At 57.7% G+C, this 54,819-nt stretch carries 58 protein-coding genes (2 of these 58 cut by a window edge); 23 read left to right on the top strand and 35 right to left on the bottom strand.

The features are described 5' to 3' along the window. Both ACR6JA_RS06310 and ACR6JA_RS06305 read left to right on the top strand, forming a co-directional pair. Positions 1-598, top strand: the 3' portion of a protein-coding gene (locus ACR6JA_RS06310) for an ornithine cyclodeaminase (protein WP_494493104.1). 398 nt of this gene lie to the left of the window's left edge; 598 of the gene's 996 nt are visible here — the last part of the coding sequence; its start codon lies beyond the left edge, outside the window; its stop codon occupies positions 596-598. After that, positions 588-1,403, top strand: a complete 816-nt coding sequence (locus ACR6JA_RS06305) for a sulfurtransferase (RefSeq protein WP_494493103.1) — start codon at positions 588-590, stop codon at positions 1,401-1,403. Before ACR6JA_RS06310 ends, ACR6JA_RS06305 begins: the two co-directional genes overlap by 11 nt. On the opposite strand, the gene ACR6JA_RS06300 is transcribed toward ACR6JA_RS06305, so the two are convergent. After that, positions 1,404-3,032, bottom strand: a complete 1,629-nt coding sequence (locus ACR6JA_RS06300) for a dipeptide ABC transporter ATP-binding protein (protein WP_494493102.1) — start codon at positions 3,030-3,032, stop codon at positions 1,404-1,406. A gap of 151 nt (positions 3,033-3,183) precedes the next feature. On the opposite strand from ACR6JA_RS06300, the gene ACR6JA_RS06295 reads away from it, so the two are divergent. Beyond that, a complete protein-coding gene (locus tag ACR6JA_RS06295; RefSeq protein WP_494493101.1) occupies positions 3,184-4,167 on the top strand; it encodes a nickel/cobalt transporter in 984 nt (327 codons plus the stop codon). A gap of 11 nt (positions 4,168-4,178) precedes the next feature. On the opposite strand, the gene ACR6JA_RS06290 is transcribed toward ACR6JA_RS06295, so the two are convergent. From ACR6JA_RS06290 to patD, 4 genes are all read right to left on the bottom strand, one after another. After that, positions 4,179-4,352, bottom strand: coding sequence for a GhoT/OrtT family toxin (locus tag ACR6JA_RS06290; protein WP_008461495.1), 174 nt, complete (start codon positions 4,350-4,352; stop codon positions 4,179-4,181). A gap of 82 nt (positions 4,353-4,434) precedes the next feature. Beyond that, positions 4,435-5,163, bottom strand: a complete 729-nt coding sequence (locus ACR6JA_RS06285) for a YnfC family lipoprotein (RefSeq protein WP_213714392.1) — start codon at positions 5,161-5,163, stop codon at positions 4,435-4,437. 131 nt (positions 5,164-5,294) lie between these two features. Beyond that, the gene (gene lysM, locus ACR6JA_RS06280) at positions 5,295-5,741 is read right to left on the bottom strand and encodes a peptidoglycan-binding protein LysM (protein ID WP_213714394.1); all 447 of its coding nucleotides are present in this window, start codon (positions 5,739-5,741) and stop codon (positions 5,295-5,297) included. A 67-nt stretch (positions 5,742-5,808) separates the two neighbouring features. Continuing rightward, on the bottom strand, positions 5,809-7,263 hold the full coding sequence (gene patD, locus ACR6JA_RS06275; protein WP_494493100.1) for an aminobutyraldehyde dehydrogenase: 1,455 nt from the start codon (positions 7,261-7,263) through the stop codon (positions 5,809-5,811). Positions 7,264-7,514: 251 nt separating this feature from the next. Between patD and ACR6JA_RS06270 the strand changes: the two genes are divergently transcribed. Beyond that, a complete protein-coding gene (locus ACR6JA_RS06270) occupies positions 7,515-7,943 on the top strand; it encodes a TOBE domain-containing protein (protein ID WP_008461486.1) in 429 nt (142 codons plus the stop codon). A gap of 45 nt (positions 7,944-7,988) precedes the next feature. On the opposite strand, the gene ACR6JA_RS06265 is transcribed toward ACR6JA_RS06270, so the two are convergent. Beyond that, positions 7,989-8,780, bottom strand: a complete 792-nt coding sequence (locus ACR6JA_RS06265) for a polysaccharide lyase family 7 protein (protein ID WP_494493099.1) — start codon at positions 8,778-8,780, stop codon at positions 7,989-7,991. 143 nt (positions 8,781-8,923) lie between these two features. On the opposite strand from ACR6JA_RS06265, the gene ACR6JA_RS06260 reads away from it, so the two are divergent. Next, positions 8,924-9,796: an MBL fold metallo-hydrolase gene (locus tag ACR6JA_RS06260; RefSeq protein WP_494493098.1), complete on the top strand. Its 873-nt coding sequence runs from the start codon at positions 8,924-8,926 to the stop codon at positions 9,794-9,796. Between the two features lie 27 nt (positions 9,797-9,823). On the opposite strand, the gene ACR6JA_RS06255 is transcribed toward ACR6JA_RS06260, so the two are convergent. The 12 genes from ACR6JA_RS06255 to ACR6JA_RS06200 all read right to left on the bottom strand — a co-directional run bounded on the left by ACR6JA_RS06255 (position 9,824) and on the right by ACR6JA_RS06200 (position 21,366). Next, complete coding sequence (locus tag ACR6JA_RS06255; RefSeq protein ID WP_494493097.1) at positions 9,824-10,354, bottom strand: GNAT family N-acetyltransferase; 531 nt, start codon at positions 10,352-10,354, stop codon at positions 9,824-9,826. After that, positions 10,341-11,768 carry an aminotransferase-like domain-containing protein gene (locus tag ACR6JA_RS06250; protein ID WP_494493096.1) on the bottom strand — a complete coding sequence of 476 codons (1,428 nt, stop codon included), beginning with the start codon at positions 11,766-11,768 and terminating at the stop codon, positions 10,341-10,343. The genes ACR6JA_RS06255 and ACR6JA_RS06250 overlap by 14 nt, the downstream gene beginning before the upstream one ends. A gap of 132 nt (positions 11,769-11,900) precedes the next feature. Next, complete coding sequence (locus ACR6JA_RS06245; protein WP_494493265.1) at positions 11,901-13,208, bottom strand: ABC transporter substrate-binding protein; 1,308 nt, start codon at positions 13,206-13,208, stop codon at positions 11,901-11,903. Positions 13,209-13,215: 7 nt separating this feature from the next. Next, positions 13,216-14,289: an ABC transporter ATP-binding protein gene (locus ACR6JA_RS06240; protein ID WP_166873608.1), complete on the bottom strand. Its 1,074-nt coding sequence runs from the start codon at positions 14,287-14,289 to the stop codon at positions 13,216-13,218. Positions 14,290-14,294: 5 nt separating this feature from the next. Continuing rightward, positions 14,295-15,119 carry a phosphodiesterase gene (locus ACR6JA_RS06235; protein ID WP_494493095.1) on the bottom strand — a complete coding sequence of 275 codons (825 nt, stop codon included), beginning with the start codon at positions 15,117-15,119 and terminating at the stop codon, positions 14,295-14,297. Positions 15,120-15,130: 11 nt separating this feature from the next. After that, a complete protein-coding gene (locus tag ACR6JA_RS06230; protein ID WP_213714408.1) occupies positions 15,131-16,018 on the bottom strand; it encodes a carbohydrate ABC transporter permease in 888 nt (295 codons plus the stop codon). Next, entirely contained in the window at positions 16,008-16,883 is an 876-nt protein-coding gene (locus ACR6JA_RS06225) for a carbohydrate ABC transporter permease (RefSeq protein ID WP_494493094.1), read from the bottom strand. Before ACR6JA_RS06225 ends, ACR6JA_RS06230 begins: the two co-directional genes overlap by 11 nt. Positions 16,884-17,065: 182 nt before the next feature. Beyond that, positions 17,066-17,368: a hypothetical protein gene (locus ACR6JA_RS06220; RefSeq protein WP_213714412.1), complete on the bottom strand. Its 303-nt coding sequence runs from the start codon at positions 17,366-17,368 to the stop codon at positions 17,066-17,068. 103 nt (positions 17,369-17,471) lie between these two features. Then, positions 17,472-18,287 (bottom strand): ABC transporter permease, encoded by an 816-nt coding sequence (locus tag ACR6JA_RS06215; protein WP_494493093.1) that lies wholly within the window; start codon positions 18,285-18,287, stop codon positions 17,472-17,474. Beyond that, positions 18,284-19,117 (bottom strand): ABC transporter permease, encoded by an 834-nt coding sequence (locus ACR6JA_RS06210; RefSeq protein WP_213714415.1) that lies wholly within the window; start codon positions 19,115-19,117, stop codon positions 18,284-18,286. Before ACR6JA_RS06210 ends, ACR6JA_RS06215 begins: the two co-directional genes overlap by 4 nt. Positions 19,118-19,173: 56 nt before the next feature. After that, complete coding sequence (locus tag ACR6JA_RS06205; RefSeq protein ID WP_494493092.1) at positions 19,174-20,313, bottom strand: ABC transporter substrate-binding protein; 1,140 nt, start codon at positions 20,311-20,313, stop codon at positions 19,174-19,176. A 27-nt stretch (positions 20,314-20,340) separates the two neighbouring features. Continuing rightward, the gene (locus ACR6JA_RS06200; protein WP_213714591.1) at positions 20,341-21,366 is read right to left on the bottom strand and encodes an ABC transporter ATP-binding protein; all 1,026 of its coding nucleotides are present in this window, start codon (positions 21,364-21,366) and stop codon (positions 20,341-20,343) included. A gap of 161 nt (positions 21,367-21,527) precedes the next feature. On the opposite strand from ACR6JA_RS06200, the gene ACR6JA_RS06195 reads away from it, so the two are divergent. From ACR6JA_RS06195 to ACR6JA_RS06185, 3 genes are read left to right on the top strand one after another with little or no spacing between them, the layout of a single operon-like run. Then, positions 21,528-22,298 (top strand): MBL fold metallo-hydrolase, encoded by a 771-nt coding sequence (locus tag ACR6JA_RS06195; RefSeq protein WP_494493091.1) that lies wholly within the window; start codon positions 21,528-21,530, stop codon positions 22,296-22,298. 8 nt (positions 22,299-22,306) lie between these two features. Further along, positions 22,307-23,314, top strand: a complete 1,008-nt coding sequence (locus tag ACR6JA_RS06190) for a LacI family DNA-binding transcriptional regulator (protein ID WP_494493090.1) — start codon at positions 22,307-22,309, stop codon at positions 23,312-23,314. Between the two features lie 9 nt (positions 23,315-23,323). Beyond that, entirely contained in the window at positions 23,324-24,094 is a 771-nt protein-coding gene (locus tag ACR6JA_RS06185; protein ID WP_494493089.1) for an inositol monophosphatase family protein, read from the top strand. Between the two features lie 20 nt (positions 24,095-24,114). On the opposite strand, the gene ACR6JA_RS06180 is transcribed toward ACR6JA_RS06185, so the two are convergent. Together ACR6JA_RS06180 and ACR6JA_RS06175 are read right to left on the bottom strand one after the other, a co-directional pair. Next, entirely contained in the window at positions 24,115-24,531 is a 417-nt protein-coding gene (locus tag ACR6JA_RS06180) for an SH3 domain-containing protein (protein WP_494493088.1), read from the bottom strand. Positions 24,532-24,580: 49 nt separating this feature from the next. Continuing rightward, a complete protein-coding gene (locus ACR6JA_RS06175) occupies positions 24,581-25,363 on the bottom strand; it encodes a chitosanase (RefSeq protein ID WP_213714428.1) in 783 nt (260 codons plus the stop codon). 156 nt (positions 25,364-25,519) lie between these two features. Between ACR6JA_RS06175 and ACR6JA_RS06170 the strand changes: the two genes are divergently transcribed. The 4 genes from ACR6JA_RS06170 (at position 25,520) to ACR6JA_RS06155 (ending at position 28,506) form a co-directional block, all read left to right on the top strand. After that, complete coding sequence (locus ACR6JA_RS06170; protein ID WP_494493087.1) at positions 25,520-26,914, top strand: cytochrome ubiquinol oxidase subunit I; 1,395 nt, start codon at positions 25,520-25,522, stop codon at positions 26,912-26,914. Further along, positions 26,914-27,927, top strand: a complete 1,014-nt coding sequence (gene cydB / locus ACR6JA_RS06165; protein ID WP_494493086.1) for a cytochrome d ubiquinol oxidase subunit II — start codon at positions 26,914-26,916, stop codon at positions 27,925-27,927. Before ACR6JA_RS06170 ends, cydB begins: the two co-directional genes overlap by 1 nt. Continuing rightward, positions 27,927-28,049 (top strand): DUF2474 domain-containing protein, encoded by a 123-nt coding sequence (locus ACR6JA_RS06160; protein WP_008461441.1) that lies wholly within the window; start codon positions 27,927-27,929, stop codon positions 28,047-28,049. The genes cydB and ACR6JA_RS06160 overlap by 1 nt, the downstream gene beginning before the upstream one ends. 169 nt (positions 28,050-28,218) lie before the next feature. Then, positions 28,219-28,506, top strand: coding sequence for a YdgH/BhsA/McbA family protein (locus tag ACR6JA_RS06155; protein WP_213714434.1), 288 nt, complete (start codon positions 28,219-28,221; stop codon positions 28,504-28,506). A 39-nt stretch (positions 28,507-28,545) separates the two neighbouring features. On the opposite strand, the gene ACR6JA_RS06150 is transcribed toward ACR6JA_RS06155, so the two are convergent. From ACR6JA_RS06150 to nfrB, 3 genes are read right to left on the bottom strand one after another with little or no spacing between them, the layout of a single operon-like run. Continuing rightward, on the bottom strand, positions 28,546-29,460 hold the full coding sequence (locus ACR6JA_RS06150; protein ID WP_494493085.1) for a DUF4434 domain-containing protein: 915 nt from the start codon (positions 29,458-29,460) through the stop codon (positions 28,546-28,548). Beyond that, positions 29,460-31,844 (bottom strand): NfrA family protein, encoded by a 2,385-nt coding sequence (locus ACR6JA_RS06145; protein WP_494493084.1) that lies wholly within the window; start codon positions 31,842-31,844, stop codon positions 29,460-29,462. The genes ACR6JA_RS06150 and ACR6JA_RS06145 overlap by 1 nt, the downstream gene beginning before the upstream one ends. Next, positions 31,841-34,066 (bottom strand): cyclic di-3',5'-guanylate-activated glycosyltransferase NfrB, encoded by a 2,226-nt coding sequence (gene nfrB, locus ACR6JA_RS06140; RefSeq protein ID WP_213714441.1) that lies wholly within the window; start codon positions 34,064-34,066, stop codon positions 31,841-31,843. Before nfrB ends, ACR6JA_RS06145 begins: the two co-directional genes overlap by 4 nt. Before the next feature lie 315 nt (positions 34,067-34,381). Between nfrB and ACR6JA_RS06135 the strand changes: the two genes are divergently transcribed. Further along, positions 34,382-34,711: an SMR family transporter gene (locus ACR6JA_RS06135; protein ID WP_008461433.1), complete on the top strand. Its 330-nt coding sequence runs from the start codon at positions 34,382-34,384 to the stop codon at positions 34,709-34,711. A gap of 42 nt (positions 34,712-34,753) precedes the next feature. Here the strand turns inward: ACR6JA_RS06135 and ACR6JA_RS06130 are convergent, their stop codons facing one another. Continuing rightward, positions 34,754-35,302, bottom strand: coding sequence for a helix-turn-helix domain-containing protein (locus ACR6JA_RS06130; RefSeq protein ID WP_494493083.1), 549 nt, complete (start codon positions 35,300-35,302; stop codon positions 34,754-34,756). Positions 35,303-35,408: 106 nt separating this feature from the next. Between ACR6JA_RS06130 and ACR6JA_RS06125 the strand changes: the two genes are divergently transcribed. From ACR6JA_RS06125 to ACR6JA_RS06085, 9 genes are all read left to right on the top strand, one after another. Then, the gene (locus ACR6JA_RS06125; RefSeq protein WP_494493264.1) at positions 35,409-36,068 is read left to right on the top strand and encodes an AzlC family ABC transporter permease; all 660 of its coding nucleotides are present in this window, start codon (positions 35,409-35,411) and stop codon (positions 36,066-36,068) included. Then, complete coding sequence (locus tag ACR6JA_RS06120; RefSeq protein ID WP_166873561.1) at positions 36,068-36,391, top strand: AzlD domain-containing protein; 324 nt, start codon at positions 36,068-36,070, stop codon at positions 36,389-36,391. The genes ACR6JA_RS06125 and ACR6JA_RS06120 overlap by 1 nt, the downstream gene beginning before the upstream one ends. 255 nt (positions 36,392-36,646) lie before the next feature. After that, positions 36,647-36,886 (top strand): DUF2554 family protein, encoded by a 240-nt coding sequence (locus ACR6JA_RS06115; RefSeq protein WP_213714446.1) that lies wholly within the window; start codon positions 36,647-36,649, stop codon positions 36,884-36,886. Positions 36,887-37,004: 118 nt separating this feature from the next. After that, positions 37,005-38,630: a TIGR04028 family ABC transporter substrate-binding protein gene (locus ACR6JA_RS06110; RefSeq protein ID WP_494493082.1), complete on the top strand. Its 1,626-nt coding sequence runs from the start codon at positions 37,005-37,007 to the stop codon at positions 38,628-38,630. 9 nt (positions 38,631-38,639) lie between these two features. Next, positions 38,640-39,584, top strand: coding sequence for an ABC transporter permease (locus ACR6JA_RS06105; protein ID WP_008461425.1), 945 nt, complete (start codon positions 38,640-38,642; stop codon positions 39,582-39,584). Then, positions 39,581-40,441 (top strand): ABC transporter permease, encoded by an 861-nt coding sequence (locus tag ACR6JA_RS06100; protein ID WP_494493081.1) that lies wholly within the window; start codon positions 39,581-39,583, stop codon positions 40,439-40,441. Before ACR6JA_RS06105 ends, ACR6JA_RS06100 begins: the two co-directional genes overlap by 4 nt. After that, positions 40,438-42,057 (top strand): dipeptide ABC transporter ATP-binding protein, encoded by a 1,620-nt coding sequence (locus ACR6JA_RS06095; protein WP_213714454.1) that lies wholly within the window; start codon positions 40,438-40,440, stop codon positions 42,055-42,057. Before ACR6JA_RS06100 ends, ACR6JA_RS06095 begins: the two co-directional genes overlap by 4 nt. Further along, positions 42,054-43,100 carry a putative FMN-dependent luciferase-like monooxygenase gene (locus tag ACR6JA_RS06090; protein ID WP_494493080.1) on the top strand — a complete coding sequence of 349 codons (1,047 nt, stop codon included), beginning with the start codon at positions 42,054-42,056 and terminating at the stop codon, positions 43,098-43,100. The genes ACR6JA_RS06095 and ACR6JA_RS06090 overlap by 4 nt, the downstream gene beginning before the upstream one ends. Beyond that, the gene (locus ACR6JA_RS06085) at positions 43,097-44,188 is read left to right on the top strand and encodes an alkylhydroperoxidase domain protein (RefSeq protein WP_494493079.1); all 1,092 of its coding nucleotides are present in this window, start codon (positions 43,097-43,099) and stop codon (positions 44,186-44,188) included. Before ACR6JA_RS06090 ends, ACR6JA_RS06085 begins: the two co-directional genes overlap by 4 nt. A gap of 69 nt (positions 44,189-44,257) precedes the next feature. Here the strand turns inward: ACR6JA_RS06085 and paaK are convergent, their stop codons facing one another. Genes paaK through paaA form a run of 11 tightly spaced genes read right to left on the bottom strand, consistent with a single transcriptional unit; the run spans position 44,258 to position 53,772 of the window. After that, positions 44,258-45,574 carry a phenylacetate--CoA ligase PaaK gene (gene paaK / locus ACR6JA_RS06080; protein ID WP_494493078.1) on the bottom strand — a complete coding sequence of 439 codons (1,317 nt, stop codon included), beginning with the start codon at positions 45,572-45,574 and terminating at the stop codon, positions 44,258-44,260. Positions 45,575-45,597: 23 nt separating this feature from the next. After that, a complete protein-coding gene (pcaF, locus tag ACR6JA_RS06075; protein WP_494493077.1) occupies positions 45,598-46,806 on the bottom strand; it encodes a 3-oxoadipyl-CoA thiolase in 1,209 nt (402 codons plus the stop codon). Next, a complete protein-coding gene (paaI, locus tag ACR6JA_RS06070; protein WP_494493076.1) occupies positions 46,803-47,228 on the bottom strand; it encodes a hydroxyphenylacetyl-CoA thioesterase PaaI in 426 nt (141 codons plus the stop codon). Before paaI ends, pcaF begins: the two co-directional genes overlap by 4 nt. Next, on the bottom strand, positions 47,218-48,642 hold the full coding sequence (locus tag ACR6JA_RS06065; protein WP_494493075.1) for a 3-hydroxyacyl-CoA dehydrogenase: 1,425 nt from the start codon (positions 48,640-48,642) through the stop codon (positions 47,218-47,220). Before ACR6JA_RS06065 ends, paaI begins: the two co-directional genes overlap by 11 nt. A gap of 2 nt (positions 48,643-48,644) precedes the next feature. Further along, positions 48,645-49,433 carry a 2-(1,2-epoxy-1,2-dihydrophenyl)acetyl-CoA isomerase PaaG gene (gene paaG, locus ACR6JA_RS06060; protein ID WP_213714593.1) on the bottom strand — a complete coding sequence of 263 codons (789 nt, stop codon included), beginning with the start codon at positions 49,431-49,433 and terminating at the stop codon, positions 48,645-48,647. Beyond that, the gene (gene paaF / locus ACR6JA_RS06055) at positions 49,433-50,200 is read right to left on the bottom strand and encodes a 2,3-dehydroadipyl-CoA hydratase PaaF (RefSeq protein ID WP_494493074.1); all 768 of its coding nucleotides are present in this window, start codon (positions 50,198-50,200) and stop codon (positions 49,433-49,435) included. Before paaF ends, paaG begins: the two co-directional genes overlap by 1 nt. Next, positions 50,200-51,267, bottom strand: a complete 1,068-nt coding sequence (paaE, locus tag ACR6JA_RS06050) for a 1,2-phenylacetyl-CoA epoxidase subunit PaaE (RefSeq protein ID WP_213714471.1) — start codon at positions 51,265-51,267, stop codon at positions 50,200-50,202. The genes paaF and paaE overlap by 1 nt, the downstream gene beginning before the upstream one ends. A 7-nt stretch (positions 51,268-51,274) precedes the next feature. Further along, positions 51,275-51,769 (bottom strand): 1,2-phenylacetyl-CoA epoxidase subunit PaaD, encoded by a 495-nt coding sequence (gene paaD / locus ACR6JA_RS06045; RefSeq protein WP_494493073.1) that lies wholly within the window; start codon positions 51,767-51,769, stop codon positions 51,275-51,277. Between the two features lie 10 nt (positions 51,770-51,779). Further along, positions 51,780-52,535 (bottom strand): 1,2-phenylacetyl-CoA epoxidase subunit PaaC, encoded by a 756-nt coding sequence (gene paaC, locus ACR6JA_RS06040; RefSeq protein ID WP_494493071.1) that lies wholly within the window; start codon positions 52,533-52,535, stop codon positions 51,780-51,782. Between the two features lie 8 nt (positions 52,536-52,543). Next, positions 52,544-52,831: a 1,2-phenylacetyl-CoA epoxidase subunit PaaB gene (gene paaB / locus ACR6JA_RS06035; RefSeq protein ID WP_494493070.1), complete on the bottom strand. Its 288-nt coding sequence runs from the start codon at positions 52,829-52,831 to the stop codon at positions 52,544-52,546. Positions 52,832-52,842: 11 nt separating this feature from the next. Further along, positions 52,843-53,772 carry a 1,2-phenylacetyl-CoA epoxidase subunit PaaA gene (gene paaA, locus ACR6JA_RS06030; protein WP_494493069.1) on the bottom strand — a complete coding sequence of 310 codons (930 nt, stop codon included), beginning with the start codon at positions 53,770-53,772 and terminating at the stop codon, positions 52,843-52,845. A gap of 284 nt (positions 53,773-54,056) precedes the next feature. Between paaA and paaZ the strand changes: the two genes are divergently transcribed. Beyond that, positions 54,057-54,819 carry the beginning of a phenylacetic acid degradation bifunctional protein PaaZ gene (gene paaZ / locus ACR6JA_RS06025; RefSeq protein WP_494493067.1) on the top strand. It continues 1,283 nt past the right edge of the window, so the window shows 763 of its 2,046 coding nt (coding positions 1-763); its start codon is at positions 54,057-54,059; its stop codon lies off the right edge, out of view.

The raw sequence follows: 54,819 nt of genomic DNA, 5'->3' as shown, positions 1-54,819 counted from the left end.
ATTGCTCGGCGCTGGCGTGCAGGCCCGCGCTCATCTCGAGATGCTGGCTGCACATTTTCCCGATCTGGACATGGTCTATTGCTGGAACAAAACGCCGGAGCCTCTCGCCGACATGCTCAGCCATGCCGACAAACTCCCCTGGCCTGTCACCCAGTTTGAAACACTAAGCGATGCGCTGCGCCAGCACTGGGACGCGCTGATTACCTGCACCAGCGCCAGCGAGCCGTTTTTACGCCCTGGCATCTGGCGGGCCGGCACCCTGGTGCTGCAAATCGGCTATCACGAAGTGGCCTTTGAGACAATTGCCGCCGCCGACAAGGTAGTGGTCGACCTTTGGGGAGACTTCAAGCTGACCAGCGCCAAAAGCCTGTTCCAAATGTACCGGGCCGGGCTTTTTGACGAGCAAAACGTCTCTGCAGATTTAACAAATTTACTGGTCGATGGCTGGCGGCCTGCGGAAACGGACAAGGTATATTTCTCTTCTTTCGGCCTCAACGTGTTTGATATCGCCCTCGCCGCCCGCGTTCTAGGCGCTGCTGCCGAACAGGGCAAGGGCAGCAATCTGCCTTTTGGCTGGGAGATCACCGATGCTGATTAACGCTCCCGATCTGGTAAAACGAATCGAGAACGGCGAGACATTTGCGCTGATCGATGTCCGTGAACGAGAAGCCTGGCAAGCGGCCTCCCTACCGGGCGCGCTGAATCTTAACGTCTACGACTATTTTGTGTCTGACTCGACCCCGAAAGGTTACGCCGCGATGGCCGGGGCATTTATTCATGCCTGGCAACAGCTCGGTATCGTGAGCGGGGCTACGCCGGTATTCTTCGAGCAAACCGTGGGCATGCGCTCTCCGCGTGGAATGTGGTTTTTGTGGTTCGCGCTGGGTACAGAAGGACTGATTCTGGACGGCGGTGTAGAAGCCTGGGCAGATGCCGGGGGGAAATTAACGCCGGGGAAAGGCCCAACTGCGATTGTTTCTGACGCCGGAGTCCCTGAATGTCAACCGGCCATGCCTCAGTTGGCGGCCACCCGCGCCGAAACGATCGACGCCGATCCGGCATCAACCTTACTGCTGGATGCCCGCAGGCCAACGGAATATGACGGCAGCTTTGTGCATGAATGCTGCGAGCGAGCGGGACGTATTCCTGGCTCAAAACTGCTTTTCTGGGAAGATGCAGTCGAGCATGGCCGGTTCAAATCCGCTGCAGCGCTGGCAAGCCTTGCCGCCGAAGCCGGATTTACGCCGTCAAAAAGGGTGATTGCCTGGTGCCACCGTGGCGCTCGCGCCGCCACGGTTCTGGTGGCCCTCAAACTTGCAGGTTACCAGGACGTGGCCGTTTACGTCGGCTCCTGGCACGAATGGGCTAGTCACCCGGAATTACCGCTGCTTAGTGGGGAATAATCACCCCACCTTCCGCAGCTTCAGCGCCTGCTGAATATCCGGCGCGGCGGCAATCAGCTTCCGCGTGTATTCATGCTGCGGCTTGTCCAGCACCTGCTTTGTGGCACCCGTCTCCACAATTTCACCGCGATACAGCACCACCACTCTGTCACACGCCTGACGTACGGCGCCAAGGTCGTGGCTGATAAACAGTACGGTCAGCCCCAGGCGGTCTCGCAGATCGGCGAGCAAGGCGAGGATCTGCCCTCGCACCGAAAGATCCAACGCCGAAACGGCTTCATCGGCCACCAACAGTTCGGGTTCAAGCGCCAGTGCGCGCGCAATGGCAATGCGTTGACGCTGCCCGCCGGAGAAAGCCGACGGCAAACGATTCGCCGCCGCAGCATCCAGCCCGACCAGCTCCAGTAATTCGCGAACGCGGCTTTGAACTTCCCCCGCGGGTCTCAATTTATGCACGCGCAGCGGTTCGGCAATTTGCTCACCCACCGGCATTTTGGGATCTAGGCTGGCGTAGGGATCCTGGAAAATAATCTGCGCCCGGCGGCGCATCCCCCGCTGCTGCTCACGGCTGGCGCGACGTACGTCCAGGCCATCAAAAATAATGGTGCCGCTGTCGGCCGGAATTAAACCTATAGCCGCCCTGCCGAGCGTCGTTTTACCCGAACCGGACTCGCCGATCAGCCCGACGATCTCGCCTCGTTCGATTTCGAGACTGGTTGGCTTGAGCACGGTCTGCCGGCTGTCGGGGAAAAACGGCAGCGTATGCGCCTGCGGATAGCTTTTGGTGAGCTGCGACAGCTGCACCAGCGGCGAACGGGTAACGTCTTTGAGCCTGGCGGGCTGAGGTTCCGGCTGAGAAGCGGCAATCAGCCGACGGGTGTAGTCGGCCTGGGGCGCGGTCAGCAGCGTTGGCACATCGCCCTGCTCAACAATATTGCCCTGATACAGCACGCAGGCACGGTCTGCATAGCGAGCCACCACGCTTAAATCGTGGGTGATGAACAGAATGCCCATCGCCATTTCCTGCTGCAGTTCCTGTAGCAAAGTAAGGATTTGCGCCTGAATGGTGACGTCCAGCGCAGTGGTGGGTTCGTCGGCAATCAGAAGCGCAGGTTTGCAGCTAATGGCGCTGGCAATCATCACACGCTGGCGCATGCCGCCGGAAAGTTGATGAATATACTGTTTTGCCCGCTGCTCAGGGTTCACAATCCCGACCCTGTCCAACAATGCGACCGCCTCACGGTGCGCCTGCTTCCAGCTGAGTTTTTGGTGGCGCACCAGCACTTCCGCAATTTGCTCTCCCACTTTCAGCACCGGGTTCATGCTGCTCATCGGCTCCTGAAAAATTGTGGCGATTTGCTGCCCGCGAAGCTCTCGCGGATAGGTTTTCCCCACAGCCGATACAACCCGTCCATTAAACGTTACGTCACCGCCCGTTTGCCACACGCCCCCCGGAAGCAAACCCATAACCGCCAGCGAGGTTAACGTTTTCCCTGAGCCTGATTCGCCTACCAGCGCAACAATCTCCCGGCGAGCAACGCTGAATGAAGCGTCCCTCACCAGAGGTTTACCTTCCAGCGTACTGATACAAAGCGAATTAACGGTTAACAGCGGGGTTTGATCGGTCATACGGGTTCCAGACGGGTGCTAACAGCGTGATTTTTGAGACTATAATATCTGCCCCAGTGCGACAAGATGATTTGCTGATAGCTTATTCATTTGGTCTTACTCTCCGGCATTATTTATACTTTAGTCATGCAGACCTGATGTGATTGCCGCCATGACAACTCAAACTCTTCCCCGCCGTTGGGCGTTGCCTGCGGGCTTATTGGCCGTGCTGTTAAGTACCCTGGCGCTGGTGTTTATCAGCCATCACTGGAGCGCTTTTATTCAATGGTGCCTGAGTATGCAGATTGGTCTGCATCGCTACCTGGTCTTCTATTTACTGCAAATCAACAACCATCAGTACATCGGCGGCGTCTGGCTGCTGGTCGGCAGCTTCTTTTACGGTGTACTCCACGCCATCGGCCCTGGGCACGGTAAATTTATCGTCACAACCTACCTCAGTACCAACCAGGAAACGCCTCTCGCCGGACGAGTGGTGCCGTTTCTTGGCAGTTTGATGCAGGGCGTGAGCGCCATCGTATTTGTCTTTGTGCTGGCGATTGCGCTTAATTCGTCCAGCGGCGATCTCAGCGAAAGTCGCTGGTATGTGGAAAAAATAAGCGCGGTGATGATTGGCTGTTTCGGGGTTTTTATTGTGCTGAAAGCGCTGCGGCAGCAAGCCCCGCTCAGGATGAAATCCTTCACGCCGATAAGCAGTGATGCAACAACGCTGAATCATCACTCACACGATGATCGGTGTGGCTGCGGGCACAACCACGGCGTTGGCTACAATGGCCGGGGTGGTAACTGGCTCACGCACCTGGGCGTCATTCTGGCGATTGGCGCTCGACCTTGCAGCGGGGCCATCATGATTTTGGTGTTTTCGAATGTGTTGGGATTTATTAGCTGGGGCATTGCCGCGGTGATGACTATGGCTCTCGGTACAGCCCTGTCGATTCTCGGACTGTCCGTGCTGGTCACCCGCACCCGCGACTCGGTGGGCAAACTCTGGCTTTCGCGCACTCCTACTCAGGTTCGCATTATTACCACCGGGCTGAAAGTGATTGGCGGCTTGCTGATCGTGCTTTTTGCCGTGGTGCTGTTTATCACCACGATTCCCGTTAGCGCCAACGGCGACTTTATCGCGGCAGGCTGTTAGTTCAGAACGGGTTAGAACAGAGAGAACAGCAGCGCGACCGGGAAACTCATCGGCCAGGTGGCGCCAATCAGCACTGAACAAAGCAGCTTAATGCGTTTAGAGTCTTTGGCGAGCAGCCAAGTGATCCCGGCGCAGATTAACGCCATTACGGCGTAAAAAACCAGCATGTGTTGATAAAGCGTCATACAAGACATTACTACTTGTTAAAAATTTTTGCAGAATATGCTCTTTTTTATGACGCAGATCAAGTTTAGAAACTTTATTTACTCAGTAATAGCTGACTTCCGTCGTCACCTGCTGCCGCTGGGTCTGCTGCGTTTTGCCGATGCCGGTCACCAGCGTGATGTCGCAGGCGATGGGCGACAAGTGCTCGTCGTAGCGGCAGTGGCTTTCCGTCGTCAGGAACGGCGTTCTCATCGTTTCAGTCACCAGTTTGTAGTCAAACGGACGGCGCTCCGCATTCTCGTAGCTGACTTTGGTTTGCGAAGCCACTTTGTCATTCAGGTAAAAATCGATCTGACGAGGGAGACCGTTAGCATCGTATTCATGGTGAGCGATGCGCTGCCCGCCCGGCATGAAAAAAATATCCTTCAGCAGCCCGCCAGGCCAGTAGGCATATTTCACTTCGCCCAGCTCATCTTTTCTCTTTTTTACCAGACACTTTTCATCCAGCTTGAGGGATAACGGTTTGCCGTTTTGGGTCCCCGTTAGCGCGTTGCCTTCGCGGTGAAGCTGTAGCACCATTTTTTGCGCCGAGTCTCTGATTTCAAGGCTGGTAACACACCCGGTACGGTCTACCTTTAGTCGGTTCTCATAGTTGACTTCCCCTGACGGATGCTTCATGACGGTATGCATTTCGCGCACGTTGCCTGCCGGGGCATTGAAATCAAACATTGTCGCCAGGTTGGCGATAACCGGGTTTCTTGCCGTTTGGGCATAAGCGAAAGAACAGAAAACAAGTGGCATCGCCAGCAGAATGGCTCTTTTCAACGTCATACATCATCCTTGAAAGCAGGCCAACACCTCGTCGGCAAATAGCAGAAAATAAACAGATTAATTCTGAGGTTTAACGTGACACTTTACGCGATCCACCAAACAAAACCCACCGAAGTGGGCTTTTAGGGCACTTACAGCTTAGGAATAATCAGTACCTGTCCGGGGTAAATTTTATCCGGATGGCTTAGCATCGGTTTATTCGCTTCAAAGATGGTGTTGTACTTGTTGCCATCGCCATAGACATGTTTAGAAATGGCGCTCAGCGTGTCGCCTGATTTCACCGTATAGTAAGTGGCTTCCTGCGCAGCATCCGCCGCCTGAATATTATTTTCAACGCTGCTGATACCGGCCACGTTACCTACCGCCACCTGAATTTTTTCTTTCAGCGCCTGAGTCAGCCCGTCTCCCCCGGAGATCACAGCTTTGCCGTTTTCTACGGTAACATTCACTTTGTCAGCACCCGGAATGCCGCTTTTTTTCAAATGCTCCTCAAGCTTGCTGCCCTGCTCGCCTTCGTTCCCCTTCAGCGAGTCCCACAGTTTGGCACCCGCGTCTTTGACAAAATCAAATAATCCCATGGTCTTTTCTCCTGTTTACTGGTCCCTGTAAGTCTGGCAAAAGCAGCCAAAACCGCCAGTCGCACGCTCAGTGCTTAATCATCACGTGCCGAATAACGGTGTAATCCTCCAGCCCGTAAAGCGACATATCTTTGCCGTAGCCGGACAGTTTTTGCCCGCCGTGCGGCATCTCGCTCACCAGCATAAAGTGCGTGTTCACCCAGGTGCAGCCGTACTGCAACCGGGCACTCAGGCGATGCGCCCGGCCCACGTCCTGCGTCCATACCGAAGATGCCAGGCCGTAGCTGGAGTCGTTGGCCCACGCCAGCACCTGCTGCTCATCGTCAAATTTTGTGACGCTGACGACCGGGCCAAACACCTCTTTTTGCACAATGGCATCCCCCTGCTTCGCCCCGGCCAGCAGCGTGGGCTGGAAGTAATAGCCCGCGCCTGCGACTTTACTGCCACCGGTAATCACTTTGATATGCGGCAGCGCTTTGGCTTCCTCCACAGCGTTGCTGACTCGCTCAAGATGTGCCTCTGAACTCAGCGGCCCCAGCTCGGTGCTTTCGTCCTCGGGAGGCCCATATTTGAGACTGGCCACGGCTTCCCCAAGCTGCTCAACCAGCCGGTCGTAAATCCCGCTTTGAGCGTAAATCCGGCAGGCGGCGGTGCAGTCCTGCCCGGCGTTGTAATAGCCAAAGGTTCGCACGCCTTCAACCACCGCCTGTAAATCCGCATCGTCGAACACGATAACCGGCGCTTTGCCGCCCAGTTCCATGTGCATGCGCTTAATTGACGGAGCGGTGTGGCTAATAATGTGTTCCCCGGTGGCGATAGACCCGGTGAGCGACACCATGCGCACTTTTTCATGCCCGGTCAGCGCATCGCCGACGGTTTGCCCGCGCCCAAACAGCACGTTAATCACGCCCGCCGGGAAGATATCCTTCGCCAGTTCGGCCAGCTTGAACGCGGTCAGCGGCGTAATTTCGGAAGGTTTGATCACCACGCAGTTCCCGGCGGCCAGCGCCGGAGCCAGTTTCCAGGCCGCCATCATCAGTGGATAGTTCCAGGGAGCAATAGACGCCACCACGCCGACCGGATCGCGGCGGATCATCGAGGTGTGCCCGCTCAGATATTCTCCGGCGGCCAGGCCGCCGAGGCAGCGGCTCGCCCCGGCAAAGAAGCGAAAGATATCCACCACCGCCGGGATCTCATCGTTGAGCACGCAGTGGAAAGGTTTGCCGCAGTTCTGCGACTCCAGCCTGGCTAAGGCTTCCGCGTGTTGATCGATGGCATCCGCTAGCGCCAGAAGATGTTCGGCACGTTCTTTCGGCGTCGTCTGCCCCCATGCGGCAAAAGCCTTATCCGCCGCCAGGACCGCATCGTTAACTTGCTGAGCCGTGGCTTCCGCCACCTCCAGCAGCACCTGCCCCGTGGCCGGGTTGTAGACAGGCTGCTTCTCTCCAAGGCCAGCCACAAGCAGGCCGTTAATCAATAACTGACTTTGCATCCCCATCTCCTTTCCCGTTCTGATAATCATGGCCCCAGCGGCGTTCTGGCTTAAAAGGACTGAAGTAAAAAGCATAGCGTCGGCTTGACGGCGGCAGCGGTGCCGGGCGGTGATTTTCACCAGGTTGTGATGCACTGCGCAGTAAGCCTGTCCCGGCGCTCCCCTTTGGTATATCAGGCCGCGTCGCAAATGAGGTATCTATTGAAAATTAATATGAAAAGAAGGCGGGATCCCCCTATGCTTTAGGCAGTCTTTTTCTTAGTTCACCGCCAGGAGGCACCATGAGTATTTCCGCCCGCAATCAGTTAACCGGCACCATCAGCAACGTCACGGCCGGCGCCGTTAACGACGAAATAGAATTAACCCTGAACGGCGGCGGCAAGCTGGTCGCCGTGGTGACCCGCAGCAGCAAGGAAGCGTTAGGCTTGGTTAACGGCAAAGAAGCGCTGGCCCTGATCAAAGCCCCGTGGGTGGTGCTGGCCAGTGAAGACTGCGGCTATCACTTCTCCGCCCGAAACCAGTTCCCAGGCGCGGTGAAAGCCATCGCGGAAGGCGCGGTGAACACCACCGTACATATTCAAACAGACGCGGGTTTTGCATTAACCGCCGTGGTGACTAACGAAGCCGCTGATGAAATGGCGCTTAAGGTGGGGTCTCGCCTGCTGGCACTGGTGAAAGCCTCATCCGTGCTGATTGCGGTGAAAAAATAACGCCTTAACGTCCGGCAGCCACTCCGGCTGCCGATTTTAACTCGCTTACTTGTAGCGTACGTCAAGCTTGCTGTAGGCCACCACCGATTCAGTACCGTCCTTGTTTTTGTCCTGGTTGTAGTTGCCCGCCTTGAAGTACAGCTGGATCCCTTCCCAGCCCTGCTTCGGATAGTCAAAGATTTGGCTGGCCTTTTTGCCTCCGGCACTGGCCTCAACCGTCACCTTCATACCGCTCGCCGTGCCTTTAGCTTTGATGCTGTAATCAATTTTGTCTTTCAGACCGACGCCCGAAAGCAGCGTGGTGCGCTTTTCCGGGTCGCCATAGTTTTCTTTCACGCCCACCACAATCGCGCCGTCTTCCCAGCGCAGTTTCAGCATCTCTGAGCCGCCGGGTTTGTCGCCGTGAATTTGAGCAAAAATAATCGAGCGCGTGGACGGATTTTTGACGATATACACCGACCCGCGCTGCTCATTGTCAAACTCGCTGCCGTTAACAAAATTGTGCGTGGCTCTCAGCTCGACGCGAGGAAATTCACTGTGCGGCGTAGATCCAAACCCGGACGGTGCTTTAAACACCATCGCCCCCGCCGGAATGGCAGAATCACAGCTTTTGTCCCCACCGCAGTTGCTGTAGAAATAGCGGTTATGCAGCCCTGGCGTGATTTTCACCTCATTCGGTTTTTCGCTGCTATCAAAGGATTGCAGCAAATAGTCCTTTGTCACCATCGGATAATTTTCGCCCGGCGCGTTCTGACCGCTCTCGGCCCATGCACTGCCGCTTAGCGCCGCCAAAAACAAACTCACCGGCAGGCCGTAACTTACTGTTTTTCGCCTCATCTTTAACCCCAATGCAAAATGTAAACCCGCCCCTCAGCTAACCATTTATCAGCGGAGATGTTTTACTTAAAATCTGTTGCGGTAACATGTCAGTAGTAACAATGGGTTTCCGGTAATTAACCTGATGCATAAAGGGAACAGTCATGATCAAAAAGTTGCTTGTTTCAGTTCTGTTTGCGGCCAGCTACTCCGCCTTCGCACTGGCGGATAACGCAGGCGCGGCGTTTAAAACTTTTCCGCTCGGCAAGCTTGAGTTAACCGCGCTGCACGATAAAAACAACGCCCTGCCCAACGATGGCAAAGTGATTGGCGTCGACGTGGGAGAAAAATCGGTGGCCGAAGTGCTGTCTGCGGCGGGCGCGCCGACGGACAAGATTAAGCTCAGCGTCGATGCCCTGCTGGTGAAAGACGGCAGTAAAGTCATACTGCTGGATACCGGGCTTGGCCCCAACGCTCAGGGCCAGCTGGTTGAGAGCCTCGCAAAGGCGGGTTATAAGCCAGAGCAGGTAACCGATGTGCTGATCACCCACGTTCACGGCGACCATGTTGGCGGGCTGCTGACGGCGGACGGCAAGCAGGCATTCCCCCACGCCACGGTGCAAATCTCCGCCCCGGACTGGGCATGGCTGCAAACGCTGCCGGAGATGAAGGTGCTGGCTGAGGCCATCCAGCCGCAGGTGAAAACCTTTAAGCCAGGCGACCAGGTGCTGCCGGGGATCACCTCTGTGCCGCTGCCGGGCCACACGCCGGGGCACGTTGGCTACCAGATTGTCTCCGGCAAGCAGCGACTTTTAGACATTGGCGACTCGGCGCACAGCTCGATTGTGTCTCTGACGAAGCCCGAATGGGCGATTGCCTATGACAACGATCGCCAGCAAGGAATAGCCAACCGCCAAGCGCTGCTGGCCAAACTGGCCGCCGATCGTGAACTGATTTTTGCCCCGCACTTCCCGTTCCCGGGCGTCGGGCATATTGTGGCGAAAGGCGACCATTACGTTTTTCAGCCGACAGAATAGCGGTAACACAAGCCGGTTCGCCGGCTTTTAAACCCCCTGCCGGTGAATCTGATACCAGACATGCCGGAGCAGCGGATGCTGCTCCGGCACCATGGGATGGTCAAACTCTCCGCTTCGGCGCATGCCCAGCTTCTCCATCACCCGCTGAGACGGCAAATTTGGCAGTGCGGTAAATGCCACAATGCTGTCCAGATCGTATTCGTCGAAACCAATGCGCAGCGCTTCCCTCGCGGCCTCAGGCGCGTACCCTTTACCCCAAAACGCTTTTCGAAGCCGCCAGCCGATCTCGATACAGGGGCCAAACGGCAGCGAGTTGCCGGGGCGATTCAGGCCAACAAACCCGGCCAGCTCACCGCTGCGTTGTTCTTCCACCGCCCAGAAGCCAAAGCCGTTTTCAGCCATACGATGGCGGAGTGTCTCGAGGTAACGCTGGCTTTCTTCCGACGTCAGGGGCTGCAAGAAATAGCGCATCACCTCCGGGTCAGCGTTCATTTCGGCAAACGGAACCAAGTCCTCGTCTCGCCAAGCTCTCAGCAGCAATCTTTCAGTCTTGTACATGGTGTTCCTCAATCAATTCCTTGATTAAACGTGACAACGTCACCACGGCCTGACGCTCTCTTTCGCCCCAGCTCCACGAGGCGTTGAAGCGAAAATAGTTATCCCAGGCCCTGCCCGTTGTGAACATTTTCCCCGGGGCGATGCTTATTTTATGCGCCAGCGCCCGCTCGTTAAGCAGGCTGCTATCCAGCCCTTCCGGCAGTTCAATCCACAGGAAATAGCCGCTTTCGCTGCGGTGGATTTTGACTTCAGAAGGGAAAAGATCACTTAGCGTTTGCCAGGCCTGCTGCTTGCGTTCTGCCAGCTGTCGCCGCAGGCGGCGCAGGTGTGTGTCATAGCGGCGGGTAGCCAGAAAATCGACCAACGCCAGCTGCATCGGCGAACTGGTGGACAGGGTGCTCATCAGCTGCAACTGCTGAATGCGGCGGGCGTGCTTCCCGGCGGCGACCCAGCCGATGCGAAATCCGGCCACCAGGCATTTTGAAAACGAGGAGCAATGCAGAGTCATACCGTGGGTATCATACGCCCGGGCAGGCAGCGGCCTTTCCCGCCCGTAATAAAGCTCGCTGTACACGTCATCCTCAATCAGCGTGACGTTATGGGCTCGCAACAGTTGCACCAGCCGCGCTTTTTTCTCCGGCGGCAGCGTCACGCCCAGCGGGTTCTGGCTGTTGGTCATTAGCCAACAGGCCTTGACCGGGTATTCGGCCAGGGCCTGCGCCAGGGCATCGAGATCAATCCCGCTTACCGGGTCGGTGGCGACCGATAGCGCTTTCAGCCTCAGACGTTCCAGCGCCTGCAGCGCGCCGTAGAAACAAGGGTTTTCGACAATGACCCAGTCACCCGGCTCGGTGACCGCCTGCAAACTAAGGTTGAGCGCCTCAAGCGCGCCAGCGGTGATAACAATTTCGTCCGGTGAAACCTGCATCCCCTGCTGGGCGTAGCGCTGGGCGATAGCGTGGCGCAGCGCTTCGTTACCCGGCGGCAGGCTTTCAATCACGCTGATGGCGGTCGCCGTTTTGCTGACTGCCGCCATTGAACGGTGGAGCGCCTGGAGCGGAAACAGGCGAGGGTCCGGGAACGCAGAGCCAAACGGCACCACGGAGGCATCCGTGCTTGCCTGCAGCACATCAAAAATATAGGTATTGATATCGACGGTTTCCGCACGGGTGACCTGCACCGCTGGCGGCGCAGTGCGTGCCACGGGTCGGGGCGCAACGTAGTAGCCGGACTGCGGCCTTGCCACAATCGCCCCCTGGCTTTCCAGCATTTGATAGGCGTGGCCGACGGTCATAAAGCTCATGCCGCTGTGGCCAACCTGCTCGCGCAGCGACGGCAAACGATCCCCCGGCTGCCAGACGCCGAGGGCAATCTGGTCGAGGATCTGCTGTGCCAGTTGCTGGTACTTTTTCATGCGCTGCTCCCTGTCTATATCACAGCGCTAAAAATACGCTGTTTTGTACAACTGTTATAGTCAGAAAGTGAGTTTTTTAACACGAAGATAACGGGCGGTAAAACCGCCCGTGAAAAGGTAAACGTGGGGATTTTACTTCACATCGGCCAGCGCGGTTTTCTCAACGTACGGCTTCATCAGGCTGTCCGCCGTTTGCTGGGCGGATTTCGCTGCCGCTTCCGGGGTCACCTTTTGATCGTTCACCACCGCCGCCAGCTGGTTTTCCATCGCCTGACGGACGGCAACCGTTTCATAAGTCGAATACCAGGGATGGGCATATTTCAGCTGATCCAGCGCGATTTGCGCCCGCGGATCTTTCTGCAGGTACTCTTTCATTTCCGGCGTGTCGTAGGAGGCCTTCAGCGGCGAGAAATACCCGGTGAAACGGCTCCACGCGCCGTTAACCTGCGGGCTAACCAGATACGTCAGGAACTGATAAGCCGCCTTTTTCTGCGCGTCGGAAATGCCCTTGAAGCTTACCAGGCTCGCGCCGCCGATAGGCACCGCCCGCTGTTCTTTGGCGGGCATCATCGCCACTTCCATATCAAAATCTTTGCTATTTTCGCGCATAAAGCCCAGCGCGCCGGTGCTCAGCATCGCCATCCCCAGTTTACCGCTGAAGAACGCAGCGCTGATCTGCTTGGAGTTAAGCACGCCGGACGGCATCACTTTGTCGCGGTAAACCATGTTCTGCCAGAAGCGCAGTGCACCAATGGTGGTCGGCGAGTCGTAATACACTTCGCCCGGATAGTTTTCGTTGAAGTAGTTGCCGCCATTGGCTCGAACCAGCGAGGAGAAGATCCAGCCGCCGTAATCGTCGTTGGTGGACGGCAGCATGATGCCCCACAGCCCTTTGCTGGCGTCGGTCAGCTTCTTCGCATCGGCCAGCATTTCGGCCCAGGTCTGTGGCGGCTGCTTGATACCTGCCTGATCGAACATGGTTTTGTTGTAGTACAGGATTGGCGTGGAGTTATGGAACGGAATCGCGTACGTCACGCCCATTACCTGGGCATTCTTGTGCATTGCCGGCCAGAAGTCGTTCATCAGGAAATCGCCCGCCTTGCGGTTGCCGTATTTAAACAGCTCGTCCATCGGCAGGATTTCGTCTTTTAGCGCGAGGTCGGTGGTGAAGTTGGCCGACATAATGACCAGCGCCGGCGGCTGCCCGGCTTTCTGGGCGGATTCCGCTTTAATTTTGGTGGTGTCGTAGCTGCCGGTAAAAATACCGCGGACTTCGACGTCCTGCTGCGAATCGTTAAACGCCTTGATGACGCGGGTCATCTCCATTGTCAGCTTGCCGTCGACCGGCGCCGGGAACATAAAATCAATTTTCTCTTTTGCCAGCGCTGCGCCGCTCACGGCCAGCGAACAGCAAACGGCAAGCGCCCGCCATTTATGCATCAGGGGGTTAAACATGGTCAATCTCCTGGTGTAAGTTGTGGTGAAGGTCTGTGTGGAAAAGGTGTATATCCGATGAAGAAAAACCGAGGGTAAGCGTATCGCCTTTTTCTGGTACCTCGCCGCGGTGGCGACGGGTGTAGCGTAACGTTCCCAGGGGGGTGCTGACATGGAGCAGATAATCTGCGCCCATCAGTTCTCGTTGCAGCACCGTCGCCGTTAGCGTCAGGTGCCCGTTTTCTGGCCTGTCGGTGAGGTGCTCGGGGCGGATCCCGAACCAGACGCTTTGCGCTTTTTCCGCAGCAGGCGGCAGAGGCAAATTCATCGTGGCGGGCAAAACGCGGCCGTTTTCACAAGGCAAAGAAACCAAATTCATGGCCGGGGAGCCAATAAAACCGGCAACAAACAGGTTGGCTGGATGGGCATAAAGGTGCTCTGGCTCACCCACCTGCTGCACCACGCCGCCGTTCATCACCACTATGCGATCCGCCATCGACATGGCTTCCGTCTGATCGTGGGTGACGTAGATGGTGGTGGTTTTAAGCTGATGGTGCAGCGCCATGATGCTGTCGCGCACCTCGGTGCGCAGGCGGGCATCCAGGTTAGAGAGCGGTTCATCCATCAGAAACAGACGCGGATTGCGCACAATGGCTCTCGCCATTGCCACACGCTGGCGCTGCCCGCCGGACAGTTTGGCCGGTTTACGGTCGAGCATTTCACCCAGCTGCAGCATCGTGGCCACCTGCTCGAGGCGCGGCTGCCAGCTGGCTTTATCTTCTTTACGGATCTTCATGCCAAAGGTGATGTTGTCCCGTACCGTCAGGTGCGGAAACAGCGCATAGTTCTGGAAGATCATCGCGAAGTTGCGCTCACGCGGCGACATCGCAGTAATGTTCTCGCCGCCGAGCCAAATCTCGCCGCCGCTAACCTCTTCCAGCCCCGCCAGCATCCGCAACAGCGTACTTTTACCGCAGCCGGACGGCCCGACCAGCACCACAAACTCGCCTTCGTCGATGCTGAGCGATAGCGCGTTCAGCGCCGCTTTGCCTTCAAACTGCTTACTTACCTGGTTCAGTCTTAACATGGCGATTAATACTCATCCGTCGGGCAACTGATCGCCGCGTCATACAGCCACGGGCCAGCATAATGCGCCAGAGAATGCTGATAGCTCACCCACTGGTCGCCCACCTGGCGGTGCATCAGGCAGGACGGCGGCGACAGATCGTAATACGGGCGGCTGTCCTCAAAGTGATACGGGACCTGGTGAACCGTGCCGGGAATCGTCGCTATCGTTGCCTGGCGGTATTGGGTCATCGTCAGGCTGTGGTTGTGGCCGCAAAAAATACGCACCAGCGACGGGAAACGGACGACCAAATCCAGCAGCAGGTGGCCGTTTTCGCAGGCGATTTTGTCCATTTGCGCGTTGCCCAGCGGCAGCGGTGGATGGTGCATAAAGATCGCTGTGGGCTTGTCGCCGCTCGCGGTTAACTGCGCTTCAAGCCAGGACACGGTATTGTCGGTCAGCCAGCCTTTAGAGTGCCCGGCGAGGCTGGAGTCGATAAACAGCAGCCGGGTAGCGAAGTCGTCCACCGCATAGCGGATGTTTTCCGGGTCGTCACCCAACGGCGGGCAAAGCGGGCGCAGGTATTCCAGAAAATGCGCTTTATCGTCGTGGTTGCCGGGGATCAAATAAAGCGGCGACTTAATGGTGCCGAGCACCTGGCGCGCGACCTCGTACTCTGAAGGGCGCCCGCAGTTGACGATATCCCCGCTGACGATGACCGCATCCGGGCGCTCACGCAGCGCGTTCAGCTGCGAGGCCACGTCGGCATTGCCCGCATTGATGTCGATAAAGCCGTACAGTTTCTGGTTCTGACTGCGGAAATGGGTGTCGGAAATATGGGCCAATAACATAACTCAACTCCTTACTTGATACCTGAAAAACCAAAACTTCGCAGAAACTGCTTCTGGAAGGCGATAAAGGCGAGCATCAGCGGCAGGCAAACCATAATGGTCCCGGCGCTAATGGTGCCCCACTGGCCGCCGGATTCGGCGCCCATAGCAAACGAAACGAGCCCGACCGTCAGCACCTGTTTGTCCGGGTCGTTGAGCATCATTAGCGGCCACAGGTACTCGTTCCAGTGGTAGGTAATACTCACGGTGGCGAAAGCCAGCACCGACGGCCAGCACATCGGCAGCAGCACGCGGTAAAGCACCTGCCACCAGCGGCAGCCCTCCATCAGCGCGGCCTCCTCCAGCTCTTTCGGGATGGCGAGAAACGCCTGACGCATCAGGAACACGCCGAACGCGGAGGTGAAATACGGCATCATCACGCCGGTCAGCGTATTGAGCAGGCCCAGCGCTTTGAGCGTCATCATGTTCGGCACCATCATCACGACGGGCATGATCATCAGCTGCACCAGAAACAGCAGGAACAGAGTTTGCTTGCCGCGAAACTCATGGCAGGCAAAAACGTACCCGGCGGTGGTGATGGTGATGAGCTGCACGAAGAAAGTACCGAAGCTGAAAATCAGCGTATTGGCGTACAAACTGAGCCAGTCGGCGCTCTGCCACGCATCGCGGAAGTTATCCAGCGTGAGCGGAAAACGCGGCAATATTGAGGCCATGCCTTCCCCGAAGGTGCTGGCGCTAAAAGCCGATGAAAGCATCCAGATAAACGGACTAACCCACAGCAGCGCCAGGCAACACATCAGCACGGTGAGCGTCACGCCCTTTGATTTTCGCAGGCGCAACCACAGCGGCTGCGGTACGCTACGCGCGTTGACAACGGCCCCAGAAAACTCAACGCTCATGGTGGGCGCCCCTTTCCAGCAGTTTGAGGTTAACGAACGAGAAGACAAACAGCCCGGCCAGCGTCAGGAAGGTGGCGGCAGAGGCTTTGCCTAAATCATGGGTGTCCCAGGCGAGGCTCTGGATGTAATACAGCAGCACGGTGGTGGCGTTATCCGGCCCGCCGCGCGTCATCACCGCCACGTGGTCAATCTGCGTAATCGAGTAGATAAGCGCCGTGGTTATCACAAAGCTCAGCGTCGGGCGAAGCAGCGGTAAAGTGACTTTGAAGAATACCTGCGTGGAGCTTGCGCCTTCCATGATCGCCGCTTCACGCGCCGAGGCTGGCAGGCTTTGTAAGCCGGCGAGGAAGAACAGCATGTAATAGCCCGCGAACTTCCAGACACCAATCAGCGCCAGGGCGTACAGCGCGCTGTTGCTGCGGCCGAGCCAGTTGTTATTCATCGGCCCGAACAGCTTCGCCAGGTAGTAATCCAGCATCCCTATGCCCGGCATAAAGATGAACAGCCACAGCGCCGCTGCGCTGACCATGGGAATGATCATCGGGAAGAAAAACGCCGTCCGCAGCCAGCGGTTAACGCGATGATTTTCCCACAGCGCAACCGCCAGCAGCAGCGCGAGCGCCACGCCGGGGATCACGGTCAGCACGATATAGAACAGATTATTCACCAGCGATTTCCAGAAAACCGCGTCGGCAAAAAGGCGAACATAGTTACCTGCGCCCACATACGCGCCGGCCTCCCCCGCCAGACGCGTATCAAACAGGCTGTCGTACACCGAGCGGATCAGCGGGAACCAGGTAAAGAGCAGTAAAAAGATCAAAGATGGCGTGAGGATAAGCCACGGAAGCCAGGGACGTTTTGCCATTGTCTGCAAACCTGTCAGGGGTCAGAAGTCAGTCAGTATGGGAGGGGTTTATGGCAGAAACGTGACGGGGAAATGGCAGTTTTGCGCCAGATAAAACAGGCAGCGTCCCGGCTGAGGGATAACTGCCTGTCGTTCAAAGAGATTGTCTTTGCAGGGATATATTCTTTAACCGTGCAAAAATGCTACTGCATCTGTTCCAGACTGGCCTTTTTCGTTTTGCGGTTATAAAGACACAGTTCTTTGCCCGGCACCGGCTGGCTGTTCTTAAATTTGTAGTTGCCTGAAATCACCACCGCCGAGTAGCCGACCTCGTCGCTGAAGTCAGTGCGTTTACCTTGTATCTTTTTCTCCTGCAGGGCGCTGATGGCGAGACAGCTTTTTTGCACGTCTTTGTCCAACTGCTGCCAGGCCGCTTCCGAGGAAGCCAGGGAGCTAAAGGTCGTCAGTAAAACCGGAATTGCGGCGAGAGCATATCGCTTCTTCATGGACACCTCGAAAACAAACGGATAACGGGGTTTTCCCCCCTCAGGCGGATAATCTAAAACATTATCCGCCCGGAATTATCTGTATTGTAGCCAATGCCCTGCATCACTTGCCCAGCTTCGACAGCATCTCAGGCCGCATAAACTTATGGATGACCAGCATAAACAGCAGCGACGGTACCAGCAAAATCAGCGCGGTAATCGACGATACCTGGTAATTCCCGGACATGCTGGCGTTGTAAAGCAGCAGCGGCAACGTGGTGATATCCGGCGCGCCGACGAAAAAGGTGCCGGTAAACTCATCCAGCGATTCCAGGAACACGAAAATCCCGGCGGCCATGATCCCCGGCAAAGCCTGCGGCAGCACGATATGCCAGAAGGTAAACAGCGGCCCTGCCCCTAAATTACGGGACGCCCGCGCCTGCAGCGGGTCGACAGCCGAAAACGCGGCGACGCAAATCCAGACTGAATACATCAGGCCATGTACGCTGTGCACCAGCACCACGCCAGCCACCGTGCCGTTCAGCCCCCACTGATAGAAAAGCCGGGCGATGTTCATATACACCGTCAGGTTTGGAAACGCCTGCGGGATCAAAAACAGCAGCATAAACACCACCCGGAACGGCATCGCGCGACGGGAAAGCGCGTAGCCTGCGGGAACGGAAATCAGCAGGCAAACCAGCACCGACAGCACGGCAATAAACACGCTGGTCAGCAGCGAGCCGGACACATCGCTGTACGGACTAAACACCTGATACCAGTACTTTAATCCCCACTGGCTCGGCAAGACATGCGGATAAAACCAGCTTTCAGCCACCGTCCAGACCAGCAGGTTTAGCAGTGGGCCGAACATCGCAAACAGCATAAAAGCCAACAGCAGCCCCTGCAGCGGCAGGCCTAATCGGCCTTTTATCAGGCTCATGCTTCCCCTCCTTTCTGGCGCAGACTGTGGCGCAGATAAAACCAGGACAGCGCCCCGCAAATCAGCAGGGAAATCACGCCCAGCGCGTTAGCCACCGCATAATCGCTGTAGGAGTTAACGCGGAATGCCATGTCCACGGTCAGCATCGTTGGCGTTCCGGTGCCAATCATCAGCGGCACGGAAAGCACGGACATCATGGTCACCGTGGAAAGCACCAGCGCGACGCCAATGGCCGGTAACACCTGCGGCAAAATAATGTCGAACAGAATGCGACCGCGCGAAGCGCCCAGGTTTCTGGCCGCCAGCACCTGCGCAGGCTCCAGCGCCGCCATCGCCCCACAAATCAGCAAGGTGGCAAACGCCAGCTGTTTCCAGACAAAGGTAATGATGATCCCTTTCCAGCCGAGCCAGGAGATCGTGTCCAGTGGCTGCACCAGATCGCTGGCAACCAGCAGGTTATTCATCAGGCCGTTTTTGGCCAGAAACGTGCGCATCATCTGCGCGGCAACGATAAACGGAATAAACAGCGGCAGGCGGTAAAGCATGCCCAGCAACCGAACAACAGGGCGGCAGGAAGAAAGCGCGATCACCGCCGAGATCGTTATCGACAACGCGGCCAGCAGCGCAACCGACACCAGCACGATAAACACCGTGAACAGGATATCGTTGGAGTACAGCGTCAGGACTTTGGCGAAGTGCTGTAACGTCAGCGCCCCGGCATCAGAAGTAAAGGCGGCCACCAGAGAAAAGCCCAGCGGGTATAGAAACAGCACCATAATCATCAGCGCGGCGGGGCTCACCAGCAGCAGATAGTTTAACGAAACGCGCATAGCAAACCTTTGAACTTGAGCGTGGCACCCGACCTGAACCGGGCGCCAGGAAAGGATTAGTTAGACACCTGGCTTTCGTACCCTTCTTTGATGTCGTCAAAGTAAGGCGCTATCGGGAAACTTTTACCGTAATCGGCGAGCGCTTTCGGGGAAATCTCGGCAAACAATTTGCTCCAGGTTGCGTCATCCAGCTTCGGTTTGACGTACTGAGCGTCAATGCCCGGATACCAGTTGAACTGCTTCACGATCCCGTCGGCCTGCACTTCCGGGCTGGTTGCCAGCGCAATGAACTCGCGAGCCAGCTCAGGCTGTGCCGCTTTGGCCGGCGTGACGTAATACATCGGCTGCCCCGGCATGCCCGGTGAAAGCAAAGCGAGCTTGATGGACGGCGGCAGTTTGCCCTGATCTTTCCAGGTGTAGAACATATCCACCCAGACCGGCCCCATGGCGATTTCCCCGCGGGTCAGCATATCTAGCGTACCGGCGTTGCCCGGCGTAAAGGTCACGTTCTTATTAAACGCTTTCAGCTTTTCAAAAGCCTGCGACCAGTTTTTCTCTACGCTCTTATCGTAAGGCAAGGCGGATAAACGTTGGGCGTCGGTGCCGTAGGCGTAGATCCAGCCAACGACAAAACTGACGCCAGACATGCCGTTTTTAATGCCGTTGTAGCCGAACGCCTGCGGGTGTTTCGCCGCCCACGCAACCAGCTCGTCATAAGAGGCCGGTGGCGCTGTCATGGTTTCACTGTTCCAGGCGATAGCCGTCTGGCTCAGGAACATCGGCATCACATAGCCGTCCACGTTCACGCCCAGCGCATTTTTCGCGTTATCCGCGGAGACCATGTCGCCCGTTTTGATGTGCTGGCGGTATTTTTCCAGCAGCCCTTTTTCCACCAGCTCGCCGCCCGCTTTCTGGTGAACCACCGCCACGTCGATATCCCAGGTTTTGGCCCCGCTCTGCTGCTGAGCGCTCAGTTTTTCGATGATTTTATTCGAGCCTGCGTCCCCCGGCCCGGTGCCGACCACACGCACTTTCACCCCCGGATGCGCGGCCTCAAACTTTGGCCCCAGCCAGGTTTTGACGTAATCCACCATATTCTGGTCACCGGCGGTGGCCACGTTTAAAACGGTTTCTGCCTGTACGCCATAACTTAAAAACAGCGCCGTGACGGCGGCAAGTCTGGTTTTAGTAAACATAATTACCCCTCAGAAAAATAGACTGGTTCAAGCTGTGTGGGACGAACTAAAAATATGCAGGGCTGACTCAGGCACATGCAGCCTGACTTGTGTATTCAACGGCAAATTATCAACGGAATCGGCATGGAAAAGACGCTGCCGGCAGCGAATGGCGTAGCGATAGTTGTGGCCAATAAAAGCATTTTGCTCAACCACCCCTTCAAGCGTTAATCCCCCCTCCGGGAAAGATTTATTTAATGATGAAAGCGCGGCATCCGAACTTCTGAAATAGATTTCCTGGTCGCCGCTATTATTTAGCGAGGCCAGGCCCAGGGTATTTATTTCTTCCGCCGTAATACGGTTATCGGCTCCCATAAAATCAGCTACGAAGGGCGTGGCGGGCTTTTGATAAATCTCTTCCGGGGTGCCGGTTTGCTCGATTTGGCCGTTATTCAGCACCACAATGCGGTCGGCCATCACCAGCGCTTCCTGCTGGTCGTGGGTGACGATCACCGAGGTGAAGCCCAGCTTTTTCTGCAGTTGCTTGATTTCGTGGCGCACGTTCAGCCGGACTTTGGCATCCAGGTTCGACAGTGGCTCATCCAGCACCAGTACGTCTGGCTCGATGGCCAGCGCGCGCGCCAGGGCCACGCGCTGCCGCTGCCCGCCGGAAAGTTCGGTGATTTTAGCCCCGGCAAGGCCGGTCAGGTTCACCATCTGTAATAGCTCAAGCACTCTGGCCTGAATCACGTCCCGCCGCCACTTGCGTAGCTTCAGGCCATAACCAATATTTTGTTCCACCGTTAAATGCGGCCACAGCGCATAGCTTTGAAATACCATGGTGATATTTCGCTGCTCCGGCGGGCTTTGGGTAATATTATTCCCGGCCACAACAATGCGGCCCTGCTTAACAGGAATAAACCCACATAACGCGTTCAATAACGTTGTTTTCCCGCAGCCGGATGGGCCCAGCAATGCAATCATCTCGCCTTTCTTCACGGCAAGATTAATTTCTTTTAGCACCACCTTTTCGCCGTAACTAATTTGCAGGTGCGCCATTTCCAGGTAGCTCATAACGGTATCCGACATGTTTGTTTACGTCTTTTTTGCTCTGAATGAACACGTGTTCATTTCGTTGTAAAAAAAATGAAACGCCGCTCAGAGATGATGTGAGCCTACTGTGGCGTGTCTTTGTGACACTTTAATTAACCGCGATAAATTTTTAGCGAGGGGCAATGAAAATCGACGTGCTTGGCTGCGGCAGCGCTTTCTCCCGCTGGCAAAATACTTCCGCGCTGCGGATTGTTGATGACGAAAACCGGCAATGGCTTATCGACTGCGGCCCCACCATTCCCCGTGCACTGTGGCAGCGCGGCGGCGGCATAAACGACATCGACGTGCTGTTTTTCACCCACGTGCATCCCGACCACTGCTCTGGGTTAACGGCGCTGCTCAATCACTGGAAGAGTTTTGCCCGCCAAAAGCCGCTGGTGATCTACTGCCAGCCGGCACAGCGCGAAGTGTTGATGCAGCTGGCCTCGCTCGCCAACTGGCCAGAACCTTCGCTCTGCTTCCCCATCGAATGGCGCGACAGCGAAGCTGATTTTCACTGGCATCACTGGCGGATTCGCACCGCCCCAACCCGCCATGAAATGGCCAACCTGGCGCTGCGCGTGGATATTCGGGAATATGCGTTGTTCTATAGCGGCGACGGACGGCCCACCGAAGCTTCCATCGCGCTGATGGCCGGCGTGGACCTGGCGTTTCAGGAGTGCGCCTCGCTGTCTGAACTGGCGGAGGACGCCTCCCACGGCGACTTCCCCGGCTGCCTGACACTGTTTACATCGCTGGGGCTGCCGTCGCTGGGGTTATACCACTGCAACGATGCCATTTTGCCCGCGCTGAAGCTGGCCTGCCGCCCTCACGCCGGGCTGTTCGTCAGCCAGGACGGGCTGCAGTACGACTTCCATCAGCAGCGGTTTTACACTGAGGATTATTTGCCTTGAGTTCGTCGATGCATAAACAAAGCGTGACCGCCGAAGATGTGGCCCGCCGGGCGGGCGTTTCGCGCGCCGTGGTTTCTCGCGCGCTGAGCAACAACGGCAGTATTTCTCCCGCCACGCGGGAACGTGTGCTGCAGGTTGCCAAAGAGCTTGGCTATCAGGTCAATTTTCTTGCCCAAGGCCTTAACCGCCGCCGCAGTCATCTGATTGGCGTCATCGTGTCGCGCATCAACGATCCGTTTCGCAGCAGCCTGCTTGACGGCCTTCTCAGCGAAATTCAGCGCAACGGCTTTCAGGCTCTGGTGACGGAGATCCGCTCTGAGCAGGAGCTTGCGGAAACGCTGCGGCACTTCACTCAGTTTCGCGTCTCCGGCGTCATCGTCACCTCCGGCAAGCCTCCCGAAGCGCTGGTGAACGAGTGCGTGCAGCAGCATATTCCGGTGGTTGGCATCAACCGCCAGCCCGACATTCCCGGCGTGGATTACGTCTGCTCGGATAACGCCGCCGGGGCGGTGCTCGCCGCCGAACAGCTGGTCAACAGCGGATGCAAACTTTTTGGCTGGCTCAACAATCACTCTTCTACCTGGGCCGGCAGAATGCGCGGCGAAGCGTTCCGCCAGGCGCTGATCGAACGTGGTATAAACGTTGAGCAAAACCTTGCTTCGCTACTTTGTGAAGAGGAAGGCTATGAAGGCGGCTGGCAGGCCGCAGCGGCCGTAACGCAGATCCCCGACGGTATTTTCTGCGCCAACGCTCAGCTGGCGTGTGGCTTTCTTGACGGGATGCGCCAGCGCGGCAAATATGCTCCACAGGATTTTCAGCTGATCGGCTTCGACAACACGCCACAAACGGCGCAGTACAGCTACCGGCTCACGACCCTTAACCAGGACGTGGCGGAAATCTCCCGGCTGGCGCTGGCTCACCTGCTGGAGCGCGCCCGTACGCCTGCACAGCCTTCACGCACCAGTTGGGTGAAGGTCAACCTGATTCATCGACACACGTCAATTTCCCTTACTTAAGAGCAAAACATGACCGAACAACAGCTACAGGCGTTATGCACGTTAATCCGCGAAGCCGGCGCCCGTGCCCAGGCGCTGCGCGATGCAGGCTTAAGCGTGGAAAAAAAAGGCCGCCAGGATTTTGTCTCACAGGCGGACATTCTGGTTGAGCAGGAGATTAAAAGCTGGCTGCAGACGCATTGCCCGCAGGACGGTTTTCTGGGGGAAGAAAGCGGCCTGGAGGAAGGCGAACGCGGCGTCTGGGTGCTCGATCCGGTTGATGGCACCACTAACTTTATTCTTGGCATGGACTATTGGTGCGTCTCCCTCGCTTACGTCAGGCAGAACGTGATTGAGCTGGGGATTATCTACGCCCCCGACCGCGATGAGTTCTTTTTTGCCCGCCACGGCGCGGGCGCATTCCTGAACGGCAAACCGCTCAAGCTTCACGATCCGTCCCCGGAAGGCGTGGTCATCGGCCTGGGCCGTTCCAGCCGCGCGCCGGTTCCACTTTATGCGCGCACTATAGAAGATGTGCTGAACGACGGCATGGAGTACCGGCGTTTTGGCGCAGGTGCGCTGATGCTGGCGCACGTTGCCGCGGGCCAGGTCCACGCCTACTACGAGGAGCATATGAACAGCTGGGACGCGCTGGCCGGGCTGCTGCTGATCACCGAGGCGGGCGGCAGCAGCACTGCATTTCTCGCCAACGGCGGCCTGTTGCAAGGTAATCTGGTACTGGCCGGCTGCATCAGCGTGCAGGAAAGGCTGGCCGCCTTGCTGGATGGCGAAATGAATTGATTAAGCCCTCTGCAACTCCGCTAATTCTGAAGTAGTGCAACGTTCTCATGGGGTACCCAACCCCATTCCCCTTCAGATGTCTCTGCCCAGTACCAGCCGTTCAAAGAGCGCTTGACGGTAAGTCTCTCATCCACGTTTACCGTCAGTTCGTGTGCAGTGTAGTCTTCCAGACAGACCGCTTCATGCGGCCCCGACAGGATAAAGATTTGCTGCGGCGCCCAGCCTGACTTGCCGGATGAGAGCGTGACCCACACCCAGCCGCGCCACTCGAGATCGCTATGGCTAATGGCGACGGTTTCATGACGTTTGATCTGAATGGGATTCGGGAAAGCTGAGAGATAATTCTGGGTAACAATCACTACGCTATTCACAATACGGCCTCCTTTGCTCAGTGAACAGCTAAAGCCTGGCATAACGCTGGTGACTGCGAAAGTCACCTTTGTGCCCTTCGGGCTAAATCGCCCTGAAGGACAAAAAAGTTAGCATTCAGTGCTCAATAACAAAGTCTTCGTCATTGGTGCGCCAGCGCAGCGGCGGGGACAGGCTGTAATTTCCTTCTCTGAGAAAGCGGCGCTGTTCAAGCTCAACTCGCGATGTATCCTCGTGGGCTTTTTCTTCCCGCATAATTGTCACCCGGGCATCTAAAAACGCGTTCAGCCAGGCTTTTTCGTTGCCGCCCTGCGCGGGCGTTTTAGCGACTTTTTTTGCCGCCGCGCGTATGCCCCCAAACGCTTCTCGCTGGTTACCCGGCCCATGCATCACCAGCGCATCGTAATAGATAAACTGCCCGAGCGTGCTCAGCCCGTCTTCTTTCGCTTGCTCGACGGCGGGCTCCAGATACTGCTCAGTCAGAATTTCATCCTGTGCGGCCCTGAAGGCAGGATCGCTGACGGCACTTTTCCAGGCGCGGACAAAATCAGGGTCAAGTCCGGTATGGGCGCTGCTTTCTTCTTCCGCGAGCGTTTTCAAGGCTGGCAGATACTTCGCAAGCGGGTTGGCCGCCCGCTTTGACGTGTAGCGCTCCACAACGTCGAGCATATCGCCATTGGCGGAAGTAAAACCGATCAGACCAGCGGTATAGCCGCGATCGTCGTCGATATCTTCTATATAGGCATACTGTTTTCGCCAGTCCAGCGAAGCGTTTTCCGCGCTGGACACCAGTTGCATGGCGATCTCGCTTTTGGCGGGGGACAACAGATCCACGGCAAAAGCCTGGGACGCCAGGCAGAATCCAATCAGTAAAAATACGCCAAACTTCGGTGACAGCATCTTGTTCCCCTAAAAGAGCATTCGCGATATAGACTGGAAAGTGTCGAATTAGTTCTCAGTCAAACTGTTATCCCTTTTTCGTGCCCCTCTGTTTCTACATCCCAGACGTGGCGCGGCCTACAATCGAGCCGAATAATTTGCTATGCGGAGTTCTGCATGTTCGGTTTAGACGCTTTTCACCTGGCGAGGATTCAGTTTGCTTTCACTGTCTCCTTCCACATTATTTTCCCGGCCATCACCATTGGGCTTGCCAGCTATCTCGCGGTACTTGAGGGGCTCTGGCTTAAGTCTAAAAACCCGGTTTACCGCTCGCTATACCACTTCTGGTCGAAGATTTTTGCCGTTAACTTTGGCATGGGCGTGGTCTCCGGGCTGGTCATGGCCTACCAGTTCGGCACCAACTGGAGCGGGTTCTCGCAGTTTGCCGGCAGCATCACCGGCCCGCTGCTGACCTACGAAGTGCTGACCGCTTTCTTCCTTGAAGCCGGTTTTCTGGGCGTGATGCTGTTCGGCTGGAACCGCGTTGGCCCGGGCCTGCACTTCTTCGCCACCTGTATGGTGGCGCTCGGGACAATCATTTCCACTTTCTGGATCCTCGCCTCAAACAGCTGGATGCAAACCCCGCAGGGCTTTGAGATCCACAACGGGCAGGTCGTCCCGGTGGACTGGTTAGCGGTGGTCTTTAACCCGTCATTCCCTTATCGCCTGCTGCATATGTCCGTGGCGGCGTTCCTCAGCAGCGCCTTCTTTGTTGGGGCCTCCGCCGCCTGGCACCTGCTGCGCGGCAATAACACGCCAGCCATTCGCACCATGTTTTCAATGGCCCTGTGGATGGCGGTGATTGTCGCCCCCCTTCAGGCAATGATCGGCGACATGCACGGCCTGAATACGCTCCAGCATCAGCCGGCTAAAATCGCCGCCATTGAGGGACACTGGGAAAACCGTCCCGGCGAGCCGACGCCGCTGCTGCTGTTCGGTTTGCCGGATATGGACCAGGAGCGCACCCGCTTTGGCCTGGAAATCCCGGCACTCGGCAGCCTGATCCTCACCCACAGTCTGGAAAAACAGGTGCCTGCCCTGAAAGAGTTTCCGAAAGAGGACCGCCCTAACTCGCCAATTGTCTTTTGGTCGTTCCGCGTGATGGCGGGCTTAGGCATGCTGATGATCCTGCTCGGCGTCGCCAGCCTGTGGCTTCGCTACCGCGACAGGCTGTTTGAGAGCCGCCCGTTCCTGCGCTTTGCGCTGTGGATGGGGCCATCGGGGCTGATTGCTATTCTGGCCGGGTGGATTACGACGGAGGTTGGCCGCCAGCCGTGGGTCGTGTATGGCCTGCTGCGCACCAAAGATGCCGTGTCTGCCCACGGTACGCTGCAAATGAGCGTCAGCCTGGCCGCTTTCTTTGTGGTGTACATGTCGGTGTTTGGCGTCGGCTACGGCTACATGATTCGGCTCATCAAAAAAGGCCCGCAGCCGTTCGACGACCATCCGGCACAAGGCACCCCATCCCGCCCGCTGTCTGCGGTCGCTGAATCACTCGAGGAGACGCGCTAATGGGCATCGATTTATCCGTTATTTGGTTTGTGATTATCGTCTTCGCCACCCTGATGTATATCGTGATGGACGGTTTCGATCTGGGGATTGGCATTCTGTTTCCGTTTATTCGCGACGCTGAAGACCGCGATGTGATGGTCAACAGCGTGGCACCGGTCTGGGACGGGAACGAAACCTGGCTGGTGCTGGGCGGGGCTGCCCTGTTTGGTGCCTTCCCGCTGGCGTATGCGGTTATCGTCGATGCCCTGACTATTCCGCTCACGCTGATGCTGGTGGGGCTGATTTTTCGCGGCGTCGCCTTCGAGTTCCGCTTTAAGGCCACGCCGGCGCACCGCCCTTTCTGGGACAACGCGTTTCTGGGGGGATCGATTCTGGCAACTTTTTGCCAGGGTATCGCCGTCGGAGCCGTTATCTCCGGCTTTTCAGTCAGCGGGCGGCATTTCGCCGGTAGCCAGCTTGACTGGTTGACGCCGTTCAACCTTTTCTGCGGCCTGGGTCTGGTCATAGCCTACGCTTTACTGGGTGCCACCTGGCTGGTGATGAAAAGCGAAGATCCGCTGCAAAGAAGAATGCGGAGCCTGACCCCGGCATTGCTGCTGGCGCTTTTGACCGTGATAGCTGTGATCAGCCTCTGGACGCCGCTTCGCCACGCGAATATTGCCGAGCGTTGGTTCTCCCTGCCAAATCTGCTGTTCCTGCTGCCGGTCCCGCTGCTTGTCGTGCTCTTCAGCCTGTGGCTCTGGCGCAGCGTGCGGGCAACCGACAGCCTGCACGCCACGCCGTTTGTGCTGACGCTGGGGCTGGTTTTTCTGGGCTTTAGCGGGCTGGGCATCAGCATCTGGCCAAACATCATTCCGCCGGACATCACGCTGTGGCAGGCCGCTGCGCCACCGCAAAGCCAGGGCTTTATGCTGGTTGGGGCGCTGTTTATTATTCCGATAATCCTGGTTTACACCTTCTGGAGCTATTACGTATTTCGCGGGAAGGTGCAACCTGGCGAGGGCTACCACTAATGAAAGAGACTGCTAAACGTGTCATGTGGATGGTTATTCTATGGAGCGTCAGCGTATTTGCGCTGGCCGCAGTGGGGATGGGATTTCGCCTGCTGATGACCGCCGCAGGCTTTAAATCTTAATTCGCTGAGCCGTACGTCGTGGGAAGGAATATGTTCAGTCCTTCCCCGTTAATTCATCCTGAATCCATGGTGAAGAAATTGATTTTCTTTAAAACTGTGCTAATTCTTTAATGCGTTAATGAGGAAAAACAGTTAACCATTTCAATGAGACATTCAGAGGATGACAAAGATGAAATATATGCTACCCGCTTTGGCTTTAACGCTGTTGGTTTCATCACCTGTTTTTGCGGCAAAACAAATTACTCATGAAGAATCATCTGGTTATACAAAAATCGGCGACCTTTCACTGGAGCAAGATGGCACCCCGACCGTCGGGCATAAGGATTTATCCAAAGAGGTAAATCAAAAATGTGAAGCGTCCAACGTGAAGCCTGCCGACTGCTTTTATGTGATAATCGCCGCCACCGGCGACGAGTCTAATCATAAAAACATTAATATCGAAGTCTTTAAGAAATAAATAACCAGACGGCCCTTAATACAGGGCCGTCATTCATTTTTATTTTACATCTGTTTTCACACTGGCCTGCGGCACATTACGATATTGTAATATTCCGCTGGCAACATCTAAATAACGTAGCGAGAAATACACTCTGTCCTGCCCCGCTGCGGGTTTGATCGACATTAAGCGCTTCTGCTCGGCGGTTGCAACAGGCTCGGCGCTAAAGTGAGCGGTATTTTTATCCTGACGGAAAAGTTCGATAACCTCACCGCTGCTTTGCGTTTGCCGGTACAGCGCTCGCGCAGCAGGCGTTAACACGCCCGTCCCGGCCCCGTCCTGCACCCAGATTTTCACCCCGCTGTGGCTCAAGGTGGTCACCCATTTTTGGTAGCCATCCGGCGACATATTGCCGGCAAAGAAGCTGCTGACGGCAACCGGTTTATCGGCCACCGAGACCAGAGACTCATGGGTTTTTGTCAGCCATGCCAGCGCGGCCTGCTGCATATCCGGGCTTCGCCAGCGGCGGTCGTCCAGCTCGCTGCTGATGTACCAGCCCGCAATGTTTTCAGCCCCGAGCACCTGCGTCCAGCGCGTGGCAACCGCCACGTCCCGGGCGCGCAGCAGGTTAAAATAACTTTCAAGCGCAGTGAGCGGCTGATTTTGCCGTTCGAAGAATCTATCGTCCGCGGCCAGGCCCAGCACCAGCTTCAGTCCGCTGCTTTTGACCAGACGCGCCTTTCCTTCCAGCCAGTGTTGCGACTCCCCGCCGGCAAAGGCGTCCCCATAGCGGCTCCACTGAAAGACCAGAGTATCAATGCCCTGTTGCTTCAGCTGCGCCAGCATCGTGGTCCACTGCTGGTCGGTCATCGACATATCACGCAGCTGGGGCTGATACATTACCGCGTTAATGGCAAAGGAAGACGCCGGGCAAAACAGCACGGCCGCCAGCGTTAATGCCGGAGTAAATTTCATTACCAACGCACTCCTATGGTAAGGAACAGACTGTTTTTGGAATCTATATCGCGGTTGCGGCCGTCGAATACCCGCTGGTATTCCAGCCCCACGCTCGCCTTGTGGGGATAAGCATCATAATGTGTTTCGCCAAACCAGGTGTTATAGCGAACGCCTACGCCGCCGAGCCTGTTATCCGTACTGCGTGAATGCCGCGTCTGGTTGTTGTACTGCACATGCCAGTAAGGTTCGATCGTGTGTCGCTCCGAAACCTTGTGGTGCCAGCTTTGGCGGTAATCGGCCGTGTACAGCTGATAGTCGTATTTCACGAAATGCGCCGCGTCCAGATAGAGGTTCTGCGCAAACCAGCCTTTACCCAGCGGGTGCCAGTCATCGCTGTACTCCCCGCCGTTCAGGAACGAGGCGCTGGCTCGCAGCATCATATCCGTCCGGGCATCGTCTGCCTTATCGAGAGGAAGCTGCTGCTCCACCGCCAGATAAATAACCTGCTCACGCAATGGCTTCCAGCGAACGCCCATTCCCACCATCGGCTGATAGATAGGCGCGATATTGCTGTGCCCTGCGCTGCCGCCAAACAGTCGGGTATAAACCGAAAGCTGATCGCCATCCAGAATTTGATTCTGACCAATGCGGTATTCAGCTTCAGCCTGGCCATAACTACGGTTGCTTTTATCTCGTGAGACGCCGCCGCCTGCGCCCGCTTCATTTTTAGAGGCGGAAGTCAGGCCCAGCGAACTGTCAAAGGAGAACGTCCAGCGCCGCTGGCTATCTTCGTGCACGCGGCGGAAGGCGAAGCGCTCTTTTTGCTGCGCGTCGGTTAAGCCTTTAGACGGGGTCAGCGTGTTGTCGATATCATCCACAACGCGCTCGCTGTAGCGTTTGGTTTGCGGCTTGTCATCCAGCCGCTGGTTGATATAAACCATCTGTCGCAGGATTTCCGGCGAGTCAGGCATGGTTTGCAACGCTTGCTCCAGCTCGCTGCGCGCGCCGGGCATATCTCCCGCTTTAAACAGCGCAAAACCGCGAGTGGCGTGATCCTGCTCCGGCGGGGTCTCAAAGTTCAGCTCCGGCATAGCTCGCTGCCAGGCCACCTGTCGCCAGTAGTCAAGCGCGGCGCTGTCTTTCACCAGCCAGGCGCTGCGCGCTGCGGCACGGATGTCTTCATCGCTAAGCGTTTTAACCGGCACGCTCCGCAGGCTACTTTGCGCCAGCGCGTAGTCTTCTACGGCAAACGCCAGATAAGCCACCTGCCGCGCGTAGTAAGGATTAGCATCGCGGGATTGAGCCTGCTGGGCGGCATACAGCGCCATTCCCGGCGAGGTTTGCTGGTAGCATTCCGCGAGGTGCGACCAGCTCTGCGCATCGTACTGCGACGACATGTCGCCCAGGATGGTGATGACTTTATCGCACTGGTCTTTAAGCACGCGCGCCTGAGCCATACGAATTTCAGCGGCGGAGAGCGGTTTTGGCTTCACAATCGGCAGCGTTGCCTCTGGTAGCTTCAGCCCGCCCCACGTCACCATCAGATAGCGCCAGTTATGTTTCTCACTGTCCGTATCAAAGGCAGGCTTGTGGCTGGACAGGTAATTTTCCAGTTCGGGATGTTTCTTGCGCGCCGCCAGGGACTGAGCGTAGGCCAGCTGCATACCCGGTGTGTTCATGACGCCCTGTTGCTGGAGATCCAATATACGGCGGTCGCGCCCAAGATGAAGCAGGATGGCAAACCACTGCTGATACTGCTCTTCGCTCAGCGTTGCCAGCCTGTCCTGGAGGGCAAAACCGCGATCGGCTGTTTGCCATTCCTGCAGATAAATAGCGCGCTGAGTCAGGTTGTGAATCAGCGTGTGACCCGCAGGCGAGGTGCGAAACGCATCGTCATTAAACTGCTGCAGCGCGATATCCAGTGCCCCAAGCTTAACGGCAAAGTTACCCACTTCGGCGCGGCATACCACGGAAGGAGAAGCGTTGCATTCATCGTTAAACGCCAGCAGTTGCTCACGCGTTGTCACATTTTTAGCTGGACGGGGAATCGCGTCCAGCGCCTGACGGACCTGTGCGTTGTCGGGCGTTTTGCGCAGTTGCTCATTCAGCAGCGCGATTGCTTTATCGTCATGGTGAAAATGGCGATACGTTTCGGCAAGCCAGAGCGTCAGTCGGACGCTGTCCGGGGCCAGCTCGCGGGCGTGCTGAAAACTGCTGATGGCGCGCTGTTCATCGTTGGCTTTCAGCGCCTTTTGCGCACGCTCAATATGCGGATACACCTTGAAGTAGCGGTAATCGCTTAACCCCAGATCCTCTTTCGAACCTTCGGTTGCCGCCAGAGAATACCCAGCGATCATCAGGCCACAGGTTAAAATGGCTAACGGTTTAAGGCTGAACTTCATGCTATTTCTCCTGCAAGGCTGGAGATTTGCAGGCTGCTTAACCCGGCTTTATGCATCAGCCCACTTAAAGAAGGCTGGAGTATTTTCTGCTGTTCCAGCGCGTGATCGACCGCGTGTTGGTCGACAACTTGTTCCTGCACCAGGAAATCACCAAACTGCATTTCACTGCGTTCATAGCGCAGCAGTACTGCTTTCAGTACCGCCTCATCCAGGTGACTTTCCGTAATCAGCACTTCGGCAAACAAAATTTGCCCGGAGACATATTCCTGCCAGATAGCCTCGGCCTGAGCCGAAGTTAACATTTCCGCATTGACCGCTCTGGTGAGCAGTTCCGACGGGTCGTTTTCTGACTGGAGATACCAGCGACGTAGCCCCACCACAACTTCACCTCGCGGCACGATAACGTAACTTACTGGGCGCTGAACTTTGCGCCCCAGCGCAGCAAGAGAGACGGGGTCAATGGCACTTTCGCTGGCAAAAATCAGCGTTCCCTGCTCCACGCGTAGCGGAAGCACCGCGTAGTGCAGCGCCACATTTGCCGGCACAGATTTAACCAGCGCCTCATCTAAACGACGGCTGTCGATGATTTCCATCGGCACGCTTGCCTGTTCCGCCAGAGCATTCGCTAGCTGTTGGGCCGTAATCACCCCGCGATTAACGAGGCTACCCCCAAGTTTGAGGCCAGGTACTCTGTTTTGCAGCGCTTCCATCAGTTGCTCTTCGCTGATAACGCCCTGGCTAACCAGAATTTCACCCAGCGGACGAAGAGCACGGTTGCGGGTGTTGACTGTCGGGAAGTCATGAGTTGTTTTATCCCAGGCAACGCGCCTCGGATCACCATGCTGGATCACCTGACGAATTGCACGCCAGTTGGCCATAAAGTTGATTAAGTTACCCCAGAACAGGCGTGGAATGGACATCAGTCCCTGCCCTAAGCCGTAGTAGCCGGTGACGAAAATAATTCGCTGTAAAATTCGGTTGGCCATCAGGAAAAAGTTTATCCACAGCAGAGTGCTGAGCCATGCGCCGCCGACAAAGATCGACAGGAACTGCCAGGCGCCTTCTACGCTGCGCTGATAAATTAACAGCGCCACCAGCTGCAGCATCACCAGCATGGCGGCAAAACTCAGGAAGTTAGCCACGGCACCTTTCCGGTCGCGCCACAGGAAGTAGTTAAGTACCCAGTTGTTGCTCCAGCGATGCGTCTTAAATCCCTGAAAAACGATACCAATAATCCAGCGGGACTTTTGGCGTACCGCCGTTGTGTAGGTATCAGGGAAGTATTCACGCACGCAGATCACTTTAGCGGTGCGTTTGCGCTGGCCGAACGGCCTTGCGGAACGATCGGTGTCATCCACCACCGGGAAACGACAGAATATCTCCTCCATACCCTTTTGCCGCAGGCGGAAACCGATGTCATAGTCTTCGGTCAGACTTTGCACATCAAAGGCGATACCGTCACCATCGGCAAGCAGCGCCAGCACCGCGCGGCGACTGAAGCAGGTGCCGACGCCAGCGCTTGGCACCTGGCCTGCCAGCGCCTCACGCACCGGGACATCCTTGCCGTGGAGCTCGGAGAACTCGTCGAGATAGCTCAGGCTGGTGAAATGGGTCCAGCTCCGCTCGAAGGGGTAAACCGGGATCTGAATCAGATCTTTACGGTCAACGAGGTAGTTGAACAGCCGCAGCTCCATCGGGGAGATAACATCTTCTGCATCGTGCAGAATAAACCCTGAAAAGGAGAACCGGGCGTTACGCTCAAACTGCAAAATCGCATCAAGGATATTATTCAGGCAGTCGGCTTTACTGGTTGGGCCTGGGCGGGCACAAACCACTTTGTGCACGTTAGGGAAACGGGCACACACCTCATCGACGTCGCGCTGCGTGTCAGGGTCGTTGGGGTATGTACCGACAAAAATATGGTAATTCTCGTAGTCGAGCGTGCTTGCTGCAAGGCTCGCCATATTGCCAATAACGCCGGTTTCATTCCAGGCCGGTACCATAATAGCAAGCGGCTTTTCCTGTGGTTCATACAGCTGCTTATAGCCTAAATGATTATGCCGGCGATAAACGGTACAGGCGCGCCAAAGGCGGCGGACCCAGAATACAATATCAATAAACAGATCGTCGATTCCGCTGATAAGCATCAGAATCGCCAACCCAATCGCTATGACCTTCAACCCATACAGATAAGTAGAAAAATAGTCTACTAACCAGTCCATGCCTCACCCCGAGGTTATTTATCGTTAACGACACTACACGACATCGCAGGCATACGGTCAGCCTAAAATGTTACCGGTATCATAGTTGATAAGAAAAATCTTACAAAGGATAATATTTTGCTATTTTCTTTCCTAAACATTAAAGACACCACTCATTAACCATATAACCAGCGCAAGATTCTTTAATTAACAAATTAAACAGTTCATAAACATTCATCAGGATGAATACGCCTTTTTACTTATCCGTCTTTCGAAAAATACGGCACCAGGTCAGAATAGCGCCCGCAACCGCCGTCTCTCACTGGATACACCGACATGACCTACAGCTGGCTTATTCTCGCAATCGTTGCCGAAGTGATTGCTACCACCGCGTTAAAACTTTCCGATGGTTTCAGCCGCCTGTGGCCAAGCGTCGTCACGATTCTTTTTTATGCTGTCGCATTTTACGCGCTATCTATTACCATGCGCACTATCCCAACCGGGATCATTTATGCCATCTGGTCCGGCGCCGGCATCGTGCTCATTGGTATGATTGGCTGGCTTTTCCTCGGGCAAAAACTCGACTGGCCTGCGCTGGCAGGGATGGCGCTGATTATACTCGGTGTGCTGGTTATTAACCTCTTTTCTAAATCCGTTGCACACTAACGAGCGCCGTCCGGGCTGTATTATCACGGCAGCCCGGGTCTGTTAGTTTTGCTCGGCCACCATAATGGCCATCGTGTCCGGCTCCAGCGCCCGAAAAATATGTGACTGATCTGCCGGATAGCAAATATAGTCCCCGACGCCCAGCTCCGCGGCAGACTCCGTCAGGCCGACCAGAGCCCGCCCCTGCGTCACAATCATATGCTCCACCGAACCCGGTGGATGCGGCTCTGAAAGCCTTGGCGTTCCGGGCTGCGCTTCGATCAGATAGATATCCCGACGCACGCCTGGCGGACAGGTTGCCAGCAAAATAGCGACATAATTAGCCTGTTCGGCGGCAATGCGGCTGCCCTCTCCCCGGCGAATAATCTGCGTTCTGGCACTCTGCGGCTCCAGCAGCGTGGCGAACGGAATATTTAACGCCACGCACAGCGCCCAGAGCGTCTCCAGGCTAGGATTACCGTTCCCGGCTTCCAGTTGTGAAAGCGTGGATTTCGCAATCCCGGCCCTGCGGGCGACTTCCGCCAGCGACAGCCCCGTCCGCCCGCGTTCACGCACCAAACTTTTTGCGATGGTGTCTATTGGCTGGGTCATAAAACTCCCCCACTGTTCGTTAAAATGAACGATTCGTTCGCTTGATATGGTAACAGATTACGGTCATTATAATGGCGATTTCGTTCGATATGGAAAACATAAGATGATGCTAGAACATCTCCGCACCCTGCCCGAAGACACCAAAAAAGCGATATTTCTGGTCTGCCTGGCCGTCGGCGTCGTGGGCGTCTCCTACGGCTCGCTGGCGATGGCCTACGGGTTCCCGCTCTGGCTGCCGGTTCTGGCCTCTTTTGTCGTGCTGGCGGGGGCATCCGAATTTATGTTTATCGGTATTATTGCCAGCGGCGGTAATCCTTTTGCCGCCGCGATGGCCGGTCTGCTGGTCAACGCCAGGCATATTCCGTTTGGCGTCGCCGTGCGGGAACTGGTGGGCACACGCCTGCTAAGCCTGTTGGGCTGCCATATCATGAACGACGAAAGCGTGGTGTTCGGGCTGTCCCAGGCCACGCCTGAAAAACGCAAAGCCGCCTACTGGCTCTGCGGGGCTGGCGTCGCGCTCTTCTGGCCCGCAGGAACGCTGCTTGGCGCAGGCGTAGGCAGCCTGCTTCCCTCTCCGGAGGTTATCGGGCTGGATGCTGTATTCCCGGCTATCCTGCTGGCGCTGGTGATCCCGGCGTTTAAAAGCCGTACCACCCTGGTTCGCGCCTCGACCGGGGCCGCCATTTCACTTGCCGCCACGCCTTTCGCCCCCGTTGGCCTGCCGGTACTGCTTTCAATGCTGGGCCTGCTGGCGAGGAAAAAATAATGACCAATACATTCACCGTGCTTGCCGGCCTGGCCGTACTCTCCGCAGGAACATGGCTGATGCGCTTCAGTGGCGCAAAGCTCGGTAGCAAGCTGGCGCTTTCCGAACGCTCGCAAAAGCTGCTTAACGACGGGGCAACGACGCTGCTGTTTTCGGTGGCGCTGGCAACCACCTTTTTTGAAGGCGCGCACTTCGCCGGATACGCAAGGTTTGCAGGCGTTGCCGTGGCCGTAATCCTTGCCTGGCGCAAAGTACCGCTGATTTTTGTTATTATCGCTGCGGCGCTGGTTACCGCGCTCCTGCGCCTCGCCGGTCTTCACTGATGGGCTGCCGCTTCGGCGCGGCCCTTTGCATATTCAGCCTTAACCACAGCGCAACAAAACGCCTTCCTTGCCCGTTTTTACCTTGCTGACAAACCTTTAAATCACTTTTGATTCACCGAATAGTTTCGTACGGGGGTTATCGCTAGAGTAGCCAGATTGTGTGCTGACACCGCCCCTCACCCTAGCCCTCTCCCTTTGGGGTGAGGGGCGCAAACAACAATCGCTCAAGAAAAAACACCCATGAGGCGTGGCAAGATGGCAATAAAGCAACCGCTCAACATTATCCTGTTATTAATTGTTACCGCACTCTTCTCCGGCCAGACCCTGGCTGAACGTCACGGACATGAATACTTCGTGGTGAAAGATATGGACATTCAGCTTAGCCACCAGGCAGACAGCGACGAACTGCGCCAGGCGGCAGAAGATTCCGCTGATGATTTTCGCGAACACCATCATGCGGTCACCCACAGACGGCCAGCCACCTATTTACGTTAAGTCGATTTTCAACAATCGTTAGTAAATTTTCTTCGTTCTCATCCTTTATTGCCTGAGTTGTTATGAGTTTCAAGGCGCTGCGTGCGCCGCTAACAATCAGACAATAAAGGATAACGCCATGCCATCATCGCCTCGCCAGAACACGATCGCTCGCGGTCTGGCATTAGCAGCAGCCTTTGCTGCTTTCAGCACCAGCGCCGCCCCGGTAAAAGGCGGGGAATTGGTCTACCTGGAACAACAGGCTCACACTAACCTTTATCCTCCGGCCGGGGGCTTTTACCCGAATGGCGGCATCCTGAACCAAATTACCGACAAACTGACCTGGCAAAACCCCAAAACGCTGGAAGTGGAACCGTGGATCGCCGAATCCTGGACCAGCAATGCCGACAAAACCGAATACACCTTCAAGCTGCGCCCTGGCGTGACTTTCTCCGACGGCACCCCTCTGGATGCCAATGCCGTGGCCAAAAACTTTGATACCTACGGCCTCGGCAACAAAGCCCTGCGTCTGCCGGTATCTGAGGTGATCAACAACTACGACCATAGCGAGGTTGTTGACCCGCTGACCGTCAAATTTTTCTTCAAAAAACCGTCACCGGGATTTTTACAGGGCACGGCAACCATCGGCTCCGGCCTGGTTTCCCTGAAAACGCTGTCGCGCACCTTTGACGAGCTGGGCGATGCCCGCAACATCATCGGTTCCGGCCCGTTCGTGGTGCAAAACGAAACCCTGGGCCGGGAAGTCGATCTGGTCGCGCGTAAAGACTACCAGTGGGGGCCGAAAAACAGCCCGCAGCAGGGGCCAGCAAACCTCGACGGTATTAAGATTCTGGTGACGCCGGAGGACAGCGTGCGCATCGGCGCGCTGCTGGCGGGCCAGGCGGACTTTATTCGCCAGGTGCAGGCCTATGACGAAAAACAGGCCACCGATCAGAAGTTCCCCATTTACGCCGCCCCGACCCGAGGCGTGAACGACGGCATAGCGCTGCGCCCGGATAACCCGCTGGTCGCTGACGTTAAAGTTCGCCAGGCGCTGCTGCACGGCACCAACGCTCAGCAGGTTGTCGACACCCTGTTTTCCGCCAACTATCCGGTTGCCACGTCGGTGATCGCCAGCACCGCAGCGGGCTATGTTGATCTGCGCGACAAGCTGAAATATGACCCGGCGCTGGCGAACAAACTGCTTGATGAAGCCGGATGGAAAAAAGGCAGCAACGGTATTCGCCAGAAAGACGGCAAGCCGCTGGCGCTGACCATTTACGAATCCCTGCCGCAGCCGCAGAACAAAGAAGTGCTCCAGCTGGTTGCCCAGCAGTGGAAACAAATCGGCGTGGGCCTGAGCGTGCGCGCCGGGGATGCCGGAAGCCGGGTGCTGGATACCAACGATCCGCAGAAAACCGGGGTTAACGTCATCGAAGTGGGTCGCGCGGACCCGGACGTGATCAAAAGCCAGTTCCATCCGGCCAACCGCGATGCCCTGCTGCAAAAAGGCGGCCTCAGCGCCGACTCCCAGTTTACCGACGACAAGCTGAACGCCCTGCTGGTGGGGATTTCTTCCGAAGTGGATCCGCAGAAGCGCCTGGCGCTGGCGGGCGATGCCCAGCGCTACCTTATCGACCAGGCCTACGTGATTCCGATCTTTGAAGAGCCGCAGGTCTTTGCCGGTGCGCCGTGGCTGAAAGGCGTGGCGTTTGAAGCAGTCGGACGCCCGTCGTTCTACGCCGCCTGGCTTGAAAAACACTAAGGGGCAACCATGACACGTTATCTGGCCGGGCGCATAGCCCAGGCGTTGCTGGTACTGTGGGCGGCCTATAGCGTGTCGTTCATTCTTCTGCAGCTCTTGCCGGGCGATGCCGTCCTGATCAAATTCCAGAACCCGGATCTCGGCCTGAGCGCCGAACAAATTCAGGAGATGCGGGTGATCTATGGCGAAAGCACCCCGCTCTGGCAGCAATATTTGACGACGCTCGGCCATATGCTGCGCGGTGAGTTTGGCTACTCCATCGAGGCTGGAGTGTCCGTCAGCCAGCTGATTGCCGCCAACCTTCCTTCGACGCTGCGGCTGGCCGGGCTGGGTTTTGCCGCCGCGATTATTCTTGCCGTGGGCATTTCAGCGGCCTCTACGCTAGCCCCGCTTCGCTGGCTGAGAACGCTATTTGCCAACCTCCCCGCGCTGTTTATTGCCGTCCCGACGTTTTGGCTCGGCATTGCGCTCATCCAACTGTTTTCCTTCCAATGGCGCCTGATTCCGGTGATCAACCCCGGCTTCTGGCAGGGGCTGATTTTGCCGGTCGCCACGCTTGCGGTGCCCATTAGCGCCCCGCTGGCCCAGCTGCTGATGCGCAATATCGACCAGGTGCTGACTCAGCCGTACGTCGCCGTTGCCAGGGCAAAAGGCGGCAGCCGCGCCGGGGTACTGTGGCGGCACGTGGCCCGGAACGCCCTGCTCCCGGTGCTGACCGTGGCCGGTTTGCTGCTGGGCGAGCTGATTGCCGGGGCACTTATCACCGAAACCGTCTTTGGCCTTAACGGCCTTGGCCAGTTGACGCAGCGGGCGGTGAATAATCAGGACGTCGCCGTGCTGCAGGCGGTGGTGATGATCTCCGCCCTGAGCTTCGTGGTCATTAATCTGCTGGTGGATGTGCTTTATCCCCTGCTCGATCCGCGCCTTAAGTCTATTCGGGGAGTCACCGCATGACGACTGTTGATATCAATACCCCGCTGCCGCGACGGGCGGTAAGCCGCTTTTCGGGCCTGCGCGATAACGTTCAGCCCGGTCTTTGGCTGGCCTGGTTAACGCTGATTATTGTCGCGCTTTGGGCGCTGTTTCCGGCGCTGTTTACTCAGTGGAGCCCAACCGAAGGCGTCCCGGGCGCGCAGCGTCTTGCGCCACAGGCCGGACACTGGCTGGGCACCGATCAGCTTGGCCGCGATCTCTACGCGCGAATCGTCTGGGGCGCATCTCATTCGCTCTCCGGTGCGCTGGTCGCGGTAGCGCTCGGGCTGGTGGTCGGCACTGCACTTGGCGTCCTGGCCGGGGCAACCGGAGGCAAAACGGAACACGCGCTCATGCGAAGCGTGGATGTCCTGCTGGCGATCCCAGGTCTGCTGCTGTCGCTCAGTGTGATTATTCTGCTTGGATTCGGTACCGTAAACGCCGCCATCGCGGTGGGCGTGACGTCTATCGCGAACTTTACCCGCCTCGCCCGCGCGGAAGTGGTTCGTATTCGCCACAGCGATTACGTCGAGGCAGCGGTCGGCAGCGGCGGCACCTTCCTGCAGGTGCTGTGGCGCCATATTTTGCCGAATGCTTTGACCTCCGTGTTCGCCTTTGCCGCGCTGCAGTTCGGCTCCGCCATTCTGGCGCTGTCTACGCTGAGTTTTCTGGGTTATGGCACGCCGCCGCCGACGCCGGAATGGGGCCTGTTGATTGCCGAAGGTAGGAACTATCTGGCAACGGCCTGGTGGCTTTCCACCTTCCCCGGCCTGGTTGTCGTGGCCGTCGTGCTTGCCGTCAACCGTCTTAGCCACCCTTTTGCCCGGAGATCGTCATGAATACGCCGCTGTTAAAAATCACCGACCTGAGCATCGCATGGCGCCATCGCGGGGGTAACAAACGCGTGGTGCATAACGCCTCCTTTAGCCTGAACGCTGGCGAGGTGCTGGCAATTGTGGGCGAATCCGGCTCAGGGAAAACCACCCTCGCCCAGTCGATTATTGGGCTGCTGGGCGACAACGGCGTAATTGAATCCGGCGAAATTCATCTCAACGGGGAAGCCATCAGCCGCTGGTCTGAACGCCAGCTCGATGCCCTGCGGGGAGCCAGCATCAGCCTGATCCCGCAGGATCCGGGCAGTTCCCTGAACCCGGTAAAAACCATCGGCGAACAGGTGGCCGAAGTGCTGAAACTTCACACGCGGTTGCCTAAAGCCGAGCGGGAAAGCCAGGTTGTGGCCCTGCTAGAAAAAGTGGGCTTGAGTCACCCTGCGCAGCGCGCTGGGCAGTATCCGCACCAGCTTTCCGGCGGGATGAAGCAGCGGGTGCTGATCGCCATGGCTATCGCCCTGAAACCCGCGCTGATTATCGCTGATGAGCCGACCAGCGCGCTGGACGTTACGGTGCAGAAACGCATTCTTGATTTGTTGGATACTCTGCGGCGCGAGTCCGGTACGGCAGTGCTGTTCGTCACCCACGACCTGGCGCTGGCCGCCCAGCGTTCCGACCGTATTCTGGTGTTCCGCGACGGGCGAATCCAGGAGGCTGGCCCTACGGCTAATGTAGTTAAGCAGCCTAAAAATCCCTATACCCGCCAGCTGTTTGCCGATGCGCCAGGGCTGTCTCGCACACTGCGAGCATGGCCTTTACGCGCCCCGCAAACGGCGGCCATCGAAATCCGTAACCTCAGCCAGCACTTCTCCCTGGGGAAAGACAGTGACCAGACGCTCCGGGCTCTGGACAACGTGTCATTTACCGTAGCCAAAGGCACCACCCACGCGCTGGTTGGCGAGTCAGGCTCAGGTAAATCCACGCTGGCGCGCATTCTGCTTGGCTTCCAGAAGCCGGACAGCGGGCAAGTGCTGATCGACGGCATCGACACCACCGATCTCAGCCCGGAAGCGCGCCGTCAGCTCCGGCAGAAAATTCAGCTGGTGTACCAGAACCCCTTCGCCTCGCTCGATCCGAGCCAGACGCTCTTTCGCATCATCGAGGAGCCGCTGCTTAACTTCGGCAAGCTGTCGAAGGCCGAGCGGCGCGCTAAAGTAGAGGCGATTACCGAACGCGTGGCGCTCCCGCTGGAGGCATTGACCCGCAAACCTCGTGAACTTTCCGGCGGGCAGCGGCAGCGCGTGGCTATAGCCCGCGCGCTGATTCTTGAGCCGCAAATTCTGGTGCTGGATGAAGCCACCTCTGCGCTGGATGTCACGGTACAGGCACAAATTCTGCGTCTGCTCGACGACCTGCAGCAGCAGCTCGGCCTGACTTACCTGTTTATCTCCCACGACCTCGCCACCGTGCGCCAGCTGGCCCACAGCGTTTCGGTGCTGCGCGCCGGAGAACTGGTGGATAACGGCCCGATTGCCGACGTATTTAACGCCCCGGCCAGCGATTACACCTGGCAGTTGCTGAACGCTATTCCCGATATTGGCTTTGGCCATAAGGACGTTGCATGACCATTAAACGACTGGGCTTTTTTACCCGCCTGCTTGACCATGCCCCGGCAGCAGAACGCTACCGGCTGGCAACGGAACAAATTATTCACGCTGAATGGCACGGTTTTGATGCCGCCTGGGTGGCGCAGCACCACTTCCACGAAGCCGAAGGCGGCCTTCCCGCCCCACTGGTGTTTCTCAGCCACGTTGCGGCGCATACCCGGCGCATCCGCCTTGGCACGGGGATTATTACCTTGCCGATGGAATCCGCGCTGCGCGTGGCCGAAGACGCGGTTGTCCTGGATCTGCTTAGCGGCGGGCGCTTTGAACTTGGCGTCGGCTCCGGCGGCACACCGGGCTCCTTTCCGGCATTTGGGTTACAAAGCGCGGAAAGGGGCAAAATTTACGCCGACAACCTCTCATTACTGCGCTCAGCCCTGAACGACGAGCCGCTTGCGGGCACGGATAACCATCTTTACCCGGCCTCCCCGCAGCTAAAAAACCGCATCTGGCAGGCGACTTTTTCTGTTGACGGCGGCGCGCGGGCAGGAAAAGCGGGCGACGGGCTGATGCTTTCCCGAACTCAGCCTCGCCCGGCTGACGCGCTGGATACCCCGCTGGATGAGATACAAAACCCGATCATCGATGCCTATCTGGACGCCTTGCCCGAGGGCGTTGAGCCTCGCATCCTCGGCTCCAGAACCGGTTTTGTCACCGACGACGGCGAGTTGGCAAGGCAGCTAGCGGCCAAAGGTCTGCGCCAGCAGGCAGAACAGCATCGGGCGCAGGGGCATCCGGTATTGGGCGAGACGCTGGATAACCATATTGCCTCGTTTGACGTTCACCTGGGGACGCCGCAGCAGGTCATTGCCTCGCTGACACGCGACAGCACGCTCCAGCGCGTGACTGACCTTTCGTTCCAGGTGCACTCCATCGATCCGCCGCATGCCTACATTTTGCGTTCTATTGAACTGCTGGCGCAGCAGGTTGCCCCGGCGCTCGGCTGGGTTCACAGCAGCGCCCGCCCAACCTCTACCTCGTCATTGTCTAAGGAGTCATTATGAGTCATTCGGATTTGCTCAATCATCTGGCGGGCGTTATTCCCGGCACCGCCCTTGCGGAGGCGCGGGAAATCCGCGAGGCCGCCACAGCCCACGCGCAGGGCAGCTATGAGGCGCTTTTCGGTGAGGCAAGTTCAGGTGGCCTGAGCCTGCCAGAAAGGTTGCATCTCGCGAGGCGAGTAGCGGACTGGCACGACGATGCCCGGCTCGCGGACCATTACGCCCAGCGTCTGGCTGGCCAACCCGCCAGCGAAGGCTTTAGCGCTTTGCTCGATCATGCCGAAAGGCTGAGTTTCCAGCCCGTTCAGGCGGGGCCGCAGGACGTCCAGACACTGATTCAGGCGGGCTTTAGCGAAGAGGAAATTGTGACACTGTCACAAATTATTGGCTTCGTAGCCTTCCAGAGCCGTCTGCTGCGTGGCCTGCGCCTGATTGGCGGCCAGCCGGTAGACGGCGAACAGGTTCGCATTCCCGCCGCCGGAGAGTGGCACCGCCAGCCGTTAACCGCCCGCGGCAAATCCGCTCCGGTGGCGTTTACCCAGGCCGAGCTTAACTGGGAACCCTGGATAGCCGCCCTGCCTTACGCGGAATACGACCCGGAACAGCAGGCAACCCTGAAACGTTTTGGGCATCAGGATTCGGATTATTTCCGCCTGTTGGGCCGTAATCTGCCGGTGCTGGAACAGCGCACGCTCACCGATAAAGGCATTTTCTATACGCCGGGCGGTTTGCCTCGCGCCGAGCGCGAACTTGCCGCCACGGTTGCCAGCAAGATCAACGGCTGTATTTACTGCGCCTCCGTGCACGCCCGCAAGGCCAGCCAGCTGTCAAAACATAACGAAGCGATTGAACGTCTACTGGCCATCGAACCTGGCGGGACGCTGAGCGACGGGCAATCCCCTCGCTGGCAGGCGGAAATTAACTTTTCGGCGGCATTATCCGCCACTCCGGCAAGCGCTAATGCGCAACAGATACATGCCCTGAGGGAACTGGGATTAAGCGAGCTTGAGTTGTTGGATTTGGTACAGTCCACGGCCTTTTTCGCATGGGCTAACCGCCTGATGCTGACCCTGGGCGAGCCTTTTAACTGATTGCAGGAAGGCAAACGTGCCGGGGAATTATGATCCACCGGCACGCTTGAGTGAAACCGTCACGGATGATTAATGATTCGCCGCCTGACGAAGATCGCACACCCGGATAGCTTTTCCTTCTGAACGCGGCAGGCTGCCGCAGTTCACAATGGTGATATCCGTTGAAATCCCCACCATCGACTTAATGCGGTGGCGCAGCTCATGGCAAACCGCGCAGCGCTGTTCGTGGCTGAGATACAGGCTGCTTTCCTTCAGTTCCACCTTGATCGCCAGGGTATCCAGGTGCCCGCGACGATGCACCTCCAGCTGATAATGTGGCGCCAGGTGCTGGAATTTCAGGATCTCCTCTTCCAGCTGGGACGGGAACACATTCACGCCCCGGATAATCAGCATATCGTCTGAACGGCCGGTTATCTGATCCATTCGGCGCATGGTACGAGCGCTGCCCGGCAGCAGGCGCGTTAAATCGCGGGTACGGTAGCGGATCACCGGCAGCGCCTCTTTGGTCAGCGTGGTGAACAGTAGTTCGCCGTGCTCGCCGTCGTCCAGCGGGACACCGCTCTGCGGGTCAACGATTTCCGGGTAGAAATGGTCTTCCCAAATCGTCGGGCCATCCCGGGATTCCAGGCATTCCATTGCCACGCCCGGTCCCATCACTTCCGACAGGCCGTAGATATCCAGCGCGGTAATGCCCAGGCGACGTTCGATTTCCGCCCGCATCGCTTTGGTCCACGGCTCAGCACCAAAAACCCCGACGCGGAGCGAGCAGCCGCTGGCGTCGCCGCCCATCTGCCGCTCCAGCTCTTCAATCAGATTCAGGCACCAGGACGGCGTGACCATGATCATGTCCGGTTTAAAATCACGGATCAGCTGCGCCTGTTTTTCCGTCTGGCCGCCGGACATCGGGATCACTGTCGCCCCGAGGCGCTCTGCGCCGTAGTGCGCCCCCAGCCCGCCGGTAAACAACCCGTAGCCGTAGGAGACGTGAATTTTATCTTTGGGTGTTCCGCCTGCGGCACGCAGCGAACGCGCCACGAGGTTAGCCCAGGTATCAATGTCGTTTTGGGTGTAGCCCACAACGGTAGGTTTGCCCGTGGTGCCGGAGGAGGCATGAATGCGAACCACCTGCTCCATCGGCACGGCGAACGTGTCAAAAGGATAGTTATCGCGCAGATCCTGCTTGGTGGTGCACGGGAACAGGCGAATATCTTTCAGCTCTTTAAAATCGTCAGGGTGCACGCCCATGGCGTCAAATTTGCGCTTATACATCGGGACGTTGCTGTATGCGTGATTCAGCGTCCATCTCAGGCGCTGCGTCTGCAGGGCCTGGAGCTCATCCAGCGATGCGGTTTCAATCGGTTCCATCTTAGTTTCAGAGGTTATCATTATTAGGGTACTCGCAGGTTTGACTAGCTCACACGCTCAAGGACCAGGGCAATGCCCTGACCCACACCGATACACATGGTGCAAAGGGCATACTGCCCGCCGCGCCGGTGCAGCTCCAGGCTGGCCGTTAACGCCAGTCTGGCACCGCTCATCCCCAGCGGGTGTCCCAGGGCAATCGCGCCGCCGTTAGGATTCACATGCGGGGCATCATCCGGGAGCCCCAGTTGGCGAAGCACGCCGAGCGCCTGCGCGGCGAAGGCTTCGTTGAGTTCAATCAGATCCATGTCATGGATGCTTAATCCGGTCATCTCCAGCACTTTACGCACCGCAGGCACCGGCCCCAGCCCCATCAGGCGAGGCTCCACGCCCGCCGTCGCCATCGCGACAATGCGCGCCTTAGGCGCGAGGCCGTGCTGCAGCGCGGCGGCTTCACTGGCGATAAGCAGCGCTGCAGCCCCGTCGTTCACGCCGGAAGCATTGCCCGCCGTCACGACGCCGTTCGCGCGGAACGGCGCTTTTAGCGCAGCCAGCTGTTCAAGCGAGGTTTCCGCACGCGGGTGCTCGTCTTCCCTTACTTCCGTCACCGCGCCTTTGCGACCGCTCAGCGTGACCGGCACAATCTCTTCAGCCAGAATGCCGTTCTGCTGCGCGAGAGCGGTACGCTGCTGGCTGCGAAACGCAAACCGGTCCTGGTCTTCACGGCTTACTTTTAACAATTCCGCTACATTCTCTGCCGTTTCCGGCATGCTGTCAGTACCAAATTGCGCTGCCATGAGCGGGTTCACAAAACGCCAGCCAATGGTGGTGTCAAACATCTCGGCCTGGCGCTGGAACGGCGAGCTGGCTTTGCCCATCACAAACGGTGCCCGAGACATGGATTCCACCCCACCCGCCAGCATGAGCTGGGCGTCACCGGCTTTGATGGCGCGAGCCGCAAAGCCCACGGCATCCAGCCCGGAGCCGCACAGGCGGTTGATCGTGGTGCCCGGCACAGTCTGTGGTAAACCGGCCAGCAGCGTCGCCATGTGCGCCACGTCGCGGTTATCCTCCCCGGCCTGATTCGCGCAGCCAAAAATCACGTCGTCTACGGCGCTCCAGTCGAGAGTGGGATAGCGTGCCATTAGCGCTTTTAGCGGCAGCGCGGCCAGGTCATCCGCGCGCACGCTCGCAAGCGCGCCGCCGTAGCGGCCAATCGGGGTGCGTACCCCATCGCAAATAAAAGCCTGACTCATAATTTATCTCCTGAAACCGTCGTCCCGATGCGATGGGCGCGGCCGCGAAACAGCGCCAGCGTCTTCTCGTCGTGATTCATGATCTCGATGTCGTAGACGCCCGTCTGCCGCCCCTGCTGGCGCACCCGAGCCACCGCTTTAAGCCGGTCCCCGGCCTTGCCGGGGCGCAGAAATTCAATGCTGCAGCCGGAGGCCACCGCCGCCAGCCCCTGGCTGTTGCAGGCGTAGGCAAAAGCGGTGTCGGCGAGCGTAAACAACTGCCCGCCGTGACAGGTCTGGTGCCCGTTAAGCATGGCCTCAGTGATGGTCATGGTGAGCAGCGCAAAACCGTCGCCCATCTCAACCACTTCAATGCCCATCTGTCTGGCGCAGTTGTCCCGCGCGTACATCACGCGGGCGTTATCCCAGGCGTTAGTGCTCATGTTGGTTCTCCAGCAGCGCGCGCTGGCGCAGTAAAGAGGTCGGGCGGTAGCGTTCTTCGCCGTAATGGCGCTGCAGATTTTCCAGTAGCGTCAGAATGTTTTGCCAGCCCAGGCGGGCTCCCCAGGCCAGCGGCCCATGCGGATAGTTCACGCCGAGCTGCATCGCGGTATCGATGTCGGCTTCCGCAGCCACGCCTTTCTGCAGCGCATCCAGCGCTTCGTTGGCGAGCATCGCCACGGTGCGCCAGGCCAGCATGCCGGGGTAGTCACCGATCACCAGCACCTGTTTACCCTGCTGCTGGAAGTAATGGGTGACCTTCGCCAACTGCTGAGGCGTGACCGAAGCCGACGGCGCCAACACTTCCAGCGAAGACTCGGCGAGTCTGTCCCGCAGCACTACCGGGCGTTTCAGCTCGGCCGACATGGCGGAGGCCGTAATACCGCTGGTTATGGCAACAGCGATGCCGTCAATTTCAAGAGTTTTACCGACCTGCGTGACCTGTTTAGCCGCCAGTTCGGCAGGCACTTGAGGCTGATACTCCGGTTTCGCCTCAAGCGGCCAGCGGTAGACGCCCTGCCCGGTTTTCTTGCCCAGCCGCTTGCCAAGCACCAGTTCCTGCTGGGTGAGAGAAGGCAGGAAACGACGTTCCTGCCAAAAGGCGTTAAACACCGAGCAGGTGACGGCGAAGTTGACGTCCTGACCTATCAGATCCGTTAACGCCAGCGGCCCCATCGGGAAGCCCGCCCCGTCGCGTAACGCGGCATCGATAGCCGCTGCCGGGGCAACCTGCTCCTCCAGCGCGCGCCAGGCCTCGGCATAAAAAGGCCGTGCCACGCGGTTAACGATAAAGCCCGGCGTGGAGTGGCAGCGCACCGGCTGTTTTCCCCAGCGCAGCGCCAGCTCGCAAAGCCGCTCGGCAATCTCCGGCGAAGTTTCCAGGCCGCTGACCACTTCGACCAGTTTCATCACCGGCGCAGGGTTAAAGAAATGCAGTCCGACCACGCGCGCCGGATGGCTGATGCCGCTGGCGATGGCGGTGATAGAAATGGATGAGGTATTGCTGGCAAAGACGGTATCAGCCCCGCAGATCGCCGCTAAATCGCGGAAGATGGCCTGCTTGACGTCAATTTGTTCGGCGGCGGCCTCAATCACCAGCGCGGCCTGAGCCAAATCAGCCAGCGTTTCCGCTGGATGCAGCCGGGCAAGCGTTGACTGACGGAACGCCTCGTCAAGTTTGCCTTTGGCTACACGGGCGCTGAGGGCGGTATCAATGCCGTCTATCGCACGCTTTGCTGCGCCGGGCTGAATGTCGTACAGCCACACCGTATGACCCGCGCTGGCGGCCACCTGGGCAATACCTGCGCCCATGGTGCCGCTGCCAATCACCGCAATCACGGCCTCAGGAGTTAACATACTTATTTCCCCTTAAAGGTGGCCGGGCGCTTCGCCAGAAAAGCAGACACCCCTTCGCGGTAATCTTCGCTGCGGCCAGCCAGGCGCTGATAGTCGCGCTCCAGGTCGAGCTGGGCGTCCAGGGTGTTGGTTTCCGAGGCGTAAAGCGCCTGCTTGATAAGCCCCAGGCCAAAAGTCGGCTGGGTGGCAAAGTGCTGGGCCAGTTGGCGGGCGGTATCGCTGAGCTGCTCGTCGTCCACGACCTGCCAAATCATGCCCCAGTCGTGCGCCTGCTCGGCGGTTAGCGTGTCGCCAAGTAACGCCAGCCCCATAGCACGCGCCCGCCCGGTCAGGCGAGGCAAGAACCAGGTGCCGCCGCAGTCGGGCACCAGCCCCAGCTTGCTGAAAGACATAATAAATTTTGCTGAACGCGCGGCGATAACCATGTCGCAGCCCAGCGCCAGCGTGGCCCCGGCTCCTGCCGCCACGCCGTTAACCGCCGCAATCACCGGCTTTGGCAATTTCGCCAGGCGGCGCAGCAGAGGGTTATAAAACGTTTCAACCGAGTAGCCGAGGTCCGGGGCGTCACCGCTTGGGTCAACGTTGCGGTCGTTGAGATCCTGCCCGGCACAGAAGCCGCGCCCTGCGCCAGTGATTAGCAGGCAGCGGATGGTTTCGTCCCGCTCGGCCTGGGTGAGAACTTCCGCCAGTTGGCGATGCATTTCGTCGTTGAAGCTGTTCAGCCGCTCCGGGCGGTTGAGGGTAAGGGTCATCACCCCGCTTTGCACATCGCTGACAATAAAACTCATGATTAGCGTCCTTTGAATTCAGCAGGTCGTTTTTCCAGGAAAGCGGCGAGGCCTTCCCGACGATCTTCGGTGGCGGCGAGCAGCGTAAACAGCTGGCGCTCCTGGAGCAGCCCCTGACTCAGGCCCGTGTTCTGCGCCTGCTGAAGCGCATTTTTGGCGGCCTGCAGCGCTAGCGGCGCATGACGAGCAATACCGGTGGCAAGCTTCTGCGCGTATTCCAGCGTTAGGGCTGTGGGATGCACTTCGGCGACCAGCCCGGCACGTAAAGCCCGATCCGCGTCGATAGCTTCACCGCTCAGCACCATGCGGTACGCCAGCGCTTTGCCTACGCTACGAATAAGCCGCTGCGTGCCGCCTGCGCCGGGCATAATCCCCAGCGTGATTTCCGGCAGGCCGAAGCGCGCGTTATCCCCGGCCACGATGATGTCGCTCAGCAGCGCCAGCTCGCAGCCAGCCCCGAGCGCATAGCCGTTCACGGCAGCGATCAGGGGTTTAGGGAAACGCTCGAGACGAGCCCAAAGCTGTGGCCGGGGGTCGTTGAGCGTGGCGGGCATATCCCGGCTTGCCATCTCTTTGAGATCGGCTCCGGCAGCAAAAAAACGTTCGTTGCCGGTAATGATGACGGCACCAATGGCGGCGTCCTGCTGCGCAGCTTCGAGCGCTTCGGCAATCAACGTCAGCAGCGCGTTGTTGAGCGCGTTCCGCGCCTGCGGGCGGTTCAGCGTCAGGGTTAACACCCGGCCGTTTTGTTGGCTAAGAAGTTCGCTCATCACAACCCCTGCGCGTCAAAATCGAGCACCACGTCGTCGCCCTTCGGCAGCGCCTGGCAGCTAAGGACGTAGCCTGCGGCCAGCTGATCCGGCTCCAGGCTGTAGTTGACGCCCATTTCCACTTCGCCCTGCAGTACCTTGCAGCGGCAGGTGGCGCAGACGCCGCCTTTGCAGGCATACGGCAGATCCGCGCCCTGGCGCAGGGCCGCGTCGAGAATGCTTTCGTCCCCGGCGGTCAGGGTAATCTGGCGATCTACGCCGTCCTGGCGCAGGGTGACGGTTTTACCCGCCGCCTGCGCGCGGGAACGGGCGCCCGGCGCAATGCCCGGCGTGTTGAAATGTTCGAGGTAGATATCCTGAGGCGCGACGCCCATCTCTTTCAGCGCGGTTTCGGTGGCCTGCATCATGCTTTGCGGGCCGCAGATAAACGTGCGGTCAAAGCCTTTGACGTCCAGCAGGTGGTCGCCAAGCTGCTTCATTTTTTCGCCGTCCAGCCTGCCGCTGAGCAGGTCGCTGTCCGATCTTTCCTGGCTGAAAAGGTAAATCAGCTGCAGGCGCTGCGGGTAGCGATCTTTCAGGTCGGCCAGCGCCTGGCGGAACATCATGCTGGCGCTGCTGCGGTTGCCGTAAACCAGGGTCACACTGCTTTCTGGCTCGGTGGCGAGCGTGGCGCCGATAATGGCCAGCATCGGCGTGATGCCGGAGCCGACGGCTAGCGCCAGATAGTTGCCGCGAGTTTCCGCTTCCGGCTGGTAGCCAAACGTCCCCTGCGGCACCATCACCTCGAGCGACATCCCGGCGGTTAAATCGCTGACCGCATATTGTGAAAAACGACCACCTTCAATGGCTTTTACCGCCACGCAGATTTCGCCGGGATCCTCAGAGCGGCAAATAGAGTAGCAGCGGCGCAGCTCTTCCCCGCCCAGCCGGGCTTTCAGCGTCAAATGCTGCCCTGGACGAAAGCGATACTGCCCGCGCAGCGCGTCCGGCACCGCAAAGGTAATCGCTACCGCCTCTGCGGTTTCGGGTTCGATGCGTGCCACTTTCAGGGAATGAAACGTTGTCATAGCATCCTCAAATACATTTAAAGTAATCAAAGGGTTCCCGGCAGCTGTCGCAGCGGTAAAGCGCTTTACAGGCCGTGGAGCCGAATTCACTGATGAGCGACGTGTGTTCGCTCCCGCAGCGTGGGCAAGTTACCTGGGCGGCGACCGTCGCGTGGCAGGCATGTCCCTGCGGCGGGCTGATGCCGTATTCGCGCAGCCGGGTTTTCGCCTCCGGCGACATCCAGTCCGTCGTCCAGGCGGGATGCAAAACCTGCCTGATGTGCACCGGACTTATCTTTGCGCCTTCCAACGTTTCCCGGATGGCGGCCAGCAAAAATTCAGTGGCCGGGCAGCCGGAATAGGTGGGCGTAAAACCGATATGCCAGCCGTCCGGACGGTGCTCGACGCTGCGTACCATCCCGAGGTCGGTGATGGTCAGCACCGGGATTTCCGGGTCGCTGATTTCACTCAGCAGACGCCAGACGTCGCGGACGGCAGCGGGCTGAAGCGTGGCGGTTTGCATCCTCTCCTCCTTACCACTGCTGGTTCGGGTAAGCGCGCTGCAGGTATTGCATTTCAGCCAGCAGCGGGCCGAGGTGTTCGGTGTGTAAGCCTTGCTTCCCACCGGTGCGGTATGGCTGCTCTGCCGGGGCCTGCAGCGAGGCATCGCTCAGTCCGGCGGTCACTTCTTGCAGCCATTCGGCCTTGAGGCTAAGCGAGTCGACGGCGATGCCCTGCTTCGCCAGCATGGTTTCCAGCTCATCGGCAACGAACATTTCGCCGCTGAAGCGCCATAGTTTGTTTAAAGCACTTTGCGTTTTTGTCTGCGAAAGCTCAGTGCCGTTGCCCAGGCGAACCAGCCAGCCCCGGCTGAAGCGCAGGTGATAGCGCACTTCTTTAATGGCTTTGGCTGCGATGGCCGACAGTTGCGGATCTTTGCTTTCTACCAGGCGGCTGAACAGCGAGACGTGCCACGCGTCCAGCAAGTACTGACGCACCAGCGTTTCAGCGAAATCACCGTTGGGCTGTTCCGCCAGCAGCAGATTGCGGTACTCGCGCTCGTCGCGGCCAAAGGCCAGCCTGTCTTCGTCGAGGTGCTCGCCTTCGAGCTCGGCGGCGTAGGTCAGGAAGTTGCGCGCCTGGCCGAGCAGGTCGAGGCCAATGTTGGCCAGCGCCAAATCAATCTCCAGCTCCGGCGCATGGCCGCACCAGGCGCTCAAGCGCTGGGCCAGCACAAGGCAGGTGTCGCCGAGGCGCAGGCTGTAGGTCGCTACAGGATCGCGTGTCATTGGCGGCCTCACATGTGCTCGATGCCGTCAGGCAGCGTGTAAAACGTTGGGTGGCGGTAGACTTTGCTGTCTGCCGGGTCGAAAAATTCCGGGCGCTCTTCCGGCTGGGAGGCGACGATTTCGCTCGCTTTCACTACCCAGATGGAGCAGCCTTCGCTGCGGCGGGTGTAGGCGTCGCGCGCGTTTTCCAGCGCCATCTGGTCGTCGGCGGCGTGCAGGCTGCCAACGTGGCGATGGGACAGCCCATTTTTATTGCGAATAAAGACTTCGTACAGCGGCCAGTAAATTTTGCTCATCTCTTACTCCTTCAGGCGGCGGTGCGGGCCTGTTGTTTTTCGGCATACGCAAGGGCGGCTTCGCGCACCCATGCTCCCTCTTCCCAGGCTTTACGCTTGGCGGCGAGGCGCTCTTCGTTGCATAAGCCGCGCCCGGCCACCACTTCGTTGAATTCCTGCCAGTCGATCTCGCCAAAGCGGTAATGGCCCGTGGCCTCATCGCGATACAGATCGGGATCCGGCACGGTCATGCCCAGCAGCTCAACCTGCGGCACGGTATTGTCGACAAAGCGCTGGCGCAGCTCGTCATTGCCGAAGCGTTTGATTTTCCAGGCGAGGCTTTGGGCGCTGTTCGGCGAGTTGTCGTCGTTGGGTCCGAACATCATCAGCGCCGGCCACCAGAAGCGGTTAATGGCGTCCTGCAGCATCTGGCGCTGTTCGGGGCTGCCGTTCGCCAGCACGGTGCAGGCTTCAAATCCCTGCCGCTGGTGGAAGCTTTCTTCTTTGCAAATTTTCACCATCGCCCGGGCGTACGGGCCATAGGAGGTCCGGCACAGCGCAACCTGGTTAACGATGGCGGCCCCGTCCACCAGCCAGCCAATCACGCCGATGTCGGCCCAGTTGAGCGTCGGGTAGTTAAAGATGGAGGAGTACTTCATCTTGCCGTCGAGCATCTTCTGGTAGATATCTTCCCGGGCGCAGCCCAGGGTTTCCGCCGCGCTGTAGAGGTACAACCCGTGCCCGGCTTCATCCTGCACTTTGGCCAGCAGAATGGCCTTGCGGCGCAGGCTGGGGGCGCGAGTTATCCAGTTACCTTCCGGCAGCATGCCGACGATTTCCGAGTGCGCATGCTGGCCTATCTGACGGATCAGCGTTTTGCGGTAAGCCTCCGGCATCCAATCCTGTGGTTCGATGGCTGTTTCCTGCTGGATGCGCTCATCAAAGCGTTCTTGTTCTGTCACGGCATCACCTTATGATTCAATTTAACTCAACAAATTGCGATATTGCGAATCACTTAATGATTAAAAGTTACAGATAAGTTAACGAAGATCGCAAAGATTACACCGTATGTTTGTGAGGGCTATCACGTTAAATATCGCAGAAACAATACTTATCATTGAGATAAATCAAAAACAAAAAACACAACCCATCACAATGTTAACAATTTATTAAATTACAGCTTGATTTTTATGATTCATAAAACAAACACTGTAATGATTAAATGCAGCATGTAATGGAGAGTGAGATGCAACAGTTAACCAGCTATCTGTCCGGGACGTGGTTTAGCGGCCAGGGAAAAGAAAGAACTATTTTTCATGCCGTTAGCGGCGAACCGCTGTGGCAGGTTACCAGCGAAGGGGCGGATATGGCGGCGGCAAAGCACTTCGCCATTGCGCAAGGTGGCAAAGCGCTGCAGGCGATGACGTTTATTCAACGTGCCGCGATGTTAAAAGCGGTGGCTAAGCACCTACTGGCGCAGAAAGAAGCGTTTTACCAGGTCTCTTACCAGACCGGTGCCACCCGCGCCGACAGCTGGGTAGACATTGAAGGCGGTATCAGCACGCTGTTTGCCTACGCCGGCATGGGTAACCGCGAGCTGCCGGACGACACGCTGTGGCCGGAAGACGAATTGATGCCGCTGTCCAAACAGGGTGGATTCGCGGCCCGCCATGTACTCACTTCGAAGTCAGGCGTAGCGCTGCACATCAACGCCTTTAACTTCCCCTGCTGGGGAATGCTCGAGAAATTGGCTCCAACCTGGCTGGCCGGGATGCCCGCGATTATTAAGCCCGGCACGGCGAGCGCGCAGTTAACTCAGGTGATGGTGAAAGTGATTGTGGAATCAGGGCTGGTACCTGACGGGGCGATAAGCCTGATCTGCGGTGGCGTGGGCGATCTGTTTGAGCACCTGGATGAGCAGGACGTGGTGACGTTCACCGGCTCGGCCAGCACCGGTCAAAAGTTACGTTGTCACTCAAATATCGTTACCCGTTCAATTCCCTTCACCA

Source organism: Cedecea sp. B1(4) (assembly GCF_059414925.1).
Note: the sequence above shows the minus strand (reverse complement) of the source record. Positions and strands in the feature narration are given on the sequence as shown.

Excerpts from the sequence above, each read along its gene's own strand:
- ACR6JA_RS06305 (WP_494493103.1), top strand. The coding sequence starts at position 588 with ATGCTGATTAACGCTCCCGATCTGGTAAAACGAATCGAGAACGGCGAG.
- ACR6JA_RS06300 (WP_494493102.1), bottom strand. The coding sequence starts at position 3,032 with ATGACCGATCAAACCCCGCTGTTAACCGTTAATTCGCTTTGTATCAGT.
- ACR6JA_RS06295 (WP_494493101.1), top strand. The coding sequence starts at position 3,184 with ATGACAACTCAAACTCTTCCCCGCCGTTGGGCGTTGCCTGCGGGCTTA.
- ACR6JA_RS06290 (WP_008461495.1), bottom strand. The coding sequence starts at position 4,352 with ATGACGCTTTATCAACACATGCTGGTTTTTTACGCCGTAATGGCGTTA.
- ACR6JA_RS06285 (WP_213714392.1), bottom strand. The coding sequence starts at position 5,163 with ATGACGTTGAAAAGAGCCATTCTGCTGGCGATGCCACTTGTTTTCTGT.
- lysM (WP_213714394.1), bottom strand. The coding sequence starts at position 5,741 with ATGGGATTATTTGATTTTGTCAAAGACGCGGGTGCCAAACTGTGGGAC.
- patD (WP_494493100.1), bottom strand. The coding sequence starts at position 7,263 with ATGATTATCAGAACGGGAAAGGAGATGGGGATGCAAAGTCAGTTATTG.
- ACR6JA_RS06270 (WP_008461486.1), top strand. The coding sequence starts at position 7,515 with ATGAGTATTTCCGCCCGCAATCAGTTAACCGGCACCATCAGCAACGTC.
- ACR6JA_RS06265 (WP_494493099.1), bottom strand. The coding sequence starts at position 8,780 with ATGAGGCGAAAAACAGTAAGTTACGGCCTGCCGGTGAGTTTGTTTTTG.
- ACR6JA_RS06260 (WP_494493098.1), top strand. The coding sequence starts at position 8,924 with ATGATCAAAAAGTTGCTTGTTTCAGTTCTGTTTGCGGCCAGCTACTCC.
- ACR6JA_RS06255 (WP_494493097.1), bottom strand. The coding sequence starts at position 10,354 with ATGTACAAGACTGAAAGATTGCTGCTGAGAGCTTGGCGAGACGAGGAC.
- ACR6JA_RS06250 (WP_494493096.1), bottom strand. The coding sequence starts at position 11,768 with ATGAAAAAGTACCAGCAACTGGCACAGCAGATCCTCGACCAGATTGCC.
- ACR6JA_RS06245 (WP_494493265.1), bottom strand. The coding sequence starts at position 13,208 with ATGCATAAATGGCGGGCGCTTGCCGTTTGCTGTTCGCTGGCCGTGAGC.
- ACR6JA_RS06240 (WP_166873608.1), bottom strand. The coding sequence starts at position 14,289 with ATGTTAAGACTGAACCAGGTAAGTAAGCAGTTTGAAGGCAAAGCGGCG.
- ACR6JA_RS06235 (WP_494493095.1), bottom strand. The coding sequence starts at position 15,119 with ATGTTATTGGCCCATATTTCCGACACCCATTTCCGCAGTCAGAACCAG.
- ACR6JA_RS06230 (WP_213714408.1), bottom strand. The coding sequence starts at position 16,018 with ATGAGCGTTGAGTTTTCTGGGGCCGTTGTCAACGCGCGTAGCGTACCG.
- ACR6JA_RS06225 (WP_494493094.1), bottom strand. The coding sequence starts at position 16,883 with ATGGCAAAACGTCCCTGGCTTCCGTGGCTTATCCTCACGCCATCTTTG.
- ACR6JA_RS06220 (WP_213714412.1), bottom strand. The coding sequence starts at position 17,368 with ATGAAGAAGCGATATGCTCTCGCCGCAATTCCGGTTTTACTGACGACC.
- ACR6JA_RS06215 (WP_494493093.1), bottom strand. The coding sequence starts at position 18,287 with ATGAGCCTGATAAAAGGCCGATTAGGCCTGCCGCTGCAGGGGCTGCTG.
- ACR6JA_RS06210 (WP_213714415.1), bottom strand. The coding sequence starts at position 19,117 with ATGCGCGTTTCGTTAAACTATCTGCTGCTGGTGAGCCCCGCCGCGCTG.
- ACR6JA_RS06205 (WP_494493092.1), bottom strand. The coding sequence starts at position 20,313 with ATGTTTACTAAAACCAGACTTGCCGCCGTCACGGCGCTGTTTTTAAGT.
- ACR6JA_RS06200 (WP_213714591.1), bottom strand. The coding sequence starts at position 21,366 with ATGAGCTACCTGGAAATGGCGCACCTGCAAATTAGTTACGGCGAAAAG.
- ACR6JA_RS06195 (WP_494493091.1), top strand. The coding sequence starts at position 21,528 with ATGAAAATCGACGTGCTTGGCTGCGGCAGCGCTTTCTCCCGCTGGCAA.
- ACR6JA_RS06190 (WP_494493090.1), top strand. The coding sequence starts at position 22,307 with ATGCATAAACAAAGCGTGACCGCCGAAGATGTGGCCCGCCGGGCGGGC.
- ACR6JA_RS06185 (WP_494493089.1), top strand. The coding sequence starts at position 23,324 with ATGACCGAACAACAGCTACAGGCGTTATGCACGTTAATCCGCGAAGCC.
- ACR6JA_RS06175 (WP_213714428.1), bottom strand. The coding sequence starts at position 25,363 with ATGCTGTCACCGAAGTTTGGCGTATTTTTACTGATTGGATTCTGCCTG.
- ACR6JA_RS06170 (WP_494493087.1), top strand. The coding sequence starts at position 25,520 with ATGTTCGGTTTAGACGCTTTTCACCTGGCGAGGATTCAGTTTGCTTTC.
- cydB (WP_494493086.1), top strand. The coding sequence starts at position 26,914 with ATGGGCATCGATTTATCCGTTATTTGGTTTGTGATTATCGTCTTCGCC.
- ACR6JA_RS06160 (WP_008461441.1), top strand. The coding sequence starts at position 27,927 with ATGAAAGAGACTGCTAAACGTGTCATGTGGATGGTTATTCTATGGAGC.
- ACR6JA_RS06155 (WP_213714434.1), top strand. The coding sequence starts at position 28,219 with ATGAAATATATGCTACCCGCTTTGGCTTTAACGCTGTTGGTTTCATCA.
- ACR6JA_RS06150 (WP_494493085.1), bottom strand. The coding sequence starts at position 29,460 with ATGAAATTTACTCCGGCATTAACGCTGGCGGCCGTGCTGTTTTGCCCG.
- ACR6JA_RS06145 (WP_494493084.1), bottom strand. The coding sequence starts at position 31,844 with ATGAAGTTCAGCCTTAAACCGTTAGCCATTTTAACCTGTGGCCTGATG.
- nfrB (WP_213714441.1), bottom strand. The coding sequence starts at position 34,066 with ATGGACTGGTTAGTAGACTATTTTTCTACTTATCTGTATGGGTTGAAG.
- ACR6JA_RS06135 (WP_008461433.1), top strand. The coding sequence starts at position 34,382 with ATGACCTACAGCTGGCTTATTCTCGCAATCGTTGCCGAAGTGATTGCT.
- ACR6JA_RS06130 (WP_494493083.1), bottom strand. The coding sequence starts at position 35,302 with ATGACCCAGCCAATAGACACCATCGCAAAAAGTTTGGTGCGTGAACGC.
- ACR6JA_RS06125 (WP_494493264.1), top strand. The coding sequence starts at position 35,409 with ATGCTAGAACATCTCCGCACCCTGCCCGAAGACACCAAAAAAGCGATA.
- ACR6JA_RS06120 (WP_166873561.1), top strand. The coding sequence starts at position 36,068 with ATGACCAATACATTCACCGTGCTTGCCGGCCTGGCCGTACTCTCCGCA.
- ACR6JA_RS06115 (WP_213714446.1), top strand. The coding sequence starts at position 36,647 with ATGGCAATAAAGCAACCGCTCAACATTATCCTGTTATTAATTGTTACC.
- ACR6JA_RS06110 (WP_494493082.1), top strand. The coding sequence starts at position 37,005 with ATGCCATCATCGCCTCGCCAGAACACGATCGCTCGCGGTCTGGCATTA.
- ACR6JA_RS06105 (WP_008461425.1), top strand. The coding sequence starts at position 38,640 with ATGACACGTTATCTGGCCGGGCGCATAGCCCAGGCGTTGCTGGTACTG.
- ACR6JA_RS06100 (WP_494493081.1), top strand. The coding sequence starts at position 39,581 with ATGACGACTGTTGATATCAATACCCCGCTGCCGCGACGGGCGGTAAGC.
- ACR6JA_RS06095 (WP_213714454.1), top strand. The coding sequence starts at position 40,438 with ATGAATACGCCGCTGTTAAAAATCACCGACCTGAGCATCGCATGGCGC.
- ACR6JA_RS06090 (WP_494493080.1), top strand. The coding sequence starts at position 42,054 with ATGACCATTAAACGACTGGGCTTTTTTACCCGCCTGCTTGACCATGCC.
- ACR6JA_RS06085 (WP_494493079.1), top strand. The coding sequence starts at position 43,097 with ATGAGTCATTCGGATTTGCTCAATCATCTGGCGGGCGTTATTCCCGGC.
- paaK (WP_494493078.1), bottom strand. The coding sequence starts at position 45,574 with ATGATAACCTCTGAAACTAAGATGGAACCGATTGAAACCGCATCGCTG.
- pcaF (WP_494493077.1), bottom strand. The coding sequence starts at position 46,806 with ATGAGTCAGGCTTTTATTTGCGATGGGGTACGCACCCCGATTGGCCGC.
- paaI (WP_494493076.1), bottom strand. The coding sequence starts at position 47,228 with ATGAGCACTAACGCCTGGGATAACGCCCGCGTGATGTACGCGCGGGAC.
- ACR6JA_RS06065 (WP_494493075.1), bottom strand. The coding sequence starts at position 48,642 with ATGTTAACTCCTGAGGCCGTGATTGCGGTGATTGGCAGCGGCACCATG.
- paaF (WP_494493074.1), bottom strand. The coding sequence starts at position 50,200 with ATGAGCGAACTTCTTAGCCAACAAAACGGCCGGGTGTTAACCCTGACG.
- paaE (WP_213714471.1), bottom strand. The coding sequence starts at position 51,267 with ATGACAACGTTTCATTCCCTGAAAGTGGCACGCATCGAACCCGAAACC.
- paaD (WP_494493073.1), bottom strand. The coding sequence starts at position 51,769 with ATGCAAACCGCCACGCTTCAGCCCGCTGCCGTCCGCGACGTCTGGCGT.
- paaC (WP_494493071.1), bottom strand. The coding sequence starts at position 52,535 with ATGACACGCGATCCTGTAGCGACCTACAGCCTGCGCCTCGGCGACACC.
- paaB (WP_494493070.1), bottom strand. The coding sequence starts at position 52,831 with ATGAGCAAAATTTACTGGCCGCTGTACGAAGTCTTTATTCGCAATAAA.